This window comes from Neorhizobium vignae (assembly GCF_000732195.1).
Classification (GTDB): domain Bacteria; phylum Pseudomonadota; class Alphaproteobacteria; order Rhizobiales; family Rhizobiaceae; genus Neorhizobium; species Neorhizobium vignae.
On sequence record NZ_JNNU01000015.1, the window covers coordinates 1 to 56576 of the forward strand.

Sequence of the window (56576 nt, forward strand, 5' to 3'; positions counted from 1 at the left end):
AGCGGCAACATCTGTCGATGCGGCGCCTATTCCAACATCGTGGATGCCATCACGGAAGTCGCGGGGACAAAAGCATGAGAGTCTTCACCTACGAACGTGCCTCCTCGATCGAGGCCGCGGCCAGGGCGGCCGCTTCCAGCCCAACCGCGAAGTTCATTGCCGGCGGTACGAACCTGCTCGATCTGATGAAGCTCGAGATCGAGGCGCCGACGCACCTGATCGACATCAACACTCTTGGCCTCGACACGATCGAGAAAACCCCCGAAGGCGGCTTGCGCATTGGCGCGCTGGTGCGCAATACCGATCTTGCCGCGAATGATATCGTTCGCCGCGATTACGGGCTGCTCTCCCGCGCGCTGCTGGCAGGTGCCTCGGGTCAGCTCCGCAACAAGGCGACGACCGCGGGTAATCTCCTGCAACGCACCCGCTGTCCGTATTTCTACGATACCAACCAGCCCTGCAACAAGCGGCAGCCTGGCAGCGGCTGTTCGGCTATTGGCGGTTTCAGCCGCCAGCTGGGAATCGTTGGGGTCAGCGATGCGTGTATCGCGACACACCCGAGCGATATGGCGGTCGCCATGCGCGCTCTCGATGCGGTCGTGGAAACCGTGAAACCGGACGGGCGTCGTCATGCGATCCCGATCGCGGAGTTTCATCGCCTGCCGGGCGACACGCCGCATCTCGAAACCGTCCTGGAGCAGGGTGAGTTCATAACCGCCGTCGTTCTGCCGGCGCCGATCGGCGGACGTCACATCTACCGCAAGGTCCGCGACCGTGCGTCCTATGCCTTTGCTCTTGTTTCCATCGGTGCGGTTATTCAGCCCGATGGTACCGGGCGTGTCGCAGCCGGCGGGGTGGCCCACAAGCCCTGGCGGCTTGAAGCGGCCGACGCCGAGCTTGCGAAGGGAGCCAAGGCGACCTCCGCGGCGCTTCTGGCAGATGCGCGGCCGACAGAGCAGAACCGGTTCAAGATAGATCTGGTCGAGCGTACGCTCGGGTCCGTGATCGCAGAAGCGAGGGGTTGAGCCATGAAGTTCGACACACCAGCAACGACCAACCCGATCGACCAGCTTAAAGTGGTCGGGCAGCCCATCCACCGTATAGATGGTCAATTGAAGACAACAGGCCGAGCGAAATACGCTTACGAGTGGCACGACACCCAAATTCCCTACGCCTACGGCTATCCGGTCGGCGCATCGATTGCCAAGGGCCGGATCAGATCGATGGACGTCGCAGCAGCGCAAACTGCGCCAGGTGTTCTCGCGGTTGTCACCACGCTCAGCGTCGGCGACCGCGAGAAGGGGAAATTCAATACCGCGAAGCTGTTCGGCGGCGACGAGGTGCAGCATTACCATCAGGCGATCGCCGTCGTGGTCGCCGAGACCTTCGAACAGGCCCGTGCCGCAGCGGCGTTGGTCAAGGTCGACTACGCCGTGGAGGCTGGTGCCTTTGACTTGAAGGAGGCGATGAAAACCGCCGAAAAGCCGGCTGAATCACAGCAGCCAGACACCGCAGCCGGCAATTTCGACGACGCCTTTGCAAGCGCCGCGGTCACATTGGACGAGACGTACACAACGCCGGACCAGTCCCACGCGATGATGGAGCCGCATGCATCGATCGCGGCATGGAATGGTGATGAGGTCACCGTTTGGACTTCCAGCCAGATGATCGACTGGTGGCGAAGCGACCTTGCCACAACGCTTGATATCGACAAGGAAAAGATCCACCTGATGTCGCCGTTTATCGGCGGCGGGTTCGGCGGCAAGCTCTTCCTGCGAGTGGATGCCGTTTTGGCGGTTTTGGGAGCCCGTGCGGCGAAGAGGCCGGTCAAGGTCGCCCTGCCGCGTCCGTTCATGATCAACAACACCACGCACCGCCCGGCGACGATCCAGCGGATCAGGATCGGGGCAGAGCGTGACGGAAAGATCACGGCGATTGCGCACGAAAGCTGGTCGGGTGACCAGCCCGGGGGCCAGCTCGAAACCGCGGTCGCTCAGACCCGTCTGCTTTATGCCGGGGCGAACCGGATGACGGCGATGCGGCTTGCGACACTGCATCTTCCCGAGGGCAACGCGATGCGCGCGCCTGGGGAAGCTCCGGGGTTGATGGCGCTTGAGATCGCGATCGACGAGATGGCCGAGAAGCTGGGCATGGATCCGGTGCAGTTCAGAATCCTCAACGATACGCAAGTGGATCCCGAGAAGCCCCAGCGTCCTTTCTCTCACCGCGACCTTGTCGGCTGCTTGAAGCTTGGCGCCGAACGTTTCAGTTGGGACAGCCGAGGCAGGCCAGGGGCTCGCCGAGACGGGAACTGGTTGATTGGCCACGGGGTCGCGGCAGCGTTCCGCAACAACCTCGTCCTGCCGTCTGGAGCCCGTGTGCGACTGAATCGCGAGGGTATCGTCACGGTCGAAACGGATATGACGGATATCGGTACCGGCAGCTATACGATCATCGCCCAGACGGCGGCCGAAATGTTGGGCCTACCCCTCGATAAGGTAGCGGTGCACCTCGGGGATTCGCGCTTCCCGGTGTCTGCTGGTTCCGGTGGGCAGTTTGGGGCGAACTCTTCGACGTCCGGCGTCTATGCCGCCTGCGTCAAGTTGAGGGAGGCCATAGCGGCGAAGCTTGGCTTCAACTCCGCTGATGTCGTGTTCGAAAACGGCGAAGTGCGCTCCGGGAACCGCTCCGTTCCGCTTTCGCAGGCAGCAGGCGAGCAGGGGCTTGTCGGTGAAGACACGATGACGTGGGGCGATCTGACCGAGACGCATCAGCAATCGACATTCGGCGCCCACTTCGTCGAGGTCGGTGTCGATGTCGCGACTGGCGAAAGCCGTATCCGCCGCATGCTTGCCGTCTGCGCCGCAGGTCGTATCCTCAATCCGATCACCGCACGCAGCCAGGTAATTGGTGCCATGACAATGGGAGCGGGTGGGGCGCTGTCGGAGGAACTGGCGGTCGATACGCGTCGTGGCTTCTTCGTCAATCACGACCTGGCAGGCTATGAGGTGCCAGTGCATGCGGACATTCCGCATCAGGAAGTGATATTCATGGATGAAACCGACCCGATGTCGTCGCCTATGAAGGCAAAAGGTGTCGGTGAACTCGGTCTCTGCGGTGTGGCCGCAGCCATTGCCAATGCCATCTATAACGCATCGGGCGTCAGAGTACGCAGCTATCCGATCACGCTCGACAAGCTGATCGGAGGGCTTCCTGAAATTGCCTGAGTAGGAGAGGCGGCGGCTTTATCAAGCCGCCGCCACATTCGCACCTGGCGCGCGCACGGCATGGCACGCTCATCCTTCAGGCCGGACGATCCTTGTCACTGCAAGGCTTTGGTCTGGTGCAGACGATTGGCTGACGATCGAAAACCTGTTTCCTTCGTCGCGTTCTCCGGCGAGGCTGCTGAGGAGCCGCCGGGTGCCATAACAGAATGTTTTGCGAACAGCTCAGCGAGCTTTTTCGACTTTGACGGTGAGTTTGCCAGGTCGGTCAAAGATCGAGACGTCGCCTTGGATCTGACCCAGAATCACGATGCCGGGCTGCGGTACACGCCCCTCCCGGTAGTAGATGACGAAATCGCCCGAACTCCAAAGTCCGAGTGTACCGGCGGAGAAATCTCGCTGACGGGGAGCGGCTGGCAGGGCGGTGGGCAGGTCCCCTGTCTTTTCCTGACGAAGATGATCGTCCATCTCGATCGTCAGCGGCAGCATCGCCGCAAGCGCTCGAGCGGCCGCGTTGTCAGCCAGTTCGGCGGTGACGTTGCCCCAATCAGATGAAATCACAATGCGGTCCTGCGCCAAGGCGGATCCTCCCAGGTTAAGCGTCAGAACAGCTGCGAGAAAAGTCGCACCCATGATCTGTTTCATGTCTCACCCTTCGTTGCCGGAATACGCGCCCTGTTAACTGCTCTCAGACAGAGCATCGCGTAGTGCGAAATCACAACCACGCCTGCCATCACAGCCGTCCAGTGCGCGAAAAAAGGCGCCACCGAGCCGGTGAAATCCCAGAATTCCAGACTGTAGCCGAACATCAGCTTGGTCGAGACGCCGAGAGCCGCAAAGCTCCAGGCGCCGAAGCACAGGAGCAGCACAGCGATCAGCCGTAAAGCAGCGGTTCCGATCCCAGACGGAGAAACTCTGAAAACGGTTCCCGCCACCGTCATCACGCGCGCCCAATGGGTGCCGGCATGAATTGCAACGATTATCGCGACCCAATAGGCCGAGAACCAGTGAAGCTCTATGACGCTCACATTGTTGGTGAACTGCGTGAAGCTCAGCACCGAGCGTGAGATCAGCACGCTGGTTACCACCAGTACCGCCATGGTGATCCCAAGCCAGACATGTATCACAACGACCATCCAGCGACGAACATCGTAACGACCGCTACGGAGCTTCAAGAACCAGCGCCTGTTCATGGTCAGGTGCCATCCAAGAAGCCCGAACATGGTCGTTCCAAAGATCTCATGTGGACCGTTGTCGAGCCACCAGTAGGCGAGAGCCAGCATAAGCAGCGCCGCCATGCTTGCGGGAAGAACGAGGCGATCGGTCACCAATCGAAGCATTCCACTACCTCGTCGGCGTCAAAGCGGATCATCATCGGAAATGGCCCCGCTCAGCGTGAACATGAACTGCTCGGACTGACGCGAACGATGGCAGGAGTAGCAACGCGCGACATTTTCGTCGGCCTTGACGGTCCGATCCGGCCAGAACCACTGGTACTCCCATTGATCCGCGCCGGCTCCGATCTTCTGTGCCACGAGATAGCGCGTCAGAACGTCGCTTTGATAATCGACGAGAACCATATGGGTGCCGGTCGGAACAGGTTGCCCGGCTCGCAGCGCCGAGAGAGCGGCAGGGTTGGTCAGCATATGCTCGCGGGTGATCCCCCGTCGGACCGTCGTATAATGCTCGAGCTGTTCGAGAGGCGGAAACGTAACCGAGTTGGATGCCGCAAGCGCTGAGGTCGGCGATAGCTCGGTCTCAACGACGAAATAGCCTGTCAGGACAACCGCGAGGGGCGCAGCCACCAAGCCGGACCAGCGAAAGAATGTCATGAGTTTTACCCTTTAAGTGGATCGTGAAAGGGCAATACGCCCATCTGCTCGGTCCGCCGCTACACAGACTGCTGAACTCGGGATTGGAGTCTTCCCGCGCGTCTCGACCGGATGCCGAACAGACACCAGCCGAGACGAGGCGGGGATGGAGCCAGGAAGCCTCATTTGACGTCCTGGCTCCTGGCTTAGGCGAGGTGCTGGTCGAAGAAGCCCTTCAGCTTGTCGAAGGGGATGAGGTCGACGCGGTCATAAAGATCGACATGGCCAGCACCCTTGATCCAGACAAGTTCCTTCGGCTCCGAAGCCCGGTTGTAGGCATCCTGGCTGAATTCCTTCGAATGGGCCTGGTCGCCGGAGATGAACAGCATCGGGCGGGGCGAGATCGTCTCGATGTCGTTGAACGGATAGAAATTCATGAACTTTACGCTGCTGCTGAGCGTCGGCTTCGTCGTCGTCTGTCGGGTCGCTCCAGCAGGCGTGTATTCACCACGAGACGTCCGGTAGAAGTCGTAGAACTCGCGCTGTATGGGATCTGTATTGGCCGTCAGTTCGAGCGTGGTGCCGCCGATATACCGGATGTCAGCACCGCTGGACTCTGCCCAGCGCTGTTCGGCAGCTGTGGCGATGAACTGCTTGCGCTGTTCGACCGTCTGCGACTTGTTGAGCGCATGACGGAAAGCAGCGCCCATGTCGTACATGCTGACCGTGGCGATCGCCTTGATGCGCGGATCGATCTTGGCGGCGCTTATAACAAAGCTGCCGCTACCGCAGACCCCGATCGCGCCGATATTCCCTCGGTCCACGAACGCGTGCGAACCGAGGAAGTCGACGCCCGCGCTGAACGCTTCGGCGTAGGCCTCGGGAGATACGAGGTTGCGCGACCTTCCTTCGCTCTCGCCCCAGAACGGAAGGTCGATCGACATCGCGACAAAACCCTGCTCGGCCATTTTGGTGGCATAGAGGTTTGCGCTTTGCTCCTTCACCGCTCCCATGGGGTGGCCGACGATGATGGCCGGGTTTTTCACCGCCTGGTCGATGTCCTTGGGGAGAAATAGATTGCCCGCAACATCGGTCTGGTACTGGGTCTTGAACCTGACCTTCTGCAGGGTCACGCGATCACTGGTATAGAAGTTGGATGCGCCTTTGGACATGTCTTGGGCCTGTGCGAAAGTGGTGTCGAAGATGGACATGGCGCCGAGAGCCGCTGCGCCAGCGCCTGCCATCTTGAGCAAGTGGCGGCGATCGATCCCGGTGTTCGAGGCCTGTGCGTCGTCTTGGTTTGTTGCGATGGTCATCTGCACGTCTCCTTGAGTGGCAATGTTATGGAAAATGATCCCGATGGTGCGCTGTTGATGTTCAGCGGTGTGTCGAACGCCATGCTGCTGCGGCGAGAAGGGAAGAGCCGGCCAACAGGGATGCGGCGAACAGGAAGGTCGTCCACCAGCCCACGGCGTCGAATAGGGCGCCGCCTGTGGACGCTCCAAGCGTAATGGCGAGTTGGATGGTCGCGACCTGAAGCCCGCCTCCTGCCTCCGCGTCGTCAGGCATGGTGCGGCTCAGCCACGTGCCCCAGCCAACCGGTGCGGCCGTGCCGAACAGACCCCAGCCGATCAGAAGGATGGCGGTGAAGGCGGCAGATGAACCGAGTGCGATCAGCCCCAGTGCAATCACGCCCATGATCAGTGGGATCGCGACAAGAATGCTGAACAGGCGCTTCTGCAGCAGATGGCTGACGAGGTATGTTCCGGCGACCCCGGCCAAGCCCATCAGCAGGAGCAGCAGGGAAAGCGTGGATATCGATACGGCTGTCACTGTCTCCAGAAATGGCCGCAGATAGGTGAACAAGGCGAACTGCCCCATGAACAGGAGCGTGATCGATCCCATGCCGATCGCGACCTGCGGGCGAATAAGAAGCCGAAAGACATTGGCCGACCTCTCGTTGCGACGCGGTGGTAGAGACGGCAGGCTGGCCCACTGCCACACGAGAGCCAGAAGGGCGAGCGGAACGACCGCAAAGAAGGCGCCTCGCCACCCGATATAGCTCCCGAGCAGACTTCCCAGCGGCGCGGAGATTGTCGCGGCAACGGCATTGCCCGCGTTCAGCATAGCCAGTCCCTTGGGTACAGAGTCTTCGGGAACCAGCCGCATGACGATCGAGGTCGACATCGACCAGAAGCCACCGATGGCGATACCCAGCATCGCGCGCCCGATCATCAGCACGAGATAATTCGGAGCAAAGGCGACGATCGTTCCGGAGACCATCAGGATCAACGAGAAGGATGCGAGGACCAGCCGCCGATCCAGCCGCCGCGTCAGACCCGTCACCAAGACGCTCGTGACCACAGCGAAAATGCCGGAAACCGAGATCGCCTGGCCGGCGCGGCCTTCCGTGACGCCAAGTTCGGTTGCGATCGGCGACAGGAGGCTGACCGGCATGAACTCCGATGCGATCAGGACAGCAACGCACAAGGCCATCGAGACAACTGCGCCCCAGGCGGGGTTCGGGATGGCTGAATCCGTAGTTGTCCACGGGTCCAGTTTCGTGTCGTCATCCTGAAATTCGGATCGTGTGAGAGCTTGCTGTGTCATGGCGGCAATATATGTCGGCCTCAGTTCCATGATTAGCCATTGCAATTCGCTTGGACTTATCGATGATTGACATCAATCGTGATGTTATGAGGCGACCATGAAGCGGGAAGATCTCAACGACATGCTTTGGTTTCTGGCGGTTGCGGAAGAGCGGAGCTTTACGAAGGCGGCTGCGAAACTTGGCACATCGCAATCGACGATCAGTCATACGATCAAGAAGCTCGAAATGCGATTGGGACTGCGCCTTCTGACCCGGACCACCCGCAGCGTCGTCCCGACGCAAGCGGGTGAGCGGCTCATCCGCTCGCTTGCACCGCGAATTGCAGAACTCGAAACCGAAATCGACGAGCTGATGGAAATCAGGGACAAGCCCTCGGGATCCGTGCGGATAACACTGTCGGATCATGCATTGCAAAGCGTCGTCTGGCCGAAACTGCGTCCGGTCCTGCGGGACTATCCCGATATCAAGGTCGAGCTGAACAGCGATAACGGTTTCAGGAACATCGTCGAAGAGAAGTTCGACGCGGGCGTACGCCTCGGCGAGAGCGTGGACAAGGATATGATTGCGGTTCGAATAGGGCCTGATTGGCGCCTGGTCGCCGTTGGGTCTCCCAAGTATTTCGCGGCCCGCTCGGTTCCTGAAACACCGCCGGATCTGGTCGGTCATGACTGTATCAACCATAGGCAGTCGCAGTTGGGCGGTTTGTACGGCTGGGAGTTTGAGAAGGATGGTCGGGAGCTTCGGGTGCGCGTTGCCGGACAACTGACGTTCAACACCTCCTATGCCATGATCGACGCTGCCGTCAGCGGCTACGGCATCGCCTATGTGCCTGAGAACCTCGTTGAGCGGGAACTCGCTTCCGGACAATTGGTGCAGGTTCTCGATGACTGGACGCCGCCGTTTCCCGGATATTACCTCTACTACCCCAGCAGGCGACAGAATTCGCCGGCGTTCAAGGTTGTTGTTGAAGCACTCCGCGGCTGAGGCCATTCCGAACGATGATTTCTGTTCAAGGCTTGATCATCGCATGGAGGGCTTTTTCAACGGTATCTCCTCGACCATTTCCCAAAAATGCGCGTGGCAATCTGCGACATCGCCCGCGCAGAAAACGCGACGCATCCGCTGTTTCCGCACCTTCGAGAAGAAACGTTTTCCGGTAAAGCGGCCGGCTTTCAGATCAACCGAGCACCCGTCTCACCCGATCAGCTGCGAGCGGCTGCGAGACCGTGCAAAACCAGATCAAGATGGGCCTGGATATATCGCGGCGTTTCAAGATCGAGACGACCGTCGTGGATCAGCCCTTCGACAATCAAGGCCAACGCAGGCGCAAGTATGACGCGTGCAACCGCCGCAGGCCCGTCCCGGAACTCACCCTGACGGATACCTTCGTCGATCAGAGCCTGCCCCGTAACGAGGATCGGCACGACGAGTTCCGCATAGTGGTCGTCAATGAGCTGGGGGAAACGCATACCCTCCGAGATAGCGAAGCGGAGCAGCTCCCGGGTTCTGCGGTCTTCAGTCACCCGCTTGTAAAAAAGCAGGATCAAGGATCTCAGCCGCTCGGCGTAACTTCCGGTGAGTTCCCTGGCGTCGGCCAGAACGTCCTCGAACGGTACCGCGATATGTCGCGCCATGGCAGAAAAGAGAATCTCCTTCGTGGGGAAGTAGACGTAGACCGTCCCTTTCGTCACTCCTATGCGGGCGGCGATATCTTCCATCCGCGCCGCCGTGAAGCCTTGTTCAATGAACTCCTCGAACGCGGCGTCGAGAATCTGCGCAGGCCGTAGAGCCTTCTGTTCAGCGCGCGTCAGCTTTTTCATGTTCACATTCCTCACCAACAGGTCCTGCGGCTTCAACACGGCAGCATTATTTCATTGACTTTCCGGTTAGTCAATTATAATCGGCTTCAAAACCGATTAGAGAGGCGGCTTATGGGACAGTTAACAACAGGCATATTATTGGGGGTTTCCATCGCATGCCTCGCGGCTTGCGCTCCTCAGGAAGAAGCTCGACAGAAGAGCGCGCGGCAGGTGGAGACGGTGACCGTGCAAGCGGTACCGGTGTCGGAAACCATTTCGACGACGGGCGAGATCAGGGCCAGGGTCCAGTCCGACCTTTCATTCCGCGTCAGCGGTCGGATTATCGCACGGCTGGTCGATGTCGGCGATCACGTCAAGGCCGGCCAGGTTCTCGCGCGTCTCGATACTCAGGAACAGACGGCTGACCTCCAGGTGGCACTTGCCAATCTCCAATCTGCGGAGGCGCAGGAAACGCAGGCCCGGCAGGCATTCGACAGGCAGCAGAGCCTGTTCACCACAGGCGTAACCACGCTGGCCGCCCTCGATAACGCACGCGAAGCCCTTTTAACCACGCAGGCCACGGTTCAGTCCGCGCAGGCCCAGCTGGATACGGCCCGCGACACGCTTGGCCAGACGGATCTCAAGGCGGATGCCAACGGAATCATTACCGCCAGAAGTGCGGAAGTCGGTCAGGTAGCGCAGGCCGCCCAGCTTATTTTCACACTCGCCCATGATGGTCCTCGAGACGCCGTGATCAATGCCAACGAGTCCGCCCTTCTCGGACGCGCGCTTGAGGACGTTGCCGATGTCAGGCTCCTGTCGGGCAGCGACAGGTTTCGGGCCAGGGCCCGCGAGATCTCGCCCACCATCGACACCACGACGGGGACGATCCGGGTGAAGCTCGCTCTCGAAGATGCGTCGGACGCTCCCCTGGGGAGCGCCGTGGTTGCAACCGCGCGCTACAAGCCTGAGACCGTCATCGAATTGCCCTGGTCGGCAATGGCTTCGCGTGCGGGGCGGACGGCCGTCTGGCTCGTCGATCCGAAGACGAGCGCCGTCTCCCTCCATCCCGTGGGGGTCGGGGCCTATGCCAGCGGGCGCTTCTCCGTCGAATCCGGCCTGTCTGCCGGCGACATTGTCGTTTCCAACGGCACGAAGTTTCTGAGCGAGGGCGACCTCGTGTCTTATGAAGGAGCTGCAAGATGAAAATCGATCCCCGCCTGACGGCGCTTCTGGCGGCGGCCGCGATGCTGTCGGCTTGCCAGAAGGAAGAGGACGCAGCATCGCTGCCTCCCCGCCCGGTCCTATCTCAGTTGGCCGAACCGGTCCCGCAGACGGCATTCACCTTGCCCGGCACTGTCCAGGCCCGTATCGAGACCGAGTTCAGCTTCCGCATCCTTGGCCGGGTCATCGCCCGCAACGTCCAGGTGGGCGACCTCGTCAGAAAGGGCGACGTCCTGGCAGCCATCGATCCGGTGGCTCTCGAGCTGGCGGTCAAAAGCGCGCGGTCCGACCTTGCCAACAGCCAGGCGCAACTTGCCAACGCCCGCATCACAGAAGACCGGCAGAGAACTCTGCTCGAGAGACAGAGCGGGGCCAGGGCCACCTTTGAAACTGCCGAGTTGGAGCGCAAAACCGCAGAAGCAGCGGTCGCCAAGGCTCAGGCAAATCTGGACAAGGCGAACGAACAGCTGAGCTACTCGCGTCTGCTCGCCGAATTCGACGGCGTGGTCACCGCGACCGCCGCCGAGGTGGGCCTTGTCGTCTCTCCCGGGCAGAGTGTTGCCACCGTCGCGCGACCGGAAGAGCGCGACGCCGTGGTCGACGTGCCCGAAGCTGCCGGCGACCATTTGAAGCCCGGCGTATCCTTCGACGTCGCCTTGCAACTTGACCCCCGCATTCACGCCAGGGGCGTGGTCCGCGAGATCGCGCCCGAAGCGGACGACGCGACGCGGACGCGACGCACGCGGTTGACGCTGATCGATCCGCCTGAGGCCCTCAGGCTCGGCTCGGTCATAACAGCCAGTTCCATGGGTGAGGCGAAGACCTTTATCCGGCTGCCCTCCTCCGCGATCCGGACAGAGGGATCGGAGGCATTCGTCTGGATCGTCAACACCGCGACAGGGAAGGTCACCTCCGCCCCGGTCACGCTTGCTGAAGAAGCCGTCGCAAGTGGGCCCGTCACGGTGACCGACGGGATCAAACCCGGTGACAGGATCGTCACCGCTGGCGTCAACACCCTCGTAAACGGCCAGACCGTTCGTATCGATCAGGAGACCCTCAAGTGAAATCCTTCAATCTCTCGGACTGGGCGCTCGAGCATCGTTCGCTCGTCTGGTATTTCATGATCGTCTTCATCCTGGCGGGCACATTTTCCTACCTCAACCTCGGCCGTGAAGAAGATCCAGCGTTCACCATCAAGACGATGATCATCAATGCGCAGTGGCCGGGTGCGTCCGCTGAAGAAATGACCCGTCAGGTGACGGACAGGATAGAGAAGAAGCTGGAGGAACTCGACGCGCTGGACTACACGCGAAGCGAAACGGTCGCCGGGCAGACTACGGTCTACGTCGAATTGCTTGCGACCACCAAAGCAAGGGACGTGACGGGCAACTGGCTTCGCGTCCGCAACATGATCAACGACATCAAGGGCGAATTTCCCAGTGGCGTCGTCGGCCCGTTCTTCAATGACACTTTTGGCGACGTCTATGGCAACATCTACGCCTTCAAATCCGACGGCCTGACGCAGCGCCAGCTCCGCGACCTGGTGGAAGACGCGAGAGCGAAGCTTCTGACGGTTCCGAATGCCGGCAAGATCGACATTATCGGGGCGCAGGACGAAGCCGTCTATCTCGAATTCTCGACCCGCAAGATCGCGGCGCTCGGCATCGACCGCCAGGCCGTTATCGAAACGCTTCAAGCCCAGAATGCGGTAGCGCAATCCGGCTTCGTGGATGCGGGACCCGAGCGCATCGCGTTGCGCGTCGGTGGCCAGTTTACGACCGAAGAGAGTTTGCGGGCCATCAATCTCAGGGTGAATGATCGCTTTTTCCCGCTCACCGACGTCGCGACCATCAAGAGAGGGTATGTCGACCCGCCGTCCGCGCTCTTCCGCTTCAACGGACAGCCCGCAATAGGCTTGGCAATTGGCATGACGGCAGGAGCCAACCTCACGAATTTCGGTGAGGCGATGGACGAGGAGATGAAGCGGGTCGTGGCCGATCTTCCGATCGGCGTGAATGTGGAGCGGGTTTCCGACCAGCCGGCCGTCGTGGAAGAAGCCGTGTCCGGCTTTACCAAGGCGCTGTTTGAGGCAATCGCCATCGTCTTGGCGATCAGCTTCATCAGCCTTGGGCTGCGCGCCGGGCTGGTGGTCGCGATCTCGATCCCGCTTGTTCTGGCGATCACTTTCGTCGTCATGGCATATACGGGTATCTCGCTGCAGCGCATTTCGCTCGGCGCCTTGATCATCGCGTTAGGGCTCCTCGTGGACGATGCCATGATCGCCGTCGAGATGATGGTGGCGCGCCTGGAGTCAGGCGACGATCTGCGCAAAGCCGCCACCTATGTCTATACGTCGACCGCCTTTCCGATGCTGACGGGTACGCTCGTCACCGTCGCCGGTTTTATCCCGATCGGCCTCAACAACAGTGCGGCGGGTGAATTTACCTTTACCCTGTTCGTCGTGATTGCGGTTTCGCTCGTGGTGTCCTGGGTTGTGGCCGTCCTCTTCACGCCGTTGCTGGGCGTGGCGATCCTGCCCAAGACGATGAAGTCCCACCACGAGCGCAAGGGACGCGCCGCGCGGGGATTTGCCTGGCTCCTGGCAGCTGCCATGCGTTGGCGCTGGGTCACGATCACCGCCACCATCGCTGTTTTCGGTCTCTCGCTTGGCGGTCTTGGCCTCGTGCAGCAGCAGTTCTTCCCGGCGTCCGACCGCGTTGAACTGATCGTCGACTGGAGCATGCCGCAAAACAGCACGATAGCGGAGACGAACCGCCAGATGACGCAGTTCGAGCAGGAGAAACTCGTCGGCAACCCCGATGTCGACCATTGGTCCACCCATGTCGGGGAAGGGGCGCCGCGTTTCATCCTGTCTTACGACGTGCAGACCCCGGCTGTCTGGTTCGGGCAGATCGTCATCGTCGCCAAGGACCTGGAAGCCCGGGACAAGCTGCGCGCGGACCTGCAGGACTATGTCGCAAAGACCTTTCCCGGTACCGACGCTTTCGTCAAACTCCTGGATATCGGTCCGCCAGTGGGCAAGCCAGTCCAGTACCGCGTCAGCGGCCCGGATATCCAGACGGTGCGCGAGCTGTCGCATCGCTTTGGAGCCATCGTCAACCGGCATCCTCTCATCGCCAACATGACCTATGACTGGAACGAGCCCTCGCGCGTCGTGAAGGTGGATGTGCTCCAGGACAAGGCTCGCCAGCTTGGCGTCTCCTCGGAGGATATCGCGAACGTGCTCAACAGCATCGTCGAAGGGTCTTCGGCAACGCAGATCCGCGACGGCATCTACCTGATCAACGTGATCGGCAGGGCGCAGGACGCCGAGCGAGGTTCGATCGAAACGCTGCGAGACCTTCAGCTTCCCGGATCGAACGGCAAGTCCGTCCCGCTTTCCGCAGTTGCCAAGTTCCGCTACGAGCTCGAACAGCCGATGATCGCGCGAAGGGATCGGATTCCTACGGTCACGGTGAAGGCCGCGGTCACCGGGTCGACGCAGCCCGCTACAATCGTGGAGCAGCTCAAGCCCGAGGTCGAAAAGTTCACGAAAGCCCTTCCTGCAGGATACAAGGTCGAGGTTGGGGGCTCGGTGGAATCGAGCGCCGATGCGCAGGGGCCGATCGCCGCAGTTGCCCCGCTCATGCTGTTCGCCATGGCGACGATCCTGATGATCCAGCTCCAGAGCTTCAGCCGCCTGTTCCTGGTTTTCGCAGTCGCTCCCCTTGCTCTCATCGGCGTCGTAGCGGCACTACTTCTCAGCAACGCTCCGATGGGCTTCGTCGCGATCCTCGGCGTGCTCGCACTGATCGGCATCCTGATCCGCAATTCGGTGATCCTCGTGGTCCAGATCGAACATCTGCGCAGCGAGGGCATGCCGCCGTGGCGTGCGGTGGTCGAGGCGACGGAACACCGGATGCGGCCGATCTTGCTGACCGCCGCGGCCGCGACGCTCGCCCTCATCCCCATCTCCCGGGAAGTCTTCTGGGGACCAATGGCATATGCCATGATGGGCGGGATCGTCGTCGGTACGGTGCTGACGCTTCTCTTCCTGCCGGCCCTTTATGTGGCCTGGTTCCGGATACCGCGCGAGGAACCGAATATCTCCCCGGAAGCTGCACAAGCTTGATCCACGAAAGGGCGCTTGCGAGCGCCCTTCCTTCTCCAGATTCAGGGCGCATCGATGCACTTCTTCCTCTCGATCTACGCTTGCAGGGCACGCTGCAGCCTTGTCGTTCTTGCCGTCATGGTCAGCCTGGCCGGATGCGCCTCCCGCCCATCAGCCGAGGTGCTTCAGCCCGCCGCGATCCAGCAGGTCGAAAGCGAGAAGGTTACCCTGCTTTCTGTCACCAACCGCAACAGGGTCAAGGAAGACGGCGGTTTTGGAAGTCAGTGGGCCAGCGACCTGACCTACGAACGGTACGCCTTCTCAATTCCCGGCGATCGCAAGGGAAGCGCCATCATCTATCCCTCGGAAAGGCCGGATCCGCGCCGCCAGTTCGTCGTCACCGGGCGGGATCAACTGACACGCAAGGCCTGGATCGACGACGCGACCCGTTCGGTCAACTTCGACGGGACCGTGGCGGTCTTCGTCCACGGCTACAACACCAACTATCAGGAGGCGCTGTTCAGGGCTGCGCAGATGGCAGCCGACGCCGACACGCTCAGCCCGCCGATCCTGTTTTCCTGGCCTTCTGCGGCAAGCGTGGCCGGGTATGTCACCGACCGAGACGCAGCTCTCTATTCCAGAAGTGAACTCGAAAACGTCTTGAAGGCGCTGGCCGAAACTCCGAAGATCAAGCGCGTCGTGCTGTTCGGGCATAGCATGGGCGGTTTCTTGTCCATGGAGGCGGCAAGGCAGCTGAAGCTTCAGGGGCGTGACGACGTCGTCGGCAAGCTGCAGGTCATTCTCGCCGCGCCGGACATAGACGTCGACGTGTTCAGGTCCCAGTTGCGTGACATCGGCATGCTGCGGAACCCGATCACATTGCTCGTGTCAAAAACCGACCGAGCTCTGGCGGTGTCCAGCATCCTTGGCGGCGAGCGTCCGCGCGTCGGCCGCATTGATATCGATGATCCCGTGGTTCGCAGTGAAATAAAGGCCGCTCGTGTCAGCGTCATCGACATATCGTCCCTCAGTTCATCCGACGGCCTTGGTCATGATCGCTATGCCGCGCTTGCCCGGTTTGGTGGCGAGCTTGTCAAGGCGGAAGCGCGTGCGCGCAGCAGCGGAGACGTTGGAGTGTTGGTCTTCGATGCGGCGGGCGCGGCTGCGGCAAGTCCTTTCAGGCTGGCCGGGAAAATTGTGGGGCATTGACCCGTCGCCGGAGCAAATCAAGAAGTCGCCAGCCGACGGGACTAGGTCCGCATCGCATGCCACCTTCGAGATGAGGTTGTCATTCGGCGGGATTTCCTAAATCCCTGACCCGTCGAATTGCTGTGTGTCGCGGCCTTCCCAGGGTGAGGGCAGCGACAGACGATTGAGGCTGGCCGAGGGCAACGGCATCCAACACTTCAATTCCGGCTCGGCATATTCGATGATGTGGCCGGGCGAGGAATCAGAAGCGCGCCAGCCTTCTCCACCGAATTGATCGCCATTCGACCAGTACGCGAGATCAACTTCTGCCGGCCCCTGTTCGGATGGCCGGATGGTGACCAGGATCCGACTACCATCCTTCGGTGCGCTTGCCATATGGCGCCAGCGATCTGTCTCGTCCATCGTTTTTCCTCCTGCCTTGCTGCAGGTGCAACTGTCGTCTCGCCATCGAAAACGGTCAACTCAAACTTTGCAGAACCATCCTCCGTCGATCGACGCGGGTTCGCCGGAAGCCATAAGCTTCGTGACTGCCGAGGTTTCCGTTTCGATCACGGTAGCAGCGGTGGCCTTTTCCTCGATGACAATGGTCATGTTTACCCCATGCGCTCGGAGGCATAGGAACCCGGGCTTGCCGGGAAAACGACGGTGCGATGTCCGTTGATGAAGGTGCGGTGATGGATATGGGCGTGGATGGCGCGCGCCAGCACCTGGCTTTCGACGTCGCGGCCGAGAGAGACATAGTCTTCCGGAGACTGCGCATGGGTGACGCGCACCGTGTCCTGCTCGATGATCGGGCCTTCGTCGAGATCGGCGGTGACGTAATGGGCTGTGGCGCCGATCAGCTTCACGCCGCGTTCGAAAGCCTGCTTGTAGGGATTGGCTCCCTTGAACGACGGCAGGAAGGAATGGTGGATGTTGATGATCCGGCCGGACATCTTCTGGCACATCTGATCGGACAGGATCTGCATGTAGCGGGCCAGCACGATGAGTTCGGTGCCGGTCTGTCTGACGAGGTCCATGATGCGCGCCTCGGCCTCAGGCTTGTTGGCCTCGGTCACTGGAATATGATGGAAGGGGATATCGTGATTGACCACGACCTTCTGGTAGTCGAAGTGGTTGGAGACGACGCCGACGATCTCGATCGGCAGTGCGCCGATCTTCCAACGATAGAGCAGGTCGTTCAGGCAATGGCCGAAGCGCGATACCATCAGCAGGACCTTCTCCCGCTTGGCGGCATCATGCAGGCTCCAGTTCATGCCGAAACGCTCGGCGATAGCGGGGAAGCCCTGTGCGAGCGTCGCTTCATTGGCCTCTTCCTCGGAGATGAAGGAGACGCGCATGAAGAACCGACAGGTGCCGAGGTCGTCGAACTGGGACGAATCCACGATGTTACAGCCCTGTTCGGCGAGATAGCCGGAGACTGCAGCGACGATGCCGCGGGTCGACTGACAGGAAATGGTCAAAACGTATGTCTTCATGGTCATCTCGTGAATGGCCTGTGACGGCGTCATCTCAATTGCAAGACGGGTGCATAAGGGGGAGGCGGTGCAGGTTGTTCGGAACCGGCACCGCCTCGGCGCCTGAGGAGGTTTTCAGGCGCGGGATTTCTTGCGTTGGCGGTGCACGTCAATGACGACTGCCGCGACGATGATCGCGCCCTTGACGATCTCCTGGTAATAGGCGCCGACCTTGAGGAAGGTGAAGCCGGAGGTCACCACACCGAGAATAATCGTACCGATTACCGTCCCGGTGATCCGGCCGACGCCGCCGGAGAGCGAAGCGCCGCCGATGACGGCCGCCGCGATGGCGTCGAGTTCGAAGGAAACGCCCATGTTCGGCTGGCCGGACTGGGCGCGGGCAGCGAGCATAACGCCGGCGACACCGGAGAGAAGGCCGGCGACTGCATAGACCTTGATCAGGTGCTTGCCGATATCGATCCCCGAGACGCGTGCAGCCTGGCTGTTGGCCCCGATGGCATAGGTGAACTTGCCGTATCGGGTATAGGACAATGCAATGTGGAAGATGATCGCCACGACGAAGAAGACGATGACCGTTCGCGGGACGGGAAAACCCCAGAGATTGAAGCTCTGGCCGAGCCAGGCGAAGTTTTCATTGAGCAAAGCGACGGGCTGGCCTTCCGTATACCATTTGGCTAGGCCACGAACTGAAACCATCATGCCAAGAGTGGCAATGAAGGGTGGAATGCCCGTCTTGGCGATGAGAAGGCCGTTCAGAAAACCCAGGAATGCGCCGAGCAGCACGCCGACCAGAAGCGGCCAGAACGGGCTTGAATCGATGAACCAGTCCAGGCCGAAAGCCGCGTATTCGGGTTGCAGGAAGACGGCGCGGGCATTCAGCGAGGTCTGGGCGAAGCTTGCGGCCACCATGGCGATAAACCCGACCATGGAGCCGGACGAGAGATCGACACCACCGGTGATGATGACCTGCGTTACGCCGACGGCGATGATCCCCGTGACGGCGACCTGCAGGACGATGATGGACAGGCGCTGCTTGTTCGCCAGAAAGCTTTCGCCCACGACGTACCAGCCGATCACTTCGAAGATAAGGGCGATCCCGATCAGGACGGCGAGGATCGAGAATTCCGGCGGAAGTCGCCGAACCTTCTTCAAGCCCGTCTTGGAGGTCTCCCCCAGTTCGTTGATGGCATCAGACATGATATCCTCCCGGCTGTGTCGTCAGCGCGACGCCAGCTCCATTATCTTGACTTGATCGGCTTCGGCCCTATCCAGGATGCCTGTGACCCGCCCCTCATGCAGCACGACGATGCGATCACTCATGCCGAGCACCTCGGGCATCTCCGACGAGATCATGATGATCGCCACACCCTGGCCCGCGAGCTGCGAGATCAGCCGGTGGATCTCGGCCTTGGCGCCGACATCTATGCCGCGTGTGGGTTCGTCGAGGATCAGGATCTTCGGATCGGTCATCAGCCAGCGACAGATCAGCACCTTCTGCTGGTTGCCGCCTGACAGGTTGATGATCGGCTCCCGCATGTCGGGCGTGCGGACCCTGAGGCGGTTGGCCATGTCGGTGGCCGCCTTCCGCAGCTTGTCCTGCCGTACGAAACCGAGCTGCACATAGTGCTGTTGAAGCACCGCCATCTGCGCGTTTTCCTGTATGTCGAGCAGCAGGAAACAGCCGGTCTCCTTTCGATCCTCCGTCAGAAACGCCATGCCATGCGCCATGGCTACAGAGGGCGAGGAGATGGTCAATTGCTTGCCGAAGAGCTCGATCGTCCCGGAATTTGCAGGCGTCACGCCGAAGATTGTTTCCGCGACGTTGGACCGGCCCGAGCCGACGAGGCCGGCAAATCCGAGGATCTCGCCTGCCCGGAGATCGAAGGACACGTCGCGGAAGACGCCGTTCAACGTCAGCCCCTTTACCGACAGCACGACGTCGCCGATCTGCGCCGGTTCTTTTGGGAACATCTGAGTGATCTCGCGCCCGACCATCATGCGGATGATGTCTTCGCGGGTCACCTCCGAGGAATTGCAGGTTGCAACGTACTTGCCGTCGCGAAAGACGGAGAACTCGTCGGCGATCTCGAAGAGTTCGTTCATCTTGTGCGTGATGTAGATGATGCCCTTTCCCTCCTCGCGAAGGGAGCGGATGATCCGGAAGAGGTGGTTCACCTCCCTCTCGGTGAGGGCCGATGTCGGTTCGTCCATGATGAGGACATCGGAATCGAAGGATACGGCCTTGGCGATCTCGACCATCTGGCGGTTGGCCACGCTGAGCTTGCCGACCTTGATTTCCGGATCGATCTCGATCCCGAGGCGCTCAAACAGCGCGTCCGTTCGACGGTTCATTTCGGCATGGTCCACGATACCAAAACGACCGAGCGGCTCACGGCCGATCCAGATGTTTTCCGACACGGTCATGGGCGCCATCAGATTCAGTTCCTGATGGATCATCGCGATTCCGTTCTGGAGCGCGTCGAGCGGATTCTTGAGCCGGATGTCGACGCCACGCAGTTTGAATGAGCCGCTGTCGGGCGTGTAGATGCCGGCCAGGATCTTCATCAGCGTGGACTTGCCCGCGCCGTTCTCGCCCATGAGAGCATGTACCGTCCCGCGTTTCAGCTTCAGCTGCACATTATCCAGAGCAACGACACCTGGAAATTCCTTGCGCACGTCCTCGACTTCCAGAAGATATTTGCTGCCCGGGACAGCGCCGCTCCTGCGAACGGCCTCCATGGTCTGCGGACTGATGATGCGTTCAGCCGACATGGTGGTCCTCCTCCACGAGAGTGATCCGCTGCCTCGCGAGGCAGCGGATCGGCCCTTCCACGGTCAATTCTTCGTCGTGAACTGGGCCATGTTTTCAGGCGTCACGAGCTGGAACGGGATCCAGACCTTGGCGTCCACTTTCTCGCCCTTGGCGAGCTTTATGGCAGCGGCGACCGCACCCGAGCCTTGACCGAAGGCATCCTGGAATACGGATACATCCAGATTGCCCGCCTTCATGTAGGCGAGTGCTTCCTGGGTGGCGTCGATGCCTGCCACGACCACATCCTTCATATTCCAACCGGCAGCTTTCATGGCGTTGATCGCGCCGATTGCCATGTTATCGTTGTTGGCGATGACAGCCGCCGGCTTGTGACCGGCCGCGATCCAGTTGGTCATCAGGTCCTGAGCCTTGACCGGATCCCACACGGCGGTCTGCTGGTCGAGGATCTTGATGCCCTTGCAGTCCGGCGTCGCGATCACGTCGTGGATGTCCTTCGTGCGCTGGACGGCAGCCTGGTTGGCAAGATCGCCGACCATGACGAGGATATTGCCCTTGCCACCCAGGAGGCGACATACTTCCTTGGTCTGCAGCGTGCCGGACTGAACTTCGTCGGAGGCGACGAATGCCCCCTTGGGGCCAAGCTTGTCCACGTCTGCCGGCATCCGGTTGACATAGACGATCGGGATGCCGGCATCGTTCGCCAGCTTCGTCATCGGCGCCGTTGCCGTGGTGTCGACGGCATTGACGATGATCGCATCGACCTTCGAGGCGATGAAGTTCTGGATCTGGGAAAGCTGCTTCTGAACGTCATCATCCGCGATCTCGATCTGGACCGGCTGTTTTGCTTCGGCCGCGGACTTCTCGATACCCTTGCGCAGAACGGTCAGGAACGTGTCGGAATTGGCCATGGACACGCCAATATTGCCCGCATGAGCACTCGACGCCATCAGAACGCCGAGCACGGCACCCGCCAAAAATTTCTTCATCTCTTCCTCCTCTGAAACGGTGCCCGGCGAACACCTCAAAAAAGCCGGTCGCCTCCTCCCCGAAGGCAATCTCACGAACCGGTCCGGTCACTCCCACCGGATCGGCGAAGACGTCAAAGTCTGTCCCGGATTAGCTCCATGCTCTTGCGGATCATCGCTTGCGGATCGCTTGATGCGTGAACGGATGGCGCGAACGGTTCGAACGAGAACGGGCCGGAATAACCAGCTTCGACGAGCGCACGGATCTGACCGACATTGTCCAGCCGGTCCCGGGCCGTCACCATCACGCGATGCGGATCGCGCATGGCGTCGATGCTGACTTCCTGATCATCGACGCCTGAAATGTGGACCAGCCCCGTCAGATCCGGAAATATATCCGGCTCGCCAGCGAGCACGTGGTGGAAAGTATCATGAACCAGCCTGAAGCTCTCGCTGCCATCGATCGCGGCGATCGCTTCCGCGGCTTCCTTCTTGGAACGAAGCGAACAGATCTGGAAACCGAGCGGCTCCACGAGGCCGATGAGGTCATTGGCCTGCAGGACAGGTTTCAGTGCCTTGAGCGCAACGCGCAAATTTCCCTGACGCTCTCCCTCCAGCCTGCCGCTTCCATCGTTGACGGGCACGAGGACCAGAGCCTTGGCGCCGCAGGCGGCGGCATAAGCGGCTAGTTCCCTGGCTTCCGCTTCCCGTTCCGGCGTCCATTCGTTGAAGCGCTGCAGGGCATTGATCGAAATGATTTCGGTTCCGTGCGCCTTTGCCAGGTCGCGGACCGTCTCAGGTGAAGTCCCGTCGAGTATGGCATTATCCGCAAGATCGTTGCGGATTTCGAATTGCCGAACATGGAGCGATATGCCCAGCTCGAAAAAAGCGCCGAGCGGCATGTGTGGCGCAACCATGTGGTTGAGCGCGAAGGTAAGCGCGGCCATGAGTTCTCCCGAAGTTTGGCGCGGCCGGCTTCCTCCTCCGTCCCGCTGCACGAAGTCATCAGGTTTCGTGGCATTGGTCAAAGAAGAAATAGAAATATTCTATTTCATTTATGAAAGAATTTGCAGATTGCTATGATGGTTTTTCGTCATCTCAGTTCAGATGTTTTCCGGCACGTAAATTTCAAGCGGCAGGAAAGTCTGGCCAGGCGCCGTCGCGGGACCGGTATCCACAGCCTCGACCATTAGCTGGACCAGTTCACGGCACAGATTGGCAAGCGGTGTCGAGATCGCCATGGTCACGATGTCATCGGCCAGCGCTGCGCGGGAAATTGGCGTCAGCTCGTTGACGACGATGACATGCTTGCCGCCGAGCTTTTCTTCCCGGATGGCTGAGATGGCGCCTTCCATTCCGCCGCCGGCAACATAGAAACCCACAAGATCCGGATGGCGGTGCAGCAGATCCAGCGTCGCCTCGTGGGTGATTTCGACCGTTTCCAGGTTTACCAGCGTGTCCAGAACCTCGAAATCGGGAGCGTGTTCGCGGAAGTAGGACCGAAAGCCGATCTCGCGCAGTTCGTGACCGTGAAAGCGATGGCTGCCAACGAAAACGGCCACCTTCCCGGGTTTTTTCGCAGCCTTCGCGATCATCCAGGCTGCCGTCCGGCCGGCCTTGCGGTTGTTGAGCCCGACATAGCCCTCGCGGATGCCGGAGGCGAAATCGGACAGGATTGAGAATACCGGGATGCCCCTTGCCTTCAGTTCTTCCACTGCCACCGTCAGGGCCGGATAGTCCGGGGATGTCATGGCGACCGCCTGATTCCTGGCGCCCACCTCTCTCAGCTTGTCGGCCAGTTCGCTCGGTGTCTGGTTGGCGCAGAATTCGATTTGCGCAACGCCGCGAATGCCGGGATGATTCTGGACGGCGATCTCCAGCTCCCGCTTGAAGCTCTGGTAGAAATGATGGTTGGGCTTCTGCAGGATGAAGCCCAACCGGTATTGCGGCAGCCCCTCGAACACTCGCTGCCGCAACAACCCGACGGCATGGAAGCCAATCTCGTTTGCTGCCTCATAGACGCGCCGCGCCGTGTCCTCGCGCACCTTGTGCCGCCCGTTCAACACGCGGTCCACGGTAGCGACGCTCACTCCCGCAGCCTTGGCCAGGTCCGCGATCGTCGGTCTTGATCCCATCTGCTCCTCCATCAGGTGAAACGTTTCTATCATGGAATAAATCAAGAATGATAGACTTTGATAGAATATATCATACGTGGATTGTGATCTGCCAGAACAACGATAATCCTCAAGCTCAGATGCCGTGCGGCGCCTTTGATGGCGACCGCATCGAAACTGACGGAGGAGATCGATGGCGAGGACAGCGGCTAAGCGCGACTACAGCCTGCTTGGGCGCGATGCGCAGGCGGCGGTGGCCAATGGGCTCGCGGCGGCGCAGTGGTACCATACCGAGATTGCGCGCAAGCAGATGAAGGAGTTGATGAAGCGGGAGGATGGGCCGGCCCTCCGGGATACGGCGATCTGGCTCGGCTGCATGGTCGTGTTTGCAGGGCTTGGCATCTATTTCTGGGGCAGCCTCTGGGCGATCCCTTTCTTCCTCGCCTATGGCGTATTCTACGGGTCGGCCTCGGACAGCCGCTGGCATGAATGCGGTCACGGCACGGCGTTCAAGACGATGTGGATGAACAACTTTGTCTACCAGATCGCCTGTTTCATGATCATGCGCAATCCGGTGACCTGGCGCTGGAGCCATACCCGGCACCACACCGATACGGTCATTGTCGGCCGGGATCCGGAAATCGCCGTCATGCGCCCGCCGGATCTGGTTCGGCTGGTCCTCAACTTTTTCGGCCTCCTGGATGCCTGGCATGCGGTGATCGACATGGTCCGCAACGCGTTTGGCGTCATCAGCGCCGAAGAGAAGGTCATCATTCCCGAGACGGAGCAGCCGAAGGCGATCCGCGTCGCGCGCATCTGGCTTGCGATCTATGTGGCGACCGTCGCGCTCGCGGTCGGCCTGAATTCGATCCTGCCTCTGATGCTGATCGGCATGCCGCGCCTTTATGGAGCCTGGCACCATGTCATGACCGGCCTGTTGCAGCATGGCGGCCTTGCCGACAACGTCATCGACCACCGGCTAAACAGTCGCACGGTCTACATGAACCCGATCAGCCGCTTCATCTACTGGAACATGAACTATCACGTGGAGCATCACATGTTCCCGATGGTGCCCTATCACGCGCTGCCGAAGCTGCACGCGATGATCAAGGACGATCTGCCGGTACCCAACCCGTCGATCCTCGACGGTTATCGCGAGATGATCCCGGCCTTCCTGCGCCAGCTCCGGAACGAGGATTACTTCCTGAAGCGCGAGTTGCCGCCGACGGCAAAGCCCTATCGCGAAGACTTCCACAATGACGCCATGGCGCCGGCGGCGGAGTGACGCCGGCGTCTGACAAAACAAGCCATTATGGGGAGGAGAACCCGATGAGCATCTGGATCGACGTCTGCGACAAGGACGAGATCGATGAAGAGGATGTCATCCGCTTCGATCACGACGGCAAGAGCTACGCCGTCTATCGCAGCCCGGAAGACAGTTTCCACGCGACCGACGGACATTGCACGCACGAGAATGTCCATCTGGCCGATGGTCTGGTGATGGACGACATCATCGAATGTCCGAAGCACAACGGCCGCTTCAACTACAAGACCGGCCAAGCCAAGGGCGCCCCCGTCTGCGTCAACCTCAAGACATATGCGGTCAAGGTCGATGGTGGCCGCGTCTTCATCCAGGTCGGCTGATATGGGTGATAGAGGCATGGTGATCGTCGGCGCCGGCGAAGCGGGCGTGCGCGCGGCCTTTGCCCTGCGGGAGCGGGGTTACCAGGGAACCGTGACGCTGATCGGCGACGAGCCGCATCTCCCCTACGAGCGTCCGCCCTTGTCGAAGGCGGGCGAGGAAGCAGAGACGGTCCGGGCGATCGTCGCAAACGAACGTTTTGCCGAGGCGGGGATCACCTTTCTGCGAGGGCAGCGGGCCATCTCGCTCGACCCGGCACGCCATGCGCTGCTACTGGAAGCCGGCGAAACGCTGTCCTACGAACGGCTGCTGCTCGCAACCGGCGCCGCGCCGCGCCAGTTTCCAGGCATTGCCACAAGTGATCGCATCCATGTGCTGCGGACCGTCGAGGACGCATCCGCCATTCGCCGCCAGATGCGGGAGGATGGCCGCCTGGCCATTCTCGGCGGTGGCTTCATCGGGCTCGAACTGGCCGCGATGGGCCGGAAACTCGGCACGGCCATCACCTTGTTCGAGGCGCAACCGCGCGTGTTGATGCGTGGCGTTCCCGAAAAGCTGGCGCTCGCCTTGCAGGCGCGGCATGTGGCAGAAGGCGTGGAACTCCTCTGCGGCGTGGGGATCGAGACCATCGCCGATGGCGAGAGCGGCGTTGCCATCGGGTTCGCCGATGGTCGCCAGATCAAGGCCGATGCGCTTGTGGTCGGGATCGGTGCTGAGCCCAACACCCGTCTTGCCGCAGAAGCGGGGCTTGCGATCGACAACGGCATCGCCGTCGATCGCCATCTGGCGACCAGCGATCCGCACATCTTTGCCGCCGGCGACTGCTGCTCCTTTCCCGTCGCCGCCTATGGCGGCCGGCGCGTCAGGCTCGAGTCCTGGCGCAACGCGCAGGAACAGGGCAGCGTCGCGGCGGCCAACATGCTGGGCGAGGCCGCACCCTTCGATGCGGTGCCCTGGTTCTGGTCGGACCAATACGACCTGACGCTGCAGGTAGCCGGCCTGTCCGACGGCGCAACATCGACCGTCGGCCGGACGCTGTCCCCGGAAGCCGAGATCCTGTTTCACCTGGATGCGGATGGGCGATTGCTGGCAGCCAGCGGACTTGGCCGAGGCGGTGCCGTTGCCCGCGACATTCGACTGGCCGAGATGCTGATCGCCAGGGGCACGTGTCCCGATCGAGCGGCACTCGCCGACCCCTCCGTCAAACTGAAATCCCTTCTGTGAGCCCGTGACGCCAAAGGATGCACCAATGAAATCCAACCGTCCCACCGTTGCCGATATCCTGGCGCTCAAGGGCAAGCGCCCACTCAGCATGCTTCGTGTCGTCACGCTCGAAGAGGCGGAAGCCGCCGAGAAGGCCGGGATTGAAATGGTTTCCGTGCCGCCGGCGCTCCTCGGACCTGCGTTCCGGGAGGCGGCGCCAGGTGTGTTTGCGGTGCCGGGGCTCGAATATGGCGACTTCGTCACGACGGAGGAATATCTACGGCGCCTTCAAGGCGATGCGGGCCGGTGGCGACGCCGTCTATTGCGCGGCCAGCCTCCGGATCATCCGAGGGCTCAGGGACGAGGGCATACCCGTCTGCAGCCATGTCGGTCTCATTCCCTCGAAGGCAACCTGGACCGGTGGCTTCAAGGCGGTCGGCAAGACGGCCGACAGCGCGATGGCGATCTGGAATGCCGTCAAGGCCCTCGAGGAGGCTGGTGCCTTCGCCGCCGAAATCGAGGTGGTTCCCGCCGAAATTGCCTCGTTGATCAGCGCCCGTAAGTCTCTTTTCATGATCTCGATGGGGGCGGGCGCCGGTTGCGACGCGCAATATCTCTTTGCCGATGACGTGCTCGGACAGAACCGCGGGCACGTGCCTCGACACGCGAAGACCTATCGCAACTTCAACGCTGAATTCGACCGCCTGCAGCACGAGCGCATCGCAGCCTTCCGGGAATTCCGCCAGGACGTCGAGAGCGGAGCCTATCCGGCGGAGCCCCACAATGTCGGCGTGGGGAGCGGGGAGTTCGCCCGCTTCCGCAATATGATCGACGGTTGATCGGGCCACAGGAGACCAACCTTACCCTTCTCGGTGCGGGCCGCATCGACTGGGTTGAGCGACCCCTTGAATATCCATGGATGGTTTTGCCGTCGCCCTAACAACAAGGGAAGGCAAGGCTGCAATCATTTTGCCTCCCGTTGCGAATCCTTGTTGCAATTAATTCGCAATTGCAGAATATGAATATAACGAGAGTGCCCATCGTTGTTGCAGACAATCTCCAGCTGCGACGAGGCCATTTCGAACGTTGACTGCAATTAAGTCCCATTCGCAAAAGGAGGCGTGCATGCTTGAAAAGATACGATGGCTGGTCCTGACCGGAATGGTGGGGACGGCGTTCGCCGCCGTTCTGACGGCAATGCCGGCATCGGCTCAGGACAAGTTCAAGGCGGTGACGACTTTCACGGTGATCGCCGACATTGCGAAAAACGTCGCCGGCGACGCCGCAGTCGTCGAATCCATTACCAAGCCCGGCGCGGAAATACACAACTACCAGCCGACACCCGGCGACATCCAGCGGGCGCAGGGCGCCAAGCTCGTCTTCTGGAACGGGCTCAATCTCGAGCTCTGGTTCGAGAAGTTCTTTCAGAACTTGAAGGACGTGCCGGGCGTCGTGGTCTCGACAGGCGTCGAGCCGATGGGCATCGCCGAAGGCCCGTATGTGGGCAAGCCCAACCCGCATGCCTGGATGTCTCCCACCGCGGCGCTGATCTATGTCGACAACATCCGCGATGCCTTCGTGAAGTACGATCCGAAGAGTGCCGCGACCTACAAGGCCAATGCGGAATCCTACAAGCAGAAGATCAAGGCGGCCATAGATCCCATCAAGGCCGAACTCGCCAAGGTGCCGGAGGACAAGCGGTGGCTTGTGACGAGCGAAGGCGCCTTCTCCTATCTCGCCCGCGATTTCGGCTTGAAGGAGTTTTATCTGTGGCCGATCAATGCAGACCAGCAGGGCACACCGCAGCAGGTTCGCAAGGTGATCGACGCCGTTCGGAAGAACCGGATCGGTGTCGTTTTCTCGGAGAGTACGATTTCGTCGAAGCCAGCCGAACAGGTGGCGCGGGAAACCGGCGCCAAATACGGCGGCGTTCTTTACGTGGATTCGCTGAGCGAGGCCGATGGCCCGGTTCCGACATATCTCGATCTGCTGAAGGTAACTTCGGATACTATCGCCAAGGGCCTGGTCGTCTCGCAGTGATTCTGGTCGTGCGCCCATTCGCGACCCGGCGGGCGGGCTGCATTTGTCGTTTTCAAGAGGATGTTTCCAATGAATGCTCAACCCCCTTGGCCGAACCATGCTCCTTCCGGGTCTGACGGAATCATGGTCGACGGCGCGACCGTAACCTACCGCAACGGCCATACGGCCCTGCGGGATGCGAGCTTCCGCATCCCGCAGGGAACGATCACCGCTCTGGTGGGGGTCAACGGTTCCGGCAAATCCACGCTGTTCAAGGCGATCATGGGTTTTGTGCGCCTGGCGAAAGGCGACATCCGGGTGCTCGGCATGTCGGTCAAGGAGGCGCTGCGCAAGAACCTCGTCGCCTATGTGCCGCAGTCGGAAGACGTCGACTGGGACTTTCCGGTGCTGGTCGAGGATGTCGTCATGATGGGCCGCTACGGCCATATGGGCATGATGCGCATTCCAAAAGCCGCCGATCACGAGGCCGTGGCGACGGCGCTAGCCCGTGTCAGCATGAGCGAATTCCGCAAGCGCCAGATCGGAGAGTTGTCGGGCGGGCAGAAGAAGCGGATTTTCCTGGCGCGTGCACTGGCGCAGGACGGTCGCGTCATCATGCTCGATGAGCCCTTCACCGGCGTTGACGTCAAGACGGAGGACCAGATCATCACCTTGCTTCGCGAGTTGCGCGACGAGGGCCGGGTCATGCTGGTCTCCACGCACAATCTGGGCTCGGTGCCGGAATTCTGCGACCGGACCATCCTGATCAAGGGGACGGTGCTCGCCCATGGGCCGACTGTCGAGACCTTTACCCAGGAAAACCTGGAAAAGACCTTCGGCGGCGTGCTGCGTCATTTTGTGCTCAACGACGCGCAGAACGGAAGATCGACGTCGATCGGCCTGCTCAGCGACGATGAGCGGCCCTTGGTGCTTCGAGGCGGGAAGGCGACCAACCGTGCATCGGACGAGGAAGGCGGAGGCCGCGAATGATCGCCGTTCTTATCGAACCCTTCACCTACAGCTATATGCTGAATGCCATGTGGGTCTCGGCCCTTGTCGGCGGCGTCTGCGCCTTCCTTTCCTGTTACCTGATGCTGAAAGGCTGGTCGCTGATCGGGGATGCGCTCTCGCATTCGATCGTTCCCGGCGTGGCAGGCGCCTATATGCTCGGACTTCCGTTTTCAATAGGCGCCTTTTTCTCCGGAGGGCTCGCTGCGGCCACGATGCTTTTCCTCAACCAGCGCACCAAGCTGAAGGAAGATGCCATCATCGGCCTGATCTTCTCCTCCTTCTTCGGGCTGGGGTTGTTCATGATCTCCCTGAAGCCCATGGCGGTGAACATCCAGACGATCGTGCTCGGCAACATCCTCGCCATCACGCCCGAGGACACGCTGCAACTCGCGATCATCGGCTTCGTGTCGCTGGCAGTTCTGCTCGTCAAATGGAAGGATCTGATGGTCACCTTCTTCGACGAGAGCCACGCCCGATCGATCGGCCTCAATCCGACCGCGCTCAAGATCGTCTTCTTCACTCTGCTGTCGGCTTCGACGGTCGCCGCGCTCCAGACGGTCGGTGCCTTCCTGGTCGTCTGCATGGTGGTCACGCCGGGGGCGACCGCCTACCTCCTGACCGACCGTTTCCCGCGCCTCCTCGTTCTGGCGGTGATCATCGGGTCGATCACCAGCTTTGTCGGCGCCTATGCGAGTTATTTCCTCGACGGGGCGACCGGCGGCATTATCGTGGTGATGCAGACGGCAATCTTCCTGATCGCATTCGTGCTGGCGCCGAAGCACGGGATCCTGGCGGCGCGCAGGCGGGCAGCCCAGGCACTGGAGGCAGGGTCATGACCATTGTCGATACGCTTCTTTCACCGTTCCAGTTCGGCTTCATGGTCAATGCGCTGCTGATCTCGGTGCTGATTGCCGTGCCGATGGCTCTTCTGTCCTGCTTCCTTGTCTTGAAGGGCTGGTCGTTGATGGGTGATGCGATCAGCCATGCCGTGTTTCCCGGCGTGGTGATCGCCTATATCGTCGGTATGCCTCTTGCGATCGGCGCTTTCGCAGCCGGCATGTTCTGCGCCATCGCGACCGGTTTCCTGAAGGACAACAGCCGCATCAAGCAGGATACGGTGATGGGCATCGTGTTCGCCGGCATGTTCGGGCTCGGCCTCGTCCTTTATGTGAAGATCCAGTCCGACGTGCATCTCGATCATATCCTGTTCGGCGACATGCTCGGCGTCTCCTGGCGTGACATCGCAGAGGCGGCCGTCATCGCGGCGATCACGGCCGGCATTCTCGGCGTGAAATGGAAGGACTTCCTGCTGCACGCCTTCGATCCGGCGCAGGCAAGGGCCGTGGGACTGAGGGTCAATTTCCTGCATTACGGTCTTCTCGCTCTCATCTCGCTGACGATCGTCGGTGCCCTGCAGGCGGTCGGCATCATCCTTTCGATCGCCATGCTGATCGCGCCGGGGGCCATCGCCTTCCTGCTGACCCGCAAGTTCAGCACCATGCTGGTCCTGTCCATCGCCATTGCCGTGGCCGGTTCGTTCGCCGGCGTCTATCTGTCCTTCTTCATCGACAGTGCCCCGGCCCCGACCATCGTGCTCCTGATGGCAATCGGTTTCGTGCTCGCCTTCATCCACGCTACGCGCAAGGCGGCCCGGGTCGAGACGACCGAAACGATCTAGCGAGAGGGAGACAGCGCCTCCGCCGGCCGCGGCCACGCCGAACCTGAGTTGATCATCCGGCCTTTGTCGGCCATGTGTAGGCGCAGCCGCTCGACGCAAGCCGGAGTTGACGCGCATCAAAGAGCGCTGTGGCGGAAGGGCGCATAGACAGAACTGACTGTGCCGTGCCAATAACGGACGTTCAGGTCGGACATCGCCGGCCGACCGCAACTGATGAGGGACCGTGAAGAACCGCAGAGCACCTGCCTGGAGTGTTGTGTTCGCGTCGATCGCGGCCTATGCGCTCGTCGTGCAGATGGTGCTTGGCTCCGTCCTTCTCGGTTCAGCGGTTGCGGGGCCTGTCGTCGATGATTTTGGAAACCCGCTTTGCATTACCCATGCGGGCGGCAGCGGCCAATCCGATCACAAGGACGGCCCAAAACTGCCCGAGTGCTGCACCCAGGCATGCAGCGTTCTCGCTCCGGTGCTCGCGCCGCAGTTTTCCGACAATTTTCTGAGCAACCGGCTGGAGGCCACCGCCACGCCGGTTCCGGCCGAAGCGGATACAGGTCCCTTCGAACGCCCCGAGACCTCTCCCGGAAACCCCCGCGCGCCGCCCCGGGCAGCCTGAAAGCTTGCCGCGCAGGCGAATCCGAAGGATCGCAAGGCGCTTCAGGTCGGGCACCCCCCGTTTCGTGAACGTTTCGGCCAAACGGCAATGACGCGGCATAAGCCGTGTATCGCGCCCCGGCGGCCAGCGGGCTCGGAGCCAAGGGCAGATCGCCTTTTCAAACCATCAATCCACCCGGACCGGCGCCTTCACGGCTGCTCGGCACCTGAAAATCGGGCCGTCCAACGCGCGGCCAAGCATGGAGATTCACATGTTGAAGAAAATCACGACAACCGCCGCCATCCTCGTGGTCGGCAGCACCGCCGCTCTGGCGCATGTCACCCTGGAAGCAAAGGAAGCTCCTCTAGGCTCGACCTACAAGGCGGTGCTGCGCGTGCCGCACGGTTGCGAGGGCAAGCCGACGAACACCGTGCGCGTCCAGATCCCGGAAGGCTTCTACGGAGTGAAGCCGCAGCCTAAGGCCGGATGGACGCTCGACAAGGTCAAGGGCGCCTATGCCAAGGCCTACGACAATCACGGCTCTCCCGTCACCGAAGGGGTCAAGGAAGTGGTCTGGAGCGGCGGCAGCCTCGGCGACGACGAGTATGACGAGTTCGTGCTGCGGGGCACGATTGCCGCGGACCTGAAAGCCGGCGACATGCTCTATTTCCCGGTGATCCAGGAATGCCCGGAAGGCCTCAAGGAACGCTGGATCGAATTGCCGGCCGCAGGCCAGAAGGCTTCGGATCTCGAACTCCCAGCCCCCGGCGTCAAGCTTCTTCAGAAGGCTGGCAACTAAGCGATCCATCCACTCCGGAGCATGAAGGCCGATGACGCCGCTTTGCTACAAGGCACTTTCACTGACCGGCACTCTGCAGCGGTTCGTGTCCGCGATCCTGCTGTGGTCGGTCATGACGGCGGCGGCATACGCCCATGCGTCCCTCAACACGACCGAGCCGCGCGATGGCTCGGTCGTGTCCGTTGCCCCGCGCGTGATCACCCTGATGTTCAGCGAGCCCGTTTCGCCGACCAGCCTCAGGCTCACGCGGCCGGACCGCAGTTCAGTCAATCTCAAAAACTTCGTCCTGAAGGACAGTACGGTCGAGATTACCCCGCCGGACGACCTTTTGGACGGGAGCTATCTTCTCTCCTGGCGGGTCGTTTCAGAAGATGGCCACCCGATCGGCGGCTCGGTCGTCTTCTCGATCGGACAGCCGAATGCCAACGCTCGGGGCGCTGCTGCGGATATCGACTGGCCAGTCCGCGCCGGTCTCTGGGCCGGCAAGATAGCGCTCTATATCGGTCTCTTCCTGGGCGTCGGCGGGGTGTTTGCCATTCACTGGTTCGCGGACGGTTCCGGGAAGGCACTGAGGCAGACCGCAGTCACCCTTGGCGTCGGCTTCGTGGGTGCGCTGCTTTCGGCCGGCTTCCAGGGTCTCGATACGGTTGGCGAGCCCATTTCGCGGCTCTTTGCACCGGCTGTCTGGAAGGCGGGAATGACCACGAGCTTCGGGCCGACGGTCATTTTTGCGATCGCGGCGCTGGCGCTTGCGGGGCTTGCTCTGGCAAGCGGCCGGGGCAGGGACGCCCGCTGGATCTCCATATCAGCCCTCGTCACGGCGGCATTTGCCCTTAGCCTCAGCGGTCATGCGAGTGCGGCAGACCCGCAATGGCTGATGCGCCCGGCCGTTTTCCTGCATGTTGCGGCCATAGCTGTCTGGGCCGGCGCGCTGCTGCCGCTCCTGGCCGAGTTCGGAAAAGACAAAGAAGCGGCCGGCGCGGCATTGCACCGCTTCTCGGTCTTCATACCATGGGCCGTCCTGGTCCTTGCCCTGGCGGGCGGCGTGCTCGCCGTCGTTCAGGTCCGCACTCCAGCTGGACTGGTGACGACGGCGTATGGGATCGTATTCCTCGTCAAGCTCGGGCTGCTCGTCCTGCTGTTTGCCCTGGCAGCCGTCAACCGGTGGAAACTCACCTCCGGTTCGAAGAAGGGAGAGCCTGCAGCGATCCGCCAGCTCGTTCGTTCGATCGCTGCGGAGACCGTCATCCTGCTCCTCGTCTTCGCGGTGGCTGCGACGTGGCGCTTCACGCCGCCCCCACGCACCTTGATCGCCGACGTCCAGAAGACTGCCGTGGTTCACTTGGAGACCAGTAAGGCAGTGGCTGAGGTTAAGATCACGCCGGACAGGGTAGGGGAGGTCGCGATATCCGCGGCCATCGCCAAAAGCGACCGGTCGCCGCTCGATCCGCAGGAGGTGACGGTTGTGCTGTCGAACCCGGGGGCGGAGATCGAGCCGATCAGGCGGAAGGCCGAGAAAGGTAAGGACGGCTGGGCGGTGCCCGATATCGTGCTTCCTGTTCCCGGGCGGTGGCGGCTGCGCCTTGACGTGATCATCAGCGATTTTGAAATCACCAGGATGGAAGGCGAGATCGAAATCGCACCGTGACCAAGCGCCGGCCGGATGTTTCTCCAGGGCTGAGCATCTGTAAGCCAGTTCTTACTCTTCCACCTGCCGCCGCACGCTGGTCAGCATTCGAGGACAAAGAGGCCGAAACCGGCAAGCCATGCGGCGCCGGACAGTGAATAGATCAGGCTCGTAAATTCCGGAAAAGCCCGGCGCTTGGCCAGCCGCGGCCTGGCCGTCCCTGCCGCCCTCCTGATTTAGCAACGGCGCATCCGGGGAAAGTTGCGTCGGGACAAATATTTTGCAGAAAGAGGACGCTGTCGTTGATTTCGCACAAAGAGAGGCGGCCGCGGGGCAGATAGATGCTTTCCGATGAAAACTGGAAAGGAGCCCATATGTCCGCGGCGATAATCGAGAAATATGGCGATGCGCGGTTGCCGCGCTACACGAGCTATCCGACGGCTCCGAACTTCAGCTCGGATTTCGACGCCCTCGACTATCCGGTCTGGCTCAAGCGGCTGCCCGAAGGACAACCGACCTCGCTCTATATCCACATTCCCTTCTGTCGGTCGATGTGCTGGTATTGCGGCTGTCACACGACGATCACCGAGCGCGACAGGCCCATTCTCGACTATATCGAGATCTTGCACCGGGAGATCGAGCTTCTGGCATCCGCTCGAGCCGACAGCTTCAGCCTCGGGGAAATCCATTTCGGCGGCGGCACGCCGACGATCATCAAGCCGGATGAATTCATCGCGCTGATGGATGCGTTTCGCAACCGTCTCGGTTTTGCAAAGGTGGTCAATGCGGCGGTCGAAATCGATCCGCGCACCTTGACCCGAGAGATGGCGATGGCGCTCGGGGAGTCGGGCGTCACCCGCGCGAGCCTAGGCGTCCAGAGCTTCGACCCGACGGTCCAGAAGGCGATCAACCGCGTCCAGAGCGTCGAGACGACGATGGATGCGGTGGAGCATCTTCGCCATAACGACATCAACGCGATCAACTTCGACCTGATCTACGGGCTGCCGTTTCAGACCGTCGAATCCTGCGTCGAGACGGTCGAAGCGGCCGTCAGCATGCGGCCGGACCGTCTTGCCGTCTTCGGTTACGCGCATGTCCCGAGCTTCAAGAAACACCAGCGTCTCATCGACGAGGCGGCGCTTCCCGACGCACGGGAGCGCGCGCTTCAGGCATCCGCGATATCAGACGCCCTGGTGGCGGCGGGCTATGTCAGGATCGGCCTCGATCATTTCGCGCTGCCCGGTGACGAGCTCTCGCTTGCGCAGGCCGAAGGCCGGCTGCACCGGAATTTCCAAGGGTACACGACGGATGCCTGCGAGGCGCTGATCGGGCTCGGTGCCTCCTCGATCGGCCGGTTGCCGCAGGGATATATCCAGAACGAGGTTCCGCCCGGCCTCTATGCGACGCGGGTTTCGAAAGGCGAACTGCCGGTCGCCAAGGGCTATCGCCTCACACTGGAAGACCGTCTGCGCGGCGAGGTGATCGAAAGGCTGATGTGCGACTTCGCGGTGGATGTCGCCGCACTTGCGGCGGCGCACGGCTTCGATGCCGACCTTCTGTTGCGGGGCAATGATCGGCTGGATGAGCTTGAACGGGACGGGCTGATCGAGCGTCAGGGCGGGAATATCCGCGTCTCGGAGGATCACCGGTTCATCGTCAGAGCCGCAGCCTCCGCGTTCGATGCCTATCTGAACAAGAGCGGCAGGTCCTTCAGCAAGGCGGCATAGGGGCATTCAGCTCGTTCGATCGCCGCATGGGCCGTATCGGCGTCATGATCCGTTAGGTCGACCTCTGCCACGAACGAAGGTCACGGCTTCGTTTTGAACCTCGCCTTCATTGTTCAGGACGGCGCGCCACAGGCGGTTTCCGAGACGAACGCTCAGGCGGGACGTGCCGATGTCCTCAGCTTCGCCACGCTCCACGGTGCTCGTCACGAGACCCTGGCGGATCCTCTGCCGGAATTCGTCGCGAGACAGCCCGAACCGGCCGGCGATCTCGCCGGACTCCAGGATAAAGTCGCCGTTCGGGTCGCGTTCGATATGCATCGCTCTTCCTCAGGTCGATGATGTTGAGGCGAGGTTCGCTGTTCAACGCTTTTTACGTTCTACGACACTGATCGAAGTCATGGAAAGGTCTGGCCGACAACGATTTCGTCGCAAGTGTGCCGGTCGCCATGGCGAGCCGGCCTTATTCAGAGCCTGTGGCCCGTTGTTTTGTCGAAGAGGTGAACCTGTTTCGCGTCGATCGAAATGCCGACTGTGTCGCCGAACCTGACATCGATGCGCTCGCGGAAAAGGCAGGAGAGCTGCTCGCCACCGCAATCGAGCTTGGCAAAGATTTCCGAGCCGGTGCCTTCGACGATGGTCGCGCGGCCCTGGATACCCTGGTCGCTGGCGCGGATGTGCTCCGGCCTGATGCCGTAGACGAGCGGGCGGCCGCCCGCCTTGGCCGGCGAGACCTCGGCCGGAAGCGGCAGGATCAGCCCCTTTTCGGTGCGGAAAACGCCTTCCTCGATCTTGCCGTTCAAAAAGTTCATGGCCGGGGAACCGATGAAGCCAGCAACGAAGAGATTGGCCGGCCGGTCGTAGAGTTCCAGCGGGGCGCCGACCTGCTCGATATTGCCGTCATGCAGGACAACGATCTTGTCGGCCATGGTCATGGCCTCGATCTGGTCATGCGTCACGTAGATGGTCGTCGTGCCGATGCGCTGGTGCATGGCCTTGATCTCGCCGCGCATTACCACCCGCAGCTTGGCGTCGAGGTTTGAGAGAGGTTCGTCGAAAAGAAACACCTGAGGATTGCGGACGATCGCCCGGCCCATGGCGACGCGCTGGCGCTGGCCGCCGGAAAGCTGGCGGGGGTAGCGTTCAAGCAGGTTTTCCAGGCCAAGGATGGCGGCCGCCTTCTTGACCCGCTCGGCGGTATCGGCGGGGTTCGCCCGCTTGAGCTTCAGCGCGAAGCCCATATTGTCCTCCACCGTCATATGCGGATAGAGCGCGTAGTTCTGGAACACCATGGCGATGTCGCGGTCGCGGGCCGGCAGATTGCTGACTTCGCGTGCGCCGATGCGGATCTCGCCGCCGCTGACCTCTTCGAGACCGGCGACCATGCGCAGCAGGGTGGACTTGCCGCAGCCCGAAGGGCCGACGAGGACGACGAATTCGCCATCGGCGATATCGACGCTCAGGTTCTCGATGACGTTGACCGCGCCGAAGCGCTTCTGGATGTTCTGGAGAGTGACGGTTGCCATGAAGTTCGATCCTGTTTGTGAGCCCGCTCAGCCGCCCTTGACCGCGCCGGCCGTCAGGCCTGCGACGATCTGCTTCTGGGCGAACAGGGTGAGTACCAGCACGGGGAGGGTGACGATCAGTGCGGCCGCTGCCAGCGGCCCCCAGCTGACCTGTTCGAAGGAAAGCATGTTGTAGACGGCGACCGGCAGCGTTCGCGTGGTGCGGCTTGCAAGCACGATGCCGAAGACGAAGTTGTTCCAGGAGAAGATGAGCGCCAGGATGAAGGCAACCACGATGCCGGGCTTGGCGATCGGCAGCGCCACGAGGCGGAACACCTGCCAGGGCGTCGCGCCGTCGATGCTGGCGGCCTCCTCGAGTTCCATCGGCGTCGTCTCGAAATAACCGATCATGATCCACACGACGATCGGCACGGTGACGACGAGATGGATGATGATCTGCGGCCAGAGCGTGCCGAGCAGGTTCAGCCACTGGAACAGCAGGAAGAGCGGAATGAGGAAGGAAAGGCCGGGCGTCATGCGGGCGATCATGATGACGATCGCCGCCTTCTCCGCCTTCAGCCGTGCGATGCCGTAGCCCGCCGGCACGCCGATGATGAGCGCCAGCAGCGTCGCGGCCCCCGTCACCAGCACGGAGTTCCAGAAATACAGGAAGAAATTGTTCTCGCGGAACACCTGCACATAGTTCGACCAGGCGAAGTTTTCCGGAATGAGGATCGGCGGATAGGCGCCGTTGTCGATCTCGTATTTGAGCGACAGCGAGATCATCCAGAGGAAGAACAGCACGACCGGCGACACCATGACGAGGGCCGCGAACAACAGGCCGATGCGATCGAGGGTCCTGCGTCTTATGAGGGGGCGTTTGGTGAGAGGGCGTTCCATCAGCGCGTCTCCATGTCCGACCAGTTCGTCCGTGCGCGGACCATCATCAGCACGAGGGAGAGCGCGACGATGATCACGAAGAAGACGACCGCCATCGCCGAGCCGTAGCCGATGTCGTAGTATGAGAAGGCGGTGTTGTAGAGGTAGATGTTGATCGTCTCGGACGCCGTGCCGGGCCCGCCTTGCGTCATCGCGTAGATGATGTCGAAGCTCTTGATCGCGTCGATCGCGCGGATGATGACGCCGATCATCAGGAAAGGTGCGATCATCGGAAGCGTCAGGTAGCGGAATTTCTGCCAGGCGTTGGCGCCGTCGATCTCCGCGCTTTCGTAGGGCTCGCGCGGGAGCGAGGCGAGGCCGCCGAGCACGATCAGCATGATCAGCGGCGTCCATTGCCAGGTTTCGACGAGGACCAGCGAGGGGATGACGCTGTAACGGTTGTAGATCCATTCCTGCGGGCCGATGCCGACCAGCGACAGGAGATAGTTGAGCACGCCGAGCTGCGGATGGAACATCATGGTCCAGACGAGTGCGATGGCGACCGGGGTCGCCATCATCGGCATGACGAAGACGCCGCGCAGGAAGCCTCTCAGCGGAAATTGAGCATCGAAGATGAGTGCTGCGAGCGTGCCGAGAAACAGCGGCGCCACGACCGCGAGCACGGTAAAGATCAGCGTGTGCCAGAGCGATTCCCAGAAGCGGAAATCGGTCGCCAGCCGGATGTAGTTGTCCAGCCCGGCAAAGGTCTGCTCCTGTCCCAGCGTCCAGCTGTTCACGCTCATCCAGAGGGTGAACACCCACGGGAAGACGATGACCGCGCCGATAACGATGAGGGCGGGAACGACGAAAGGCCAGTAGTTGGGAGCAAGCCTATTTGGCTTGCTCCTCTTGTTGGCGGTTTCCGTCCGTGCTGTTTCGATGCTCACGGAGGCCATTATCCCTCGCTCTTGGCAAGCACCGGTTCGAACTGTGCCGTTGCCGTCTTGAGTTCCGTCGCCGGGTCGGCACCGCCGATCATGTTGGTCAGGCCGACGCCGTAGATGTCGCGGAATTCCGTGACCGGGATGATGACCGGCAGCGCAAGCTGCGACACCTTGCCGGAAGCGGCAACCGCATCAACCCATGCGCTCGGCATGGTGACACCCTTGCGGACTTCCGCATCGGCGAGGATCGACTGGCGGAAGGGAACGCCGGCACCGGCCTGCAGCAGGCGTGCCCCCATCTCCTTCGAGATGACCCACTGGCAGAACAGATAGGCCGCTTCCTTCTTCTGGCTCCCCGCGGTGACGCCGATGCCGTCGCCGGTCGTGGCGGCTGCCTGCGCCTTCGGTCCCTTCGGCATGACGCCGTAACCGACCTTGCCGACGACGCGCGACTTCTGCGGGTCTTCGAGCGGCGGAGCAAATCCGACGCCGTCCAGCCACATGCCGACCTTGCCCTGCAGGAAGGCCGACTGGGATTCCGCCCAGTTGAAGCCGGAAATGCCGGCCGGTGCCGATTTGGTCATCAGGCGCTGGTAAAGCTTGGCGGCTTCGACGGCCTCGTCGGAGGTCGTGCGCAGCTTGCCATCCGGACCGAGGGGCGTCGCGCCATAACCGAGCATGAGCGTCGTCCAGACCGGAACGTTGGCGTTCTTCAGGCCGCGGGCGACGAAACCGTAGGTATTGGTGCTCTTGTCGGTCAGCGCTTCGGCTGCCGCCGCCATCTCGTCGAAGGTCTTGGGGTAGGCGAGGCCCTTCTTCTCGAAGAGCTCCTTGTTCCAGTAGACGATCCAGTAGTCGACCGAGAAGGGCAGGGAGCGCAGCTTGCCGTCCTTGTCCTTGGCAAAAGTGAGGCCGGCTTCGGCGAAATCGCTTTCGGTCAGCGACGGGTCGGTGAGCGTCGGATCTTTCAGGAAGCCGCTGATATCGGCAAGCCAACCGCCCTTTTCGAACTGGCGCTTCTGGACGTGGTAGCTGAGGTGGATGACGTCGAAGCTCGGCTTGCCGGACGAGAGCTCGATCGTCGCCTTCTGGCGCTGCTGCTGTTCGGGGGTCGCTTCGGCATTGACCTTGATACCGGTCAGTGCCTCGAACTCGGCCAGATACTTGATGACGGTGTCGCCGCGCGGGCTTTTGACGAGGTTCACTTCCAGCGTGGTGCCGGCAAAGCGCTTCCAGTCGACGGCGGCCGATGCCGGGCGCGAACCGACCAGTCCGGCGGCGCCGAGCGCGGCCGAGCCGGCCAGGAAGCTGCGGCGGGTGGGCTTCCAGAACGAAGATGACATGCTATTTCCTCCTCCTATGCGCCGGATACCCTTGTCTCCGGCTCTTTTTCTAAAGTCTGATCGCGCGATCCCTCGCGTGATTGATATGGGCGACGAGTGCCGCGACCGCTTCCTCCACGGAGCGCCGCTCGATCGCTTCGAGCACTTTCAGATGCTCGTTCATGACGGGGCCGACCCGGCCGTCGATGCGGAACCGCTCCTGCTTGATCAGCCGCATCTTGATGGAATTCACCCGGTAGACGTTCGAAATGATCGTGTTGCCGAGCGCATCGATGAAGGCGTCGTGCATGCCCCAGTCGACCGCCTGCGCATGGAGCTCCAGCTCGCGGCTGTCATTGCCGTCCTGGATAGCCTGGACGATCTCGCGATGCTCCTTCAAAAGCCTGGCGACCGCCTGATCGGAGGCCGAACGGGTGAAAAGCGCAACGGCTTCCTTTTCCAGGAAGACGCGAAGCTGGAAGGCTTCACGGATGAGGTTGAGGTCGATATGGGCGATCTGCAGCCCGCGTTGCGGTACGGTCTTGATCAGCCCCTCGGCCTCGAGCCTCGGCACGAGTTCACGGATGGCGCCCAGCGTCAGGCCCGTCAATTCCACCAGCCGACGCTGCGAGACGAACTGGCCCGGGCGAACGTCACGCGCCAGAAGATGGCGCGTGAAGCTCTCGTAAGCCTTCTCCCTCAGCGTAGACGGCTCCTCGACCGGACTTTCCGTTGGGGGCGCCTGATCCATGGTTTTCAGGCCGCCTTTGAACGGAACAGGGTGTCGAAGGCCGACACCAGCAGGCGCCGACCCTCGTCGGTGATCGAAACAAGCGGCGGCCGCACCGTCAGCCACGACGGATCGTTCGAAAGATGGGCGATCATCACCTTCACGGCCGGAATGACGGGATATTTCAGCAATTCCACGACGAGATCGACAATCCGCTGATCGTCCTCGCCATCCACGGCCATGCGGCGGACTTCGCGCGGGGCGAAATTTGCGACACCGGAGATCGCACCCTGTCCGCCGAGACGTACGCCCTGGGCCAGATGCCGCTCGTCGCCGATCAGGATGATGAGGTCGCCATGTTCCTTGAGCAGCTTCTCGGTGAAGGCCCATTCGCCGCCGGAATCCTTCACCCCGGTGACAATGCCGGGAAATGCATGGCGAAGCCGGCCAATCAGCGCGTGGCTCAGCGGCACCATCGTGACCGACGGGATGTGGTAGACGATGATGTCACGGGCCTTGTCGCCCAGAAGCGCGAATACGGTGGAGAACCAGCCGAACAGGCCTTCGTCGCTGACGTTCTTGAAATAGGAGGGCGGGGCCAGAAGAACGTTGCGCGCACCCATGGACAGGGCGTGTGCGGCCTGTTCAGCGGCGTCCCCGGCCGCATCGACAAGAACACCCGCAACGATCTGGCGCGGCGCGATGCCGCCGGAAATCATGGCGGCGAGGACCCTTTCCCGTTCGCCATCGCCGATCGAGGCGCCTTCACCGGTCGTGCCGAAAACCGTGACGCTGTCGCAGCCGGCATCGAGGCTGCGGCGAGCTTGGGCGACCATCGCGTCGAGCACGATCCTGCCGTCTTTGTCAAAAGGGGTCGCGAGTGCGACGGAGAGCCCGAAACTCATGTTGGTTTATTTATCCTCCCGGTATTGTTCCAACATTTGCATACTGACATGTTAGAAATCAAGTAAGTAATTTGATTGGAGTTGAGGTGTGATCATTGGCTACTGTTCGTTGATGGATCCCAGCGGCGTTCGGTCTCTTCCCCGGAAAGGAGGTGGCTTGGCAGCGAGCCCTGCAGCCCCCACCCCGGCCGCGTCGAACACGCTGCTTGCGCACCTCCCGTCCCGACATCGACGCTGACGAAATTACGTCATCGCCAAATCCCCCAAGGTCGCGTCAGCTCAGGTCGAGGACGAACCGCTGTCCGCCCATGTTCACTTCGATTCTCCCCGGCTCGGCGACCGGGATCAGTCCGCACAACGTGCCCGTCGTCATCACCTGTCCGGCCTTGAGCATGGAGAAGGAGGAGAGCTGGTTCTGGTTTGCCAGCACGACCATGGTCTTCAGCGGGTCGCCATCGGCATGCGCCGCCGGCTTGTCGAAGCCGACCTGTCCGTTGATGATAACCGACAACTGACCGATCGACGCGCCCTCGTCCAGCAGGCTCCGATCCAGCGACGGGCCAAGGACATAGCCGATATTGCTCATCATGTCGGCGGCGGCGAGGGCCGGATCGCCCCGGGAGCCGCCCTGGTAACGGCTGCGGAGAAGTTCCACGCCGATCCGTACCGAACCGATCGCGTCGACGATATCCTGGCGGGTCACCTTGCCCTCGCTGGCCACGACATCCTTGGTCAGCACGAAAGCCAGTTCCACTTCCACCGAAATGCCCGGCTGGTGGGCATGGCCGGTTTCCTCATTGACGAACAGAAGCGGTGCGCTCTGGCAGAAATCGCCCTTCAGGGTGAGCTTGGCGCCCTTGAACGGCTGGCCGAGCGCGCGAAACACATCGGTCTGTACCGTATAGGCATCCGCCAGGGGCAGCCCGAGAAAGGGCTCCGGTTCAAACACGGTCCTCGACAGGATGGAATTGCGGATGGCAGTCGCGAGGCGGGCCGGGAGCGTGTCGGGCATAGCGTCAGTTTCCTTGGTTCGAGATGAAAGCTTGAGGCAGTCACGATCAGTACCCATAGCCGAGCATTGAGGGCATCCTAACAAAATCAATCGAGCCGGCACACTTCAAATATCCCCCCCGGCAGTAGCGCATCCGTTCCTCCATCGCCAATCCCGGGCGCAACATGCCGCAGCCGGCGACTGATGTAAATATATATTTGACGACTGATAACTACATTGATTATATCAGTCCTATAACGAGGAACCAGTTTATGTCGAATGCAGCGCTTAAGGGCATTGTTGCCGCCTCCGTCACGCCGGTGACGACCGATTTCCGTATCGATACCGTCCGGCTGAAGGCGCATATCGACCGTCTCCTGGCAAATGGCTGCAGCTTCATTTCGACGTTCGGCACGACGGGCGAAGGCGCATCTTTTTCGACCACCCAGAAGCTCGAAGCTCTCGAAACGCTGAAGGCGGGCGGGGTGGATATGGACCGTCAGCTGCCGGCGATCATGACCGCGAGTTTCGATGATGCGGTCACGTCGCTGATCGCCTATGGAGACCTTGGCTGTCGCGCAGCCCTGGTCCTGCCGCCCTTCTATTATGGTGCGAGCGAGGATGGCGTTGCGGCTTTCTTCGATGCGCTGATCGAGCGTACCAAGGCGCATACGGCAATCGACCTCGTGCTCTACAACATCCCGCAGCTCAGCCGGGTCCGCTTCACGCAGCAGCTGATCGCGGCCCTGATGCGCAAGCATGGCAGCCGCATCGCCGGGATCAAGGATTCGACCGGGGATCTCGACAACGGACTGATGCTGGTGAAGTCCTTCCCGGAACTTGCCGTCTTCACGGGCGACGACCGGGTTCTGCCCACGCTCGTCAAGGCTGGAGGCGCCGGGATGATCGGCGGCATGCCGAACCTCTTTGCCGGCGACCTGAAGGCTCTTTACGACAATCCCGACGATGCCGGCATTCTGGAGAAGCAGTCGCGGCGCATCGAGGCAGTGGATGCCTACGGATCGCTCGTTGCCCTCAAGGCGGCTCTTGCCCATTATCGCAACGACGAAAGTCTGGCATATGCGGTGCCGCCTCTGGTTGCTCTCAGCCAGCGCGATCGTGTTATGCTCATTGAATTGTTTGAGCGGACGGGTTATCGCGCCGCTGCTTGACCCGCCCGGTGCATGCCGGCGATAGGAGACAGATGAGCGCACGTACTGCACCGCCCGGCACCGAACAGCCAGAACTCCGCTCGGTCAAACAGATCGCCTATGAGCGGTTTCGCGAGGCGCTGTTCGATGGCCGGCTGCGGCCGGGTCAGTTCGTGTCCCAGCGAGAGCTCGTCGCGCTGCTCGGTCTTTCGATCGGCGCTCTGCGCGAACTCCTGCCGCGCCTGCAATATGAGGGTCTCCTGGTGGTCATGCCGCAGCGAGGCATCCAGATCACCCAGATCGATCTCTCGATCATCCGCCAGGCTTTCCAGGTGCGCATGGCGCTGGAGCGCGAGGCGGTGCTGACCGCCGTCAGGCGCATGCCGGACGCCATCCTCGACGAACAGGCCAGGCTTCACCAGTCGATCCTCGACGAGGTCCGCAATGCTCCCTCGCCGGATGTCTTCGAGCGCGGCCAGAAGGTCGACGACGGGTTTCACAACCTTCTCATCGAGGCGACCCAGAACGACCTGCTGATCCAGGCCTATGCGGTCAATGCGATCCGCATGCGGCTCATCAAGCTCGACAGGATCAGCCTTTCCGAGCAGGTCCTGCCGCCGGCCTTCGCCGATCATCTGGCGATCATCGACGCCATCAAATCCCGCGATCCGCATGCGGCGGGCGACGCCATCGACCGCCACATCATGCATGCCCGCGAGCGGGCGATCGAGCTCTGACAATCCCTCGTTTTATGTAACGGACTGCCGGTTCGGCTGCGCCTGCTTACGCAGGCGGAGGTCCCCAGGCAGGCCGTCGGCCTTGATGTATGGCTGATCATGTCGGTCTTCATAAAAGTTGTCGAACAACATGTTTGCGGGTTCGAATCTTGTTGCATGGTGAAGCTGTCAAGCATCTGACGCTTTGGGAGAGTCAATTCAGGGAGGACCGAGCTTGGCGCGTCTGGAGCTATCCAACGTTTCGAAAAACTACGGGGCATTCGACGCCATCACGGACGTATCGCTTGCCATCGAGGACGAGTCGGTGAAGCGGTATTTCGGATTGACAGGTGTCGTAAGACATCATATCTCTTGGATTGCGATTATCTACCTGCCGGGAGGAGACCGGCAATCCAAGGGAGGACGGCCATGACGCCGCTATCGAGAATAATGGGACCGGTATTGCTCGGTTCCGCTCTGTTTTTCCAGCCTGCCTATGCCGAAACCCCGCCCAATATGCTGGTCGTCGGCTTCTCGATGACCAATATCCTGACGCTCGATCCCGCTGCCATCACCGGCAAGGAGACCGTACAGGTTCTCACAAACATATATGATAACCTTGTGGCGCTTGACGCCGTCAATCGCGCCCAGGTCAATCCGCAGCTGGCGGAGAGCTGGACGATCGCCGACGACAACGGCTCGATCACCTTCAAGCTGCGCAAGGGAGCGACCTTCGCTTCCGGAAACCCGGTCACTTCGGCGGACGTGGTCTGGTCCTTCAAGCGGTTGATGAAGCTCAACCTGGCGCAGGCGTCGTTCCTGAAGACCCACGGCTTCTCTGCAGCCAATGCCGATGCAAGCTTCACCGCTCCGGACGACGGCACTGTTGTCATCAAGCTGCCGAAGAAGGTCGATCCGCAGGTCATCGTACAGACGCTCGGCATCGTCGGTCCAGGCTCCATCCTCGACATGAAGGCGGTCATGGAGCACGACAAGAACGGCGATATGGGCGCCGCCTGGCTCACCAACAACTCCGCCGGCTCCGGTCCGTTCACGCTTGGCCAGTGGCAGTCGAACGAGCGCGTCACGCTCGAGCAGAACCCGAAATACTGGGGCGACAAGCCGGCCATGCGCCGGATCATGATGCGCCATCTGGCCGAATCGCAGAGCCAGCGGCTGATGCTCGAAAAGGGCGATATCGACATCGCCTTTTCCATGTCGGCAGCGGACCTCAAGGCGCTCGAGAGCAGCAAGGACGTCAAGATCCAGACGAACGGCGGCAGCGGCTTCTATTATCTCGCAGTTTCCATGAAGGACGAGAAGTTCCAGAAGCCGAAGGTTCGCGAGGCGCTGCGTTATCTCATCGACTACCAGGGCCTGAACGACAGCGTGCTGCCCTATTTCGGCAAGCTGCGCGATCGTCCCGTTCCTGCAGGAATCTTCGGCGCCCTGCCGAATGCGGGCTACAAGCTCGACGTCGCAAAGGCCAAGGCGCTGCTTGCCGAGGCCGGTTATCCGAACGGCTTCTCGACCACGCTGCGCGCCATTTCCGACGTGCCGTTCATGAGCCTTGCGACCGCCATCCAGGCGACGCTGGCGCAGGCCGGCATCAAGGCCGAGATCGTCACCGGTTCCGGCGACCAGATCTACGGCGCGATGCGCGAACGCAAATATGAGCTCCTGGTCGGTCGCGGCGGCGGCGGCCAGTTGCCGCATCCGGACTCGAACTTCCGCGCCATCGTCTACAATCCCAACAATGCGGATGAGGCGAAGCTCACGAATTTCCAGGGCTGGCGCACGTCCTTCTATGATGAGAAGATCAACAAGATGATCGATGACGCTCTCGTCGAAGGCAACAAGGACAAGCAGATCAAGCAATATCAGGACATCCAGACCTACTACGCGGATATCGTCCCGGCGATCCAGCCCTTCTCGGAAGTGGTCGACAGCGTCGGCTTCCGGGCCGACATCAAGGGTCTCGAGCTGAACCCGTCCTGGTCCACCCAGCTTCGCACCGTGAAGAAAGAACGATAATCCTCGGTTGGCCGCGGCGCGGGCCTCGTGGTCCGGCAGCGCCGCGGCATCCGGTACGGTCCTGAGGAAGTCCCATGAACAACGAGCGTCTCACCGCTTTCACGCGGCAGGCCGGCACCATATTGGCAACCCTTCTCGGATTGCTGATCCTGACCTTCTGCATCGGACGGCTGATGCCTGTCGATCCGGTCCGCGCCATTGTCGGCGAAGAGGCCGACCAGGCCACATACGACACGGTTGCGGAACGGATCGGCGCGAACCTTCCTCTCTACCAGCAGTTCTTTCGCTACGTGAGCGATCTGCTGCATGGCGATTTCGGGACGTCGATCCGGACCGGGCAACCGGTCATCAACGACATCCTGCATGTCATGCCAGCGACGATCGAGCTTGCGACCTTCGCGATCATCGTCGGGGCGGGCCTGGGTATTCCGCTCGGCATTCTCGCCGCCGTGCGCCGCAACCGTCCGGTCGACCACATCATCCGGTTCCTCACCCTGATCGGCCATTCCATGCCGATCTTCTGGACCGGCATGATCGGCCTGATCATCTTTTACGCGGCGCTGGATCTGGTCGGCGGCGGCGGCCGTCTGTCGGATTATTATATCGGCATCGTGCCGGAAACGACCGGCTTCCTGCTGATCGACGCGATCATCGCCGGCGACTGGGAAGTCTTGCGGGATGCGGTCAACCATCTGCTTCTGCCGGCGAGCATCCTCGGTTATTCGTCGATGGCCTATATCACCCGCATGACCCGCAGTTTCATGCTGGACCAGCTGAACCAGGAATATGTTACCACGGCGCGTGTGAAGGGGCTCTCGAAGGGCCGCACCATCTGGCACCACGCCTTCGCGAATATCCGCGTACAGCTGGTGACGATCGTGGCGCTCGCCTATGGCAGCCTGCTGGAAGGCGCGGTCCTCATCGAGACCGTGTTCTCCTGGCCGGGCTTCGGCCAATACATCACCAACAACATGCTGATCGGCGACATGAACGCGGTGATGACCTGCGTGCTACTGGTCGGTATCATCTTCATTGCGCTCAACCTGCTTTCCGACGCGCTTTACAAGATCTTCGATCCGAGGACGCGGTGACATGGCAGCTCAATCTCTCGACATGCAGGACGTGGCCATGAACGGTACTCGCTCAAACCCAAATTCGGCCTTCCGCCGACTGCTCGCCGTCATCCGCGAGCTTCTCGGCAACCCGTCTTCGGGTTTCGGCCTCGTGGTCATCACCATCCTGGTCCTGACGGCGATCGTCGCACCGCTGATCGCGCCCTATGATCCGAATGTCATCAACCTCGGCAATACGCTGAAGCCGCCGAGCGCCGAGCACTGGTTCGGGACCGACGAGCTCGGACGCGACATCATGAGCCGCATCATCTACGGCACGCGCATCAGCCTGACGATCATCACCATCGTCTCGGTCATCGTCGGTCCGATCGGGCTTTTGGTCGGCACGACGGCCGGTTATTTCGGCGGCTGGTACGATACGATCATGATGCGTATCACCGATATCTTCCTGTCCTTCCCGAGCCTCATCCTGTCGCTCGCCTTCGTGGCGGCCCTCGGCGCCGGCCTCGAAAATGCGATCATCGCCATCGGTCTCACCACCTGGCCGCCGATCGCCCGCCTGGCCCGCGCCGAAACGCTGACCTTCCGCGGTGCCGACTATATCTCGGCCTCGCGCATGCAGGGGGCATCGGCGCTGCGCATCATCATCAAGTCGATCATGCCGATGTGCCTGCCGTCGGTCCTGGTGCGCATCACGCTGTCGATGGCGACCGTCATCCTGACGGCTGCGGGCCTCGGTTTCCTCGGTCTCGGCGCCCAGCCGCCGCTGCCCGAATGGGGGGCGATGATCGCTACCGGCCGGCGCTACATGCTGGACAACTGGTGGCTGGTCGCCTTCCCGGGCGGCGCCATCCTGCTCGTCAGCCTTGCCTTCAACCTTCTCGGCGACGGCCTGCGCGACGCGCTGGATCCCAAGCAAAGATAGGCCCGAAACAGTGTTAGGATTCCACCATGGATAACAGCCAGGCACTCCTGAAGGTCGAAAATCTCCGCGTCAGCTATCGCAGCGGCAAGACCTACAACACCGTCGTCAAGGGCGTCTCCTTCGATCTCGGCCGCGAGCGGCTCGGCATTGTCGGCGAGTCCGGCTCCGGCAAGTCGACGATCGGCCGCGCGCTGCTGAAGCTCCTGCCGACCGCGAAGATCGAGGCCGACCGGATGGATTTCGGGGGCATCGACCTCATCTCCGCCAGCGAAAAGCAGATGCTGACGATCCGCGGCCGACGCATTTCGATGATCCTCCAGGATCCGAAATTCTCGCTCAACCCGGTGCATCGCGTCGGAGACCAGATCGCCGAGGCCTATCGTGTTCACTACAGGGCCTCGGCGCAGGTCGCCCGGCAGAAGACGCTGGAAATGCTGGAGGCGGTGAAGATCCGCGATCCGGAACGGGTGTTCGGCCTTTATCCGCACGAAGTCTCGGGCGGCATGGGCCAGCGCATCATGATCGCCATGATGCTGATCCCCGAGCCGCAGATCATCATCGCCGACGAGCCGACCTCCGCGCTCGACGTCACCGTGCGCATGCAGGTCCTCAACATCCTGAACGAGCTGGTGACCAACAAGGGCATCGGCCTCATCATGATCAGCCACGACCTCAACCTGGTGCGCAATTTCTGCGACCGGGTTCTGGTCATGCGCCATGGCGAGGTCGTCGAGGAACGGGCGGCCCGGGACATGCGCAACTGCACGCATCCCTATACTCAAGGGTTGCTTGCCGCGCAGCCGCATATCGGCGGCAGCCGCAAGCCGCTTCCGGTCCTGAACCGCCAAACCATCTCCCAAGAGACCAAAGAGGTGCGCGCATGACCGCCATCGACGTCCGCAACCTCTCGATCGATCTGGGTTACAGCTCGGCGAAGAAGCGCATTCTCGGCGATGTCTGCTTTTCGGTCGAGGCAGGCGAATCCTTCGGGCTTGTCGGCGAGTCCGGTTCCGGCAAGTCGACCATCCTGCGCTGCATCGCCCGTCTCCTGAATCTCTGGGAGGGCGACATCCAGCTCGAGGGACGGTCGGTCAACGACATGCCCTTCGTCGAATATTGCCGCGCGGTCCAGATGGTCTTCCAGGATCCCTACGGTTCGCTGCATCCGCGCCAATCGATCCGCACCGCGCTTCAGGAGCCGCTCCGCATCCATCGCATGGACCGCCAGGTCGAACGCATGGAGCGGGCTCTGATCGATGTCGGTCTCGATCCGGCCTTCCTGTCGCGTTTTCCGCACGAGCTTTCCGGCGGCCAGCGCCAGCGCGTGGCGATTGCGCGCGCACTCATTCTCGAACCGCGCATCCTGCTTCTCGACGAGCCGACCTCGGCACTCGACGTCTCGGTGCAGGCGGAGGTGCTCAATCTGCTCGCCGATCTGCGTGCAAAACGCAACTTGACCTATCTCTTCGTTTCCCATGATCTTGCAGTGATCGATCATATGTGCGAGCGGCTGGCGGTAATGCAGCATGGTCGCGTGGTCGAGGTGATGAGCCGAGACGTGCTGGCGACAGGTCAGGCCAAGGATCCCTATGCCCGCGAACTGATCCAGGCGAGCCTCGAATACGACCACGCTGTCTGAGTTTCACATCCGAGACGCCATGGAGTGCCCGATGACAGCCGAAGCCCCATCCTCTACCTGGCGCCGCAGGGAGACCCTGAGTTCGCAGGTCGTGCGCACGATCGCCGAGCGGATCAAGCTTGGGGACTATCCGCGCGGATCGAAGCTTCCGACGGAAAAGGCGCTGATCGACGAACTGGGCGTCAGCCGGACGGTTGTCCGGGAGGCGATCGCCAACCTTCGGGCAAGCGGCCTCGTCTCGATTCATCACGGGATCGGCGTCTTCGTTCGTCAAGACGCGGGTGTAACGCCTTTCCGCCTTGGCGACGAAAACCTGATGCTGGTCGAGAACCTGGTAAAGGGCCTCGAGCTGCGTATCGGCATCGAATCGGAAGCGGCAGCACTTGCCGCAGACCGGCGGACACAGGCGGATATCCAGGCCATGACCGCGGCCTGCAAGGCGATGGATGTCGCCGTCCGTCGTGCAAGCCGGGACACGCAGGCGGATTTCGATTTCCACCGCTCCGTTGCTACCGCCAGCCATAACGAGCATTTTTTCCGTATTTTCAACTATCTCGGCGAAACCCTGATGCCGCGCATGCGGCTTTCGACCCATGCGGTCGATGACGCGAGTCTCTCCGTGCATCTCAAGCGCGTCAATGAAGAACACCGTGCCATTCTGAACGCAATCGAAGCCCGTGACGTGGAAGGCGCGCGCGGGGCGATGCGCAAGCATCTGGGCGACAGCCGCGACCGGATGCTCGAACGGTTACGGCAGGAGCCATGATCGACAGCGAGAACATGTCGAGCCTCGCAGCGAGGCTGCGCGACAATCTCTCGTTCGACTGGAATTTTCACCCGGCCGCGGAAAGCTTTCCAGACTGGAAGGACCGCACACGAAACAAGGTGCGGCAGGCACTCGGCGTCGGGCGGATCTCGCCCGCAAGCGCGTCGGTCCTCGCGGAGTGGACCGAAGACGGACGCATGGGCCAAGAGTTCGAACTTGGTTTTTCGAACGGCGAAACGACGAGAGCCTATCTCCTTCGTCCCGATACGAATGACGTTACGCCTGCCGTGCTGCTGCTGCACGACCACGGCTCGTTCTTCTCGATCGGCAAGGAGAAGATGATCCGCCGCTCCGGCGAGACTTCCGAGGTCGCAGCGGACACGGATCGATGGGCGGCCAGACTTTACGGCGGCCGGCATGTCGGCAACGAACTCGCCCGGCGCGGTTATACCGTGCTCTGCGCCGACGCGCTCGGCTGGGGCAGCCGGAAAGGCAACGGTTACGAAGCGCAGCAGGCGCTCGCCGCCAATCTCATGCAGTTCGGGGTTTCCTACGCCTCCGTCATCCTGCTCGAGGACCTCGAAGCGATGGCCTGGCTTCGCGCACTGCCCGGCGTCGATGGAAACCGTGTGGCGAGCTTCGGGTATTCGATGGGCGGCTCGCGCGCGTGGCAGTTGGCCGCACTGTCGGACGATGCCAGGGCCTGCGTCGCCGGCGGCTGGATGGGGACGCTGCAGGGCCTCATGCAGCCGGGCAACAACCAGCTTCGTGGGCAGTCGGCCTTTTCCCTGCTGCATCCGCCGATCGCCGGAAAGCTCGATTACCCGCATTTTGCAGGGCTTGCCGCGCCGAAACCCGCGCTGATCTTCAGCGGTGCCGAAGACCGGCATTTTCCCCCGCCTGCCGCCGTGGCGGCGCAGGAGCAACTTCATGCGATCTGGATGGCCGCGGATGCGGAACATGGCCTCGAGACGCGGCTTTGGCCCGGCGCGGCTCATGCATTCCCGGTCGATCAGCAGGACCATGCGATGGACTGGCTCGATCGGGTGATGTGAGGGTGGGCTGGAGGGCAAGTCCTTCGCGGATGGTGATCACATATGAATGCATGGGGCGGTGCGAGGAGCCCCTCCCGCTTGTGGGGAGAGGTTGGGGAGGAGACTCATCCAGCATCAAAACCCCTCCCGCCTGCCGGCCACCCTCCCCACAAGGGGGAGGGTTAAGGATGCCGCGCTGCCTCACCCCACCCTTGAGGGGGAGATGTCCGGCAGGACAGAGGGGGGTAAGGCGGGATGCAGCTTCCAATACTGTCTTTCGGTGTTCGCCCCGTGGACAATTCATCGCAGCCTTCCAGCATCCCCAATGACTTAACCGCGTCATCATCCACGCCCTTTGAACCCATGCCTACAATTGCCCCGCTTCCGTCGCCGGAGTGTTTCGCGAGACGTTCGCGGGCAGGCGGAGGCCGGCGCTTTCATCGGAACCGTAACGTGCGGGGATGGTGGAAGAGGTGAAAGCCATGGAGTGCTGGTCGAAAGACGAACATTCCTATCAAGCCTTCCCCTGGCCACCGGGCCGGGTTCGGTTGAGCCGTGCAAGTGGCAAGGTTTCCCGAAAGGAGATCGTGAACGAAGCCATGCAGCGAGGCGAGGTGATCACCTGTAGGGGCCGGAAGCCCTGACAAGACGCCGAAGGCCACGCGAATGCGGAGCCACCATTAAAAAATCAATTGAGGTTCCGCATTCGTGTGGGCTCTCCGATCTTTAAAAAACCACGGCAGGAGACTGCGCGGGCTCCAGAATGTTGGCCGAAGGCCGGAAATCAACGGGTCTGATTCCATCGACGGAGGCGAGCACGTCCTGCGCGAAGGCTTGTAATCTCCGGGACTGGACGACAAGCTTGTTACGACAGCAAAAAAACAAGAAACCCGGCCCCAAAAGGGACCGGGCTCCTCTTCCTGCTTGGGAGGCAGAATAAACGGTTCACTCAACCAGATTGGCGTTGATGAAGTCGAAGTTGATGTCTTCGCCCATGCCCGGCTTGTCGGAGATATGCACGAAACCGTCCTCGTCCATCGGATCGACGAGGGCGTTCAGGTATTCGAAGCCGTCGTCATATTCGAGGAACGGGTGCAGGAGGCCGCGCTCATACCATTTCGCGTTCTTGGTGCAGGCCGCGACGATCAGGTTCGGAGCGCCATTGCCGTGGATTTCGCAGTTCATGCCGAAGGATTCGGCCAGGTGCATGGTCTTCATCGCCGGGCTGATGCCGCCGACGTCATGGACGCCGGTGCGCAGGATGTCGCAGGCTTTTCCGGTGATCCATTCCGCGCGGCTGAAATGCTTGCCGCCCGCGCTTTCCGGACCGAGGACCGGAATGTCGAGGTTTTCGGCAAGCCAGGCGTAGGAGGCTGAGCTCTGCTCGTCCATCGGCTCCTCGATCCAGTCGAAGCCGAGCTTTTCGAGGCCCCTGCCGAGTTCCAGCGCTTCGGTGCGGGTATACCAGTGGAAGGCATCGATCATCAGGTGGATATCCGGGCCGACCGCCTCGCGGACCGCGGCGCAGGCCTTGAGGTCCATCTTGACATCAGGCGCCCAGGAGACCGGCGGCATCCAGGTGTGCAGCTTGATGCCCTTGTAGCCGCGCTTGACGAGCTTTTCGCCGAACCGGCCGTAATCTTCCGGGGTTGCGAGGCCGTTTTCCAGCTCGTCGCCGCACATGATCGAGCCATAGGCCGGGATCTTTTCGCGGTAGGTGCCGATCAGTTTGTGAACCGGCATGTTCAGCTTGCGGCCGGCAAGGTCCCAAAGGGCGCAATCGACGATCGCGAGCGCCCGGTCGGTCAGCTGCATCGCGCTGCCGCGCTGCCAGTGAGCGAGGTCCTGCCACAGTCTTTCGCGGGCGAACGGATCCTCGCCGATCAGCACCTTCTTGACGAACTTGTCGATCACATGCGGGCGCACGACTTCCGGCGGGGCAAAACAATAGCCTTCCGCGCCGTCGTCATCGACAATGGTCAGCAGCGCCAGGTTGACCTTGTGCGGCGGGCCTGGATGAGCATGGCCGGCGGTATCCTGGTGACGGCGCGTGGTATGAGAGAATACGCGCACATTGACGTCTACGATCTTCACGAAATTCCTCCTGTCAGAAGCAGAGGGACGAACCTCCGCCATTTCATGTCGGGACCCGGCAAAGGCCGGATCAGAGCCGCCCGTCGGGCGACGGAAGTCTGCCCATACTCCCCGCGGTGCCGGTCAAAAGCAGTCTCTTGAGCATTCTTTCCTCGTGGGCGGGCCGGTGAATATGCGCCGGTTCGCCGTGTCATCATACCTCATAGGTCATCTCATACTATAGGTCCATCGCCGGACGTCAATAAATTTCTTGACCGGCGCTTGACAATGCGGTGGGGTTTTACCCCTCTAAGTGACTGAAATGCCAAAGCGAGGGAGCGGGCAGACGTTGAAGAGAGCAGATAAAATCACCGGGGAGGCGCCCTCGCGAAAAGGCCGCAATCTGGTCGAGACGGTTGGCCGGCGGATGCGCGATGCGATTGCGAGCGGCGCGTTGAAGCCCGGTGACAAACTGCCCACGGAGAGCGGGCTGACGCTGCAATACGAGGTCAGCCGGACGGTCATCCGCGAGGCGATCGCTTCGTTGCGGGCCGACAATCTCGTCGAGGTCCGCCACGGCGTCGGCGTCTTCGTTCTGGCGCCGCAAGGCGGGCTGCAGGCGGGCTTCCGCACCGTGGATGCCAACCGCGTGTCTTCCATCATCGAAATGCTGGAGGTTCGCGCCGCCATTGAAATAGAGGCTGCGGGTCTCGCTGCGGTCCGGTCGTCACCGGCGCAACAGGAACTGATCTTCGAATGTCTCGAGACGATCAAGCGGCAGATCGCAGCCGGTGCGGCAACGGTTGAAAGCGACCGGGCTTTCCATTTGGCCATCGCGGACGCGACCAACAACCCGCGTTTCCGGGAATTGCTGGAGGCGATCGGCAAGCAGATGATCCCGCGATCGCTGCTGCAGGAAGGCGAGGCCGAGATTTCGCCGCCTGAATACCTGGCGCAGATCCAGGATGAACATGCCCGTATCGCCGGCGCAATCACAGATGGCGATGATTCGGCTGCTCGCGAGGCCATGCGCATGCATCTCAAGGGGAGCCAGCAGCGCTATCGTTCGTTGATCCGGCGTCCCTGATGTGCCCCTGAAGATAATACAACTATTGACAGTCATAATATGACTTGGTAGCCTTCCGGAAATCAACCAGGAAGGGACTGTCATGTCTATGGATCCAAATGAACTGAAGCATGCGCTCGGCGCCGGCCTCCTGTCGTTCCCCGTCACGCCGTTCGGCAAGGATGGCCTCTTCAACCGCAAGGCCTACGAGCAGCATGTCGGCTGGCTGGCCGGCTTCGATGCTTCGGTGCTTTTTGCCGCCGGCGGCACGGGTGAGTTCTTTTCATTGGAGCCTTCCGAAATTCCGGAAATCATCGTCGCCGCCAAGGCTTCGGCCGGCAGCACGCCGATCGTGGCCGGCTGCGGTTACGGCACGCGGATCGCGGTTTCGATCGCCAAGTCTGCCGAAAAGGCCGGTGCCGACGGCATCCTCCTGCTGCCGCATTATCTCATGGATGCCAGCCAGGAAGGCCTTTATCAGCATATCAAGACCGTCTGCCAGTCGGTCGGCATCGGCGTAATGGTCTATAACCGCGACAATTCCATCCTGACGGCGGAAACGCTGGCGCGCCTTTGCGAGGCCTGCCCCAATCTGGTCGGGTTCAAGGACGGTTCCGGCGATATCGGCCTGGTGCGCAAGATCACCGCTGTCATGGGCGACCGCCTGACCTATCTCGGCGGCATGCCGACCGCCGAGCTTTTTGCAGACGCCTATCTCGGCGCGGGCGTCACCACCTATTCGTCGGCCGTCTTCAACTTCGTTCCGGGGCTGGCTCAGACGTTCTACAAGGCGCTCCGGGCCGGCGATACGGCCGCCACCAACCGGATCCTCATCGACTTCTTCTATCCGTTCATGGAGATCCGCAATCGCCAGAAGGGTTACGCGGTTTCCGCCATCAAGGCCGGCGTGCGGCTGATGGGCTTCGATGCGGGTCCGGTTCGCGCCCCGCTGACCGATCTGACCGCCGAAGAGGTCAAGATGATGGAGGCTCTCTGCGAGCCCTATCGCAATAACGCTCTCGGGGCCCAGGCGGCTGAATAAGCGTCCTCCCTCCACGCCTCTTCCCCATGAGCATCAGCCGGCAGGTCCACCCTGCCGGCTTTTTCGTTTCCGTGGCCCGAGCGCTCGCAGCCAATAAAACGCCCGCGACCCAAGCCTCGGGCGCTCGTCCCGAGAGGGACTTGCAGGTTTTATGATCCGCGGGTTGGGCA

At 61.4% G+C, this 56576-nt stretch carries 52 protein-coding genes and 2 pseudogenes; 31 read left to right on the top strand and 23 right to left on the bottom strand.

From position 1 onward, the window contains the following. The 3 genes and pseudogenes from GQ59_RS31385 to paoC all read left to right on the top strand — a co-directional run. Window positions 1–78 (top strand): annotated as a pseudogene (locus GQ59_RS31385) ((2Fe-2S)-binding protein); the annotation flags it as partial. Next, on the top strand, window positions 75–1025 hold the full coding sequence (locus GQ59_RS22940) for an FAD binding domain-containing protein (RefSeq protein ID WP_037085584.1): 951 nt from the start codon (window positions 75–77) through the stop codon (window positions 1023–1025). The pseudogene GQ59_RS31385 and the gene GQ59_RS22940, both read left to right, overlap by 4 nt. A gap of 3 nt (window positions 1026–1028) precedes the next feature. Continuing rightward, window positions 1029–3227 carry an aldehyde oxidoreductase molybdenum-binding subunit PaoC gene (gene paoC, locus GQ59_RS22945; RefSeq protein ID WP_037085587.1) on the top strand — a complete coding sequence of 733 codons (2199 nt, stop codon included), beginning with the start codon at window positions 1029–1031 and terminating at the stop codon, window positions 3225–3227. 222 nt (window positions 3228–3449) lie between these two features. Here paoC and GQ59_RS22950 read toward each other — a convergent pair whose 3' ends face one another. The 5 genes from GQ59_RS22950 to GQ59_RS22970 all read right to left on the bottom strand — a co-directional run bounded on the left by GQ59_RS22950 (window position 3450) and on the right by GQ59_RS22970 (window position 7531). Further along, the gene (locus GQ59_RS22950; RefSeq protein WP_244448030.1) at window positions 3450–3869 is read right to left on the bottom strand and encodes a cyclophilin-like fold protein; all 420 of its coding nucleotides are present in this window, start codon (window positions 3867–3869) and stop codon (window positions 3450–3452) included. Further along, a complete protein-coding gene (locus GQ59_RS22955) occupies window positions 3866–4552 on the bottom strand; it encodes a hypothetical protein (protein ID WP_152564430.1) in 687 nt (228 codons plus the stop codon). The genes GQ59_RS22950 and GQ59_RS22955 overlap by 4 nt, the downstream gene beginning before the upstream one ends. Window positions 4553–4582: 30 nt before the next feature. After that, window positions 4583–5056, bottom strand: a complete 474-nt coding sequence (locus GQ59_RS22960; RefSeq protein ID WP_152564431.1) for a cytochrome P460 family protein — start codon at window positions 5054–5056, stop codon at window positions 4583–4585. Between the two features lie 185 nt (window positions 5057–5241). Further along, window positions 5242–6351: an alpha/beta hydrolase gene (locus GQ59_RS22965; RefSeq protein ID WP_201772432.1), complete on the bottom strand. Its 1110-nt coding sequence runs from the start codon at window positions 6349–6351 to the stop codon at window positions 5242–5244. Window positions 6352–6412: 61 nt separating this feature from the next. Then, window positions 6413–7531, bottom strand: coding sequence for an MFS transporter (locus tag GQ59_RS22970; protein ID WP_084683264.1), 1119 nt, complete (start codon window positions 7529–7531; stop codon window positions 6413–6415). A 211-nt stretch (window positions 7532–7742) separates the two neighbouring features. On the opposite strand from GQ59_RS22970, the gene GQ59_RS22975 reads away from it, so the two are divergent. Further along, window positions 7743–8630 (top strand): LysR family transcriptional regulator, encoded by an 888-nt coding sequence (locus GQ59_RS22975; RefSeq protein WP_037085593.1) that lies wholly within the window; start codon window positions 7743–7745, stop codon window positions 8628–8630. Between the two features lie 218 nt (window positions 8631–8848). Here the strand turns inward: GQ59_RS22975 and GQ59_RS22980 are convergent, their stop codons facing one another. Then, on the bottom strand, window positions 8849–9466 hold the full coding sequence (locus GQ59_RS22980) for a TetR/AcrR family transcriptional regulator (protein ID WP_037085829.1): 618 nt from the start codon (window positions 9464–9466) through the stop codon (window positions 8849–8851). Between the two features lie 111 nt (window positions 9467–9577). Here GQ59_RS22980 and GQ59_RS22985 point away from each other — a divergent pair, with 111 nt between their 5' ends. From GQ59_RS22985 to GQ59_RS23000, 4 genes are read left to right on the top strand one after another with little or no spacing between them, the layout of a single operon-like run. Beyond that, window positions 9578–10651, top strand: a complete 1074-nt coding sequence (locus GQ59_RS22985; protein WP_037085596.1) for an efflux RND transporter periplasmic adaptor subunit — start codon at window positions 9578–9580, stop codon at window positions 10649–10651. Beyond that, window positions 10648–11733: an efflux RND transporter periplasmic adaptor subunit gene (locus tag GQ59_RS22990; RefSeq protein ID WP_037085598.1), complete on the top strand. Its 1086-nt coding sequence runs from the start codon at window positions 10648–10650 to the stop codon at window positions 11731–11733. Before GQ59_RS22985 ends, GQ59_RS22990 begins: the two co-directional genes overlap by 4 nt. Beyond that, window positions 11730–14801, top strand: coding sequence for an efflux RND transporter permease subunit (locus GQ59_RS22995; RefSeq protein WP_037085601.1), 3072 nt, complete (start codon window positions 11730–11732; stop codon window positions 14799–14801). The genes GQ59_RS22990 and GQ59_RS22995 overlap by 4 nt, the downstream gene beginning before the upstream one ends. Window positions 14802–14855: 54 nt before the next feature. Next, window positions 14856–15989, top strand: coding sequence for an alpha/beta hydrolase (locus GQ59_RS23000; RefSeq protein ID WP_037085831.1), 1134 nt, complete (start codon window positions 14856–14858; stop codon window positions 15987–15989). 96 nt (window positions 15990–16085) lie between these two features. Here the strand turns inward: GQ59_RS23000 and GQ59_RS23005 are convergent, their stop codons facing one another. From GQ59_RS23005 to GQ59_RS23035, 8 genes are all read right to left on the bottom strand, one after another. After that, the gene (locus GQ59_RS23005; RefSeq protein ID WP_037085604.1) at window positions 16086–16391 is read right to left on the bottom strand and encodes a hypothetical protein; all 306 of its coding nucleotides are present in this window, start codon (window positions 16389–16391) and stop codon (window positions 16086–16088) included. Between the two features lie 60 nt (window positions 16392–16451). Beyond that, window positions 16452–16580: a hypothetical protein gene (locus GQ59_RS33350; protein ID WP_280114062.1), complete on the bottom strand. Its 129-nt coding sequence runs from the start codon at window positions 16578–16580 to the stop codon at window positions 16452–16454. A 2-nt stretch (window positions 16581–16582) separates the two neighbouring features. Next, complete coding sequence (gene purU, locus GQ59_RS23010; protein WP_037085607.1) at window positions 16583–17467, bottom strand: formyltetrahydrofolate deformylase; 885 nt, start codon at window positions 17465–17467, stop codon at window positions 16583–16585. Window positions 17468–17581: 114 nt separating this feature from the next. Continuing rightward, window positions 17582–18664 (bottom strand): ABC transporter permease, encoded by a 1083-nt coding sequence (locus GQ59_RS23015; RefSeq protein ID WP_084683265.1) that lies wholly within the window; start codon window positions 18662–18664, stop codon window positions 17582–17584. 21 nt (window positions 18665–18685) lie between these two features. Further along, window positions 18686–20239, bottom strand: coding sequence for a sugar ABC transporter ATP-binding protein (locus tag GQ59_RS23020; RefSeq protein ID WP_037085613.1), 1554 nt, complete (start codon window positions 20237–20239; stop codon window positions 18686–18688). Between the two features lie 63 nt (window positions 20240–20302). After that, window positions 20303–21226 (bottom strand): sugar ABC transporter substrate-binding protein, encoded by a 924-nt coding sequence (locus GQ59_RS23025; RefSeq protein WP_037085616.1) that lies wholly within the window; start codon window positions 21224–21226, stop codon window positions 20303–20305. A gap of 113 nt (window positions 21227–21339) precedes the next feature. Beyond that, entirely contained in the window at window positions 21340–22152 is an 813-nt protein-coding gene (locus GQ59_RS23030; protein ID WP_037085619.1) for a TIM barrel protein, read from the bottom strand. A gap of 156 nt (window positions 22153–22308) precedes the next feature. Continuing rightward, window positions 22309–23340 carry a LacI family DNA-binding transcriptional regulator gene (locus tag GQ59_RS23035; RefSeq protein WP_037085622.1) on the bottom strand — a complete coding sequence of 344 codons (1032 nt, stop codon included), beginning with the start codon at window positions 23338–23340 and terminating at the stop codon, window positions 22309–22311. Between the two features lie 172 nt (window positions 23341–23512). Between GQ59_RS23035 and GQ59_RS23040 the strand changes: the two genes are divergently transcribed. From GQ59_RS23040 to hemN, 12 genes and pseudogenes are all read left to right on the top strand, one after another. Continuing rightward, complete coding sequence (locus GQ59_RS23040) at window positions 23513–24604, top strand: fatty acid desaturase family protein (RefSeq protein ID WP_037085625.1); 1092 nt, start codon at window positions 23513–23515, stop codon at window positions 24602–24604. Between the two features lie 44 nt (window positions 24605–24648). Then, window positions 24649–24963 carry a MocE family 2Fe-2S type ferredoxin gene (locus GQ59_RS23045; RefSeq protein WP_037085628.1) on the top strand — a complete coding sequence of 105 codons (315 nt, stop codon included), beginning with the start codon at window positions 24649–24651 and terminating at the stop codon, window positions 24961–24963. Window position 24964: 1 nt separating this feature from the next. After that, window positions 24965–26185, top strand: coding sequence for an NAD(P)/FAD-dependent oxidoreductase (locus GQ59_RS23050; protein ID WP_244448031.1), 1221 nt, complete (start codon window positions 24965–24967; stop codon window positions 26183–26185). A 25-nt stretch (window positions 26186–26210) separates the two neighbouring features. Next, window positions 26211–27003 (top strand): annotated as a pseudogene (locus tag GQ59_RS23055) (3-methyl-2-oxobutanoate hydroxymethyltransferase). A gap of 286 nt (window positions 27004–27289) precedes the next feature. Further along, the gene (locus GQ59_RS23060; RefSeq protein WP_037085634.1) at window positions 27290–28204 is read left to right on the top strand and encodes a metal ABC transporter substrate-binding protein; all 915 of its coding nucleotides are present in this window, start codon (window positions 27290–27292) and stop codon (window positions 28202–28204) included. Window positions 28205–28273: 69 nt separating this feature from the next. Next, window positions 28274–29173 (top strand): manganese/iron ABC transporter ATP-binding protein, encoded by a 900-nt coding sequence (locus GQ59_RS23065; RefSeq protein WP_037085637.1) that lies wholly within the window; start codon window positions 28274–28276, stop codon window positions 29171–29173. Next, the gene (locus tag GQ59_RS23070; protein WP_037085640.1) at window positions 29170–30030 is read left to right on the top strand and encodes a metal ABC transporter permease; all 861 of its coding nucleotides are present in this window, start codon (window positions 29170–29172) and stop codon (window positions 30028–30030) included. The genes GQ59_RS23065 and GQ59_RS23070 overlap by 4 nt, the downstream gene beginning before the upstream one ends. After that, window positions 30027–30872 (top strand): metal ABC transporter permease, encoded by an 846-nt coding sequence (locus GQ59_RS23075; protein ID WP_037085643.1) that lies wholly within the window; start codon window positions 30027–30029, stop codon window positions 30870–30872. The genes GQ59_RS23070 and GQ59_RS23075 overlap by 4 nt, the downstream gene beginning before the upstream one ends. A 223-nt stretch (window positions 30873–31095) precedes the next feature. After that, on the top strand, window positions 31096–31482 hold the full coding sequence (locus GQ59_RS23080; protein ID WP_152564432.1) for a hypothetical protein: 387 nt from the start codon (window positions 31096–31098) through the stop codon (window positions 31480–31482). A gap of 250 nt (window positions 31483–31732) precedes the next feature. Continuing rightward, on the top strand, window positions 31733–32260 hold the full coding sequence (locus GQ59_RS23085) for a YcnI family copper-binding membrane protein (RefSeq protein ID WP_037085649.1): 528 nt from the start codon (window positions 31733–31735) through the stop codon (window positions 32258–32260). 31 nt (window positions 32261–32291) lie between these two features. Beyond that, a complete protein-coding gene (locus GQ59_RS23090) occupies window positions 32292–33908 on the top strand; it encodes a copper resistance CopC/CopD family protein (RefSeq protein WP_037085654.1) in 1617 nt (538 codons plus the stop codon). Between the two features lie 353 nt (window positions 33909–34261). Further along, entirely contained in the window at window positions 34262–35614 is a 1353-nt protein-coding gene (hemN, locus tag GQ59_RS23095) for an oxygen-independent coproporphyrinogen III oxidase (RefSeq protein ID WP_037085657.1), read from the top strand. A gap of 42 nt (window positions 35615–35656) precedes the next feature. On the opposite strand, the gene GQ59_RS23100 is transcribed toward hemN, so the two are convergent. From GQ59_RS23100 to GQ59_RS23135, 8 genes are all read right to left on the bottom strand, one after another. Beyond that, on the bottom strand, window positions 35657–35932 hold the full coding sequence (locus GQ59_RS23100) for a DUF6522 family protein (protein ID WP_037085659.1): 276 nt from the start codon (window positions 35930–35932) through the stop codon (window positions 35657–35659). Window positions 35933–36078: 146 nt separating this feature from the next. Further along, the gene (locus GQ59_RS23105) at window positions 36079–37137 is read right to left on the bottom strand and encodes an ABC transporter ATP-binding protein (protein WP_037085662.1); all 1059 of its coding nucleotides are present in this window, start codon (window positions 37135–37137) and stop codon (window positions 36079–36081) included. Window positions 37138–37164: 27 nt separating this feature from the next. Continuing rightward, on the bottom strand, window positions 37165–37986 hold the full coding sequence (locus GQ59_RS23110) for a carbohydrate ABC transporter permease (protein ID WP_037085834.1): 822 nt from the start codon (window positions 37984–37986) through the stop codon (window positions 37165–37167). Between the two features lie 29 nt (window positions 37987–38015). Continuing rightward, window positions 38016–38951 carry a carbohydrate ABC transporter permease gene (locus tag GQ59_RS23115; protein WP_037085665.1) on the bottom strand — a complete coding sequence of 312 codons (936 nt, stop codon included), beginning with the start codon at window positions 38949–38951 and terminating at the stop codon, window positions 38016–38018. Continuing rightward, on the bottom strand, window positions 38951–40282 hold the full coding sequence (locus GQ59_RS23120; RefSeq protein ID WP_037085668.1) for an ABC transporter substrate-binding protein: 1332 nt from the start codon (window positions 40280–40282) through the stop codon (window positions 38951–38953). Before GQ59_RS23120 ends, GQ59_RS23115 begins: the two co-directional genes overlap by 1 nt. Before the next feature lie 49 nt (window positions 40283–40331). After that, window positions 40332–41012: a GntR family transcriptional regulator gene (locus tag GQ59_RS23125; protein ID WP_037085671.1), complete on the bottom strand. Its 681-nt coding sequence runs from the start codon at window positions 41010–41012 to the stop codon at window positions 40332–40334. A gap of 5 nt (window positions 41013–41017) precedes the next feature. Continuing rightward, window positions 41018–41896 carry a dihydrodipicolinate synthase family protein gene (locus tag GQ59_RS23130; RefSeq protein ID WP_037085674.1) on the bottom strand — a complete coding sequence of 293 codons (879 nt, stop codon included), beginning with the start codon at window positions 41894–41896 and terminating at the stop codon, window positions 41018–41020. 274 nt (window positions 41897–42170) lie between these two features. Further along, complete coding sequence (locus tag GQ59_RS23135) at window positions 42171–42908, bottom strand: hypothetical protein (protein ID WP_051904155.1); 738 nt, start codon at window positions 42906–42908, stop codon at window positions 42171–42173. A gap of 251 nt (window positions 42909–43159) precedes the next feature. Here GQ59_RS23135 and GQ59_RS23140 point away from each other — a divergent pair, with 251 nt between their 5' ends. The 9 genes from GQ59_RS23140 to GQ59_RS23180 all read left to right on the top strand — a co-directional run bounded on the left by GQ59_RS23140 (window position 43160) and on the right by GQ59_RS23180 (window position 52246). Next, on the top strand, window positions 43160–44059 hold the full coding sequence (locus GQ59_RS23140) for a dihydrodipicolinate synthase family protein (RefSeq protein WP_037085677.1): 900 nt from the start codon (window positions 43160–43162) through the stop codon (window positions 44057–44059). A 32-nt stretch (window positions 44060–44091) separates the two neighbouring features. After that, window positions 44092–44775, top strand: a complete 684-nt coding sequence (locus tag GQ59_RS23145; protein ID WP_037085679.1) for a GntR family transcriptional regulator — start codon at window positions 44092–44094, stop codon at window positions 44773–44775. Between the two features lie 408 nt (window positions 44776–45183). Further along, window positions 45184–46788 carry an ABC transporter substrate-binding protein gene (locus tag GQ59_RS23150; protein ID WP_051904156.1) on the top strand — a complete coding sequence of 535 codons (1605 nt, stop codon included), beginning with the start codon at window positions 45184–45186 and terminating at the stop codon, window positions 46786–46788. A 74-nt stretch (window positions 46789–46862) separates the two neighbouring features. Further along, the gene (locus tag GQ59_RS23155; RefSeq protein ID WP_037085682.1) at window positions 46863–47879 is read left to right on the top strand and encodes an ABC transporter permease; all 1017 of its coding nucleotides are present in this window, start codon (window positions 46863–46865) and stop codon (window positions 47877–47879) included. 22 nt (window positions 47880–47901) lie between these two features. Then, window positions 47902–48786, top strand: coding sequence for an ABC transporter permease (locus GQ59_RS23160; RefSeq protein ID WP_432762606.1), 885 nt, complete (start codon window positions 47902–47904; stop codon window positions 48784–48786). Between the two features lie 26 nt (window positions 48787–48812). Beyond that, the gene (locus GQ59_RS23165; RefSeq protein ID WP_037085685.1) at window positions 48813–49670 is read left to right on the top strand and encodes an ABC transporter ATP-binding protein; all 858 of its coding nucleotides are present in this window, start codon (window positions 48813–48815) and stop codon (window positions 49668–49670) included. Beyond that, the gene (locus GQ59_RS23170; protein ID WP_037085688.1) at window positions 49667–50425 is read left to right on the top strand and encodes an ABC transporter ATP-binding protein; all 759 of its coding nucleotides are present in this window, start codon (window positions 49667–49669) and stop codon (window positions 50423–50425) included. The genes GQ59_RS23165 and GQ59_RS23170 overlap by 4 nt, the downstream gene beginning before the upstream one ends. A gap of 31 nt (window positions 50426–50456) precedes the next feature. Further along, window positions 50457–51191: a FadR/GntR family transcriptional regulator gene (locus GQ59_RS23175; RefSeq protein WP_037085691.1), complete on the top strand. Its 735-nt coding sequence runs from the start codon at window positions 50457–50459 to the stop codon at window positions 51189–51191. Continuing rightward, complete coding sequence (locus tag GQ59_RS23180) at window positions 51188–52246, top strand: dienelactone hydrolase family protein (RefSeq protein WP_037085694.1); 1059 nt, start codon at window positions 51188–51190, stop codon at window positions 52244–52246. Before GQ59_RS23175 ends, GQ59_RS23180 begins: the two co-directional genes overlap by 4 nt. Window positions 52247–53170: 924 nt before the next feature. On the opposite strand, the gene GQ59_RS23190 is transcribed toward GQ59_RS23180, so the two are convergent. Further along, on the bottom strand, window positions 53171–54319 hold the full coding sequence (locus GQ59_RS23190; protein ID WP_037085700.1) for a mandelate racemase family protein: 1149 nt from the start codon (window positions 54317–54319) through the stop codon (window positions 53171–53173). Between the two features lie 328 nt (window positions 54320–54647). Between GQ59_RS23190 and GQ59_RS23195 the strand changes: the two genes are divergently transcribed. Further along, the gene (locus GQ59_RS23195) at window positions 54648–55385 is read left to right on the top strand and encodes a FadR/GntR family transcriptional regulator (protein WP_152564435.1); all 738 of its coding nucleotides are present in this window, start codon (window positions 54648–54650) and stop codon (window positions 55383–55385) included. Window positions 55386–55473: 88 nt separating this feature from the next. Continuing rightward, the gene (kdgD, locus tag GQ59_RS23200) at window positions 55474–56406 is read left to right on the top strand and encodes a 5-dehydro-4-deoxyglucarate dehydratase (protein WP_037085704.1); all 933 of its coding nucleotides are present in this window, start codon (window positions 55474–55476) and stop codon (window positions 56404–56406) included. Window positions 56407–56576 lie beyond the last annotated feature (170 nt).

What these genes read in the sequence shown, in the direction of transcription:
- GQ59_RS22940 (WP_037085584.1), top strand. Translation starts at nt 75, where the DNA reads ATGAGAGTCTTCACCTACGAACGTGCCTCCTCGATCGAGGCCGCGGCC.
- paoC (WP_037085587.1), top strand. Translation starts at nt 1,029, where the DNA reads ATGAAGTTCGACACACCAGCAACGACCAACCCGATCGACCAGCTTAAA.
- GQ59_RS22950 (WP_244448030.1), bottom strand. Translation starts at nt 3,869, where the DNA reads ATGAAACAGATCATGGGTGCGACTTTTCTCGCAGCTGTTCTGACGCTT.
- GQ59_RS22960 (WP_152564431.1), bottom strand. Translation starts at nt 5,056, where the DNA reads ATGACATTCTTTCGCTGGTCCGGCTTGGTGGCTGCGCCCCTCGCGGTT.
- GQ59_RS22965 (WP_201772432.1), bottom strand. Translation starts at nt 6,351, where the DNA reads ATGACCATCGCAACAAACCAAGACGACGCACAGGCCTCGAACACCGGG.
- GQ59_RS22970 (WP_084683264.1), bottom strand. Translation starts at nt 7,531, where the DNA reads ATGGCCTTGTGCGTTGCTGTCCTGATCGCATCGGAGTTCATGCCGGTC.
- GQ59_RS22975 (WP_037085593.1), top strand. Translation starts at nt 7,743, where the DNA reads ATGAAGCGGGAAGATCTCAACGACATGCTTTGGTTTCTGGCGGTTGCG.
- GQ59_RS22980 (WP_037085829.1), bottom strand. Translation starts at nt 9,466, where the DNA reads ATGAAAAAGCTGACGCGCGCTGAACAGAAGGCTCTACGGCCTGCGCAG.
- GQ59_RS22985 (WP_037085596.1), top strand. Translation starts at nt 9,578, where the DNA reads ATGGGACAGTTAACAACAGGCATATTATTGGGGGTTTCCATCGCATGC.
- GQ59_RS22990 (WP_037085598.1), top strand. Translation starts at nt 10,648, where the DNA reads ATGAAAATCGATCCCCGCCTGACGGCGCTTCTGGCGGCGGCCGCGATG.
- GQ59_RS23000 (WP_037085831.1), top strand. Translation starts at nt 14,856, where the DNA reads ATGCACTTCTTCCTCTCGATCTACGCTTGCAGGGCACGCTGCAGCCTT.
- GQ59_RS23005 (WP_037085604.1), bottom strand. Translation starts at nt 16,391, where the DNA reads ATGGACGAGACAGATCGCTGGCGCCATATGGCAAGCGCACCGAAGGAT.
- GQ59_RS33350 (WP_280114062.1), bottom strand. Translation starts at nt 16,580, where the DNA reads ATGACCATTGTCATCGAGGAAAAGGCCACCGCTGCTACCGTGATCGAA.
- purU (WP_037085607.1), bottom strand. Translation starts at nt 17,467, where the DNA reads ATGAAGACATACGTTTTGACCATTTCCTGTCAGTCGACCCGCGGCATC.
- GQ59_RS23015 (WP_084683265.1), bottom strand. Translation starts at nt 18,664, where the DNA reads ATGTCTGATGCCATCAACGAACTGGGGGAGACCTCCAAGACGGGCTTG.
- GQ59_RS23020 (WP_037085613.1), bottom strand. Translation starts at nt 20,239, where the DNA reads ATGTCGGCTGAACGCATCATCAGTCCGCAGACCATGGAGGCCGTTCGC.
- GQ59_RS23025 (WP_037085616.1), bottom strand. Translation starts at nt 21,226, where the DNA reads ATGAAGAAATTTTTGGCGGGTGCCGTGCTCGGCGTTCTGATGGCGTCG.
- GQ59_RS23030 (WP_037085619.1), bottom strand. Translation starts at nt 22,152, where the DNA reads ATGGCCGCGCTTACCTTCGCGCTCAACCACATGGTTGCGCCACACATG.
- GQ59_RS23035 (WP_037085622.1), bottom strand. Translation starts at nt 23,340, where the DNA reads ATGGGATCAAGACCGACGATCGCGGACCTGGCCAAGGCTGCGGGAGTG.
- GQ59_RS23040 (WP_037085625.1), top strand. Translation starts at nt 23,513, where the DNA reads ATGGCGAGGACAGCGGCTAAGCGCGACTACAGCCTGCTTGGGCGCGAT.
- GQ59_RS23045 (WP_037085628.1), top strand. Translation starts at nt 24,649, where the DNA reads ATGAGCATCTGGATCGACGTCTGCGACAAGGACGAGATCGATGAAGAG.
- GQ59_RS23050 (WP_244448031.1), top strand. Translation starts at nt 24,965, where the DNA reads ATGGGTGATAGAGGCATGGTGATCGTCGGCGCCGGCGAAGCGGGCGTG.
- GQ59_RS23060 (WP_037085634.1), top strand. Translation starts at nt 27,290, where the DNA reads ATGCTTGAAAAGATACGATGGCTGGTCCTGACCGGAATGGTGGGGACG.
- GQ59_RS23065 (WP_037085637.1), top strand. Translation starts at nt 28,274, where the DNA reads ATGAATGCTCAACCCCCTTGGCCGAACCATGCTCCTTCCGGGTCTGAC.
- GQ59_RS23070 (WP_037085640.1), top strand. Translation starts at nt 29,170, where the DNA reads ATGATCGCCGTTCTTATCGAACCCTTCACCTACAGCTATATGCTGAAT.
- GQ59_RS23075 (WP_037085643.1), top strand. Translation starts at nt 30,027, where the DNA reads ATGACCATTGTCGATACGCTTCTTTCACCGTTCCAGTTCGGCTTCATG.
- GQ59_RS23085 (WP_037085649.1), top strand. Translation starts at nt 31,733, where the DNA reads ATGTTGAAGAAAATCACGACAACCGCCGCCATCCTCGTGGTCGGCAGC.
- GQ59_RS23090 (WP_037085654.1), top strand. Translation starts at nt 32,292, where the DNA reads ATGACGCCGCTTTGCTACAAGGCACTTTCACTGACCGGCACTCTGCAG.
- hemN (WP_037085657.1), top strand. Translation starts at nt 34,262, where the DNA reads ATGTCCGCGGCGATAATCGAGAAATATGGCGATGCGCGGTTGCCGCGC.
- GQ59_RS23100 (WP_037085659.1), bottom strand. Translation starts at nt 35,932, where the DNA reads ATGCATATCGAACGCGACCCGAACGGCGACTTTATCCTGGAGTCCGGC.
- GQ59_RS23105 (WP_037085662.1), bottom strand. Translation starts at nt 37,137, where the DNA reads ATGGCAACCGTCACTCTCCAGAACATCCAGAAGCGCTTCGGCGCGGTC.
- GQ59_RS23115 (WP_037085665.1), bottom strand. Translation starts at nt 38,951, where the DNA reads ATGGCCTCCGTGAGCATCGAAACAGCACGGACGGAAACCGCCAACAAG.
- GQ59_RS23120 (WP_037085668.1), bottom strand. Translation starts at nt 40,282, where the DNA reads ATGTCATCTTCGTTCTGGAAGCCCACCCGCCGCAGCTTCCTGGCCGGC.
- GQ59_RS23125 (WP_037085671.1), bottom strand. Translation starts at nt 41,012, where the DNA reads ATGGATCAGGCGCCCCCAACGGAAAGTCCGGTCGAGGAGCCGTCTACG.
- GQ59_RS23130 (WP_037085674.1), bottom strand. Translation starts at nt 41,896, where the DNA reads ATGAGTTTCGGGCTCTCCGTCGCACTCGCGACCCCTTTTGACAAAGAC.
- GQ59_RS23135 (WP_051904155.1), bottom strand. Translation starts at nt 42,908, where the DNA reads ATGCCCGACACGCTCCCGGCCCGCCTCGCGACTGCCATCCGCAATTCC.
- GQ59_RS23140 (WP_037085677.1), top strand. Translation starts at nt 43,160, where the DNA reads ATGTCGAATGCAGCGCTTAAGGGCATTGTTGCCGCCTCCGTCACGCCG.
- GQ59_RS23145 (WP_037085679.1), top strand. Translation starts at nt 44,092, where the DNA reads ATGAGCGCACGTACTGCACCGCCCGGCACCGAACAGCCAGAACTCCGC.
- GQ59_RS23150 (WP_051904156.1), top strand. Translation starts at nt 45,184, where the DNA reads ATGACGCCGCTATCGAGAATAATGGGACCGGTATTGCTCGGTTCCGCT.
- GQ59_RS23155 (WP_037085682.1), top strand. Translation starts at nt 46,863, where the DNA reads ATGAACAACGAGCGTCTCACCGCTTTCACGCGGCAGGCCGGCACCATA.
- GQ59_RS23160 (WP_432762606.1), top strand. Translation starts at nt 47,902, where the DNA reads ATGCAGGACGTGGCCATGAACGGTACTCGCTCAAACCCAAATTCGGCC.
- GQ59_RS23165 (WP_037085685.1), top strand. Translation starts at nt 48,813, where the DNA reads ATGGATAACAGCCAGGCACTCCTGAAGGTCGAAAATCTCCGCGTCAGC.
- GQ59_RS23170 (WP_037085688.1), top strand. Translation starts at nt 49,667, where the DNA reads ATGACCGCCATCGACGTCCGCAACCTCTCGATCGATCTGGGTTACAGC.
- GQ59_RS23175 (WP_037085691.1), top strand. Translation starts at nt 50,457, where the DNA reads ATGACAGCCGAAGCCCCATCCTCTACCTGGCGCCGCAGGGAGACCCTG.
- GQ59_RS23180 (WP_037085694.1), top strand. Translation starts at nt 51,188, where the DNA reads ATGATCGACAGCGAGAACATGTCGAGCCTCGCAGCGAGGCTGCGCGAC.
- kdgD (WP_037085704.1), top strand. Translation starts at nt 55,474, where the DNA reads ATGGATCCAAATGAACTGAAGCATGCGCTCGGCGCCGGCCTCCTGTCG.